The 40,529-nt window shown below is 30.8% G+C and carries 42 protein-coding genes, 1 rRNA gene, 2 riboswitches and 2 other annotated features; of the genes, 34 read left to right on the top strand and 9 right to left on the bottom strand.

Going from position 1 to position 40,529, the window contains the following annotated elements; genetic code table 11:
* The first annotated feature begins 10 nt into the window (after positions 1-10).
* Positions 11-127: ribosomal RNA gene (gene rrf / locus N4A57_RS05295) — 5S ribosomal RNA — on the top strand.
* Between the two features lie 84 nt (positions 128-211).
* On the opposite strand, the gene ilvN is transcribed toward rrf, so the two are convergent.
* Positions 212-733, bottom strand: a complete 522-nt coding sequence (gene ilvN, locus N4A57_RS05290; RefSeq protein ID WP_330671453.1) for an acetolactate synthase small subunit — start codon at positions 731-733, stop codon at positions 212-214.
* Complete coding sequence (gene ilvB / locus N4A57_RS05285; protein WP_293656595.1) at positions 720-2,333, bottom strand: biosynthetic-type acetolactate synthase large subunit; 1,614 nt, start codon at positions 2,331-2,333, stop codon at positions 720-722. Before ilvB ends, ilvN begins: the two co-directional genes overlap by 14 nt.
* Before the next feature lie 167 nt (positions 2,334-2,500).
* Positions 2,501-2,600: riboswitch (SAM riboswitch) on the top strand.
* Positions 2,601-2,667: 67 nt separating this feature from the next.
* Positions 2,668-2,767: riboswitch (SAM riboswitch) on the top strand.
* Positions 2,768-2,855: 88 nt separating this feature from the next.
* Here ilvB and metF point away from each other — a divergent pair.
* The 13 genes from metF (at position 2,856) to N4A57_RS05220 (ending at position 14,871) form a co-directional block, all read left to right on the top strand.
* Complete coding sequence (gene metF, locus N4A57_RS05280; protein WP_293656593.1) at positions 2,856-3,752, top strand: methylenetetrahydrofolate reductase [NAD(P)H]; 897 nt, start codon at positions 2,856-2,858, stop codon at positions 3,750-3,752.
* A 264-nt stretch (positions 3,753-4,016) separates the two neighbouring features.
* A complete protein-coding gene (locus tag N4A57_RS05275) occupies positions 4,017-4,673 on the top strand; it encodes a vitamin B12 dependent-methionine synthase activation domain-containing protein (protein ID WP_293656591.1) in 657 nt (218 codons plus the stop codon).
* Between the two features lie 51 nt (positions 4,674-4,724).
* Positions 4,725-7,184, top strand: coding sequence for a homocysteine S-methyltransferase family protein (locus tag N4A57_RS05270; RefSeq protein ID WP_330671452.1), 2,460 nt, complete (start codon positions 4,725-4,727; stop codon positions 7,182-7,184).
* A 147-nt stretch (positions 7,185-7,331) separates the two neighbouring features.
* Positions 7,332-7,490, top strand: coding sequence for a hypothetical protein (locus N4A57_RS05265; protein ID WP_293656589.1), 159 nt, complete (start codon positions 7,332-7,334; stop codon positions 7,488-7,490).
* Between the two features lie 171 nt (positions 7,491-7,661).
* On the top strand, positions 7,662-8,159 hold the full coding sequence (locus tag N4A57_RS05260; protein ID WP_293656587.1) for a hypothetical protein: 498 nt from the start codon (positions 7,662-7,664) through the stop codon (positions 8,157-8,159).
* A gap of 136 nt (positions 8,160-8,295) precedes the next feature.
* A complete protein-coding gene (locus tag N4A57_RS05255) occupies positions 8,296-8,484 on the top strand; it encodes a sigma factor G inhibitor Gin (RefSeq protein WP_293656586.1) in 189 nt (62 codons plus the stop codon).
* A 114-nt stretch (positions 8,485-8,598) separates the two neighbouring features.
* On the top strand, positions 8,599-10,416 hold the full coding sequence (locus tag N4A57_RS05250) for an S-layer homology domain-containing protein (RefSeq protein WP_293656584.1): 1,818 nt from the start codon (positions 8,599-8,601) through the stop codon (positions 10,414-10,416).
* Between the two features lie 122 nt (positions 10,417-10,538).
* Positions 10,539-11,156 (top strand): dTMP kinase, encoded by a 618-nt coding sequence (gene tmk, locus N4A57_RS05245; protein WP_293656582.1) that lies wholly within the window; start codon positions 10,539-10,541, stop codon positions 11,154-11,156.
* 21 nt (positions 11,157-11,177) lie between these two features.
* Complete coding sequence (locus N4A57_RS05240) at positions 11,178-11,507, top strand: cyclic-di-AMP receptor (RefSeq protein WP_293656581.1); 330 nt, start codon at positions 11,178-11,180, stop codon at positions 11,505-11,507.
* Between the two features lie 13 nt (positions 11,508-11,520).
* Positions 11,521-12,504, top strand: a complete 984-nt coding sequence (locus tag N4A57_RS05235; RefSeq protein WP_293656580.1) for a DNA polymerase III subunit — start codon at positions 11,521-11,523, stop codon at positions 12,502-12,504.
* Positions 12,504-13,427, top strand: coding sequence for a PSP1 domain-containing protein (locus N4A57_RS05230; protein ID WP_293656579.1), 924 nt, complete (start codon positions 12,504-12,506; stop codon positions 13,425-13,427). Before N4A57_RS05235 ends, N4A57_RS05230 begins: the two co-directional genes overlap by 1 nt.
* Positions 13,428-13,730: 303 nt before the next feature.
* Complete coding sequence (locus tag N4A57_RS05225; RefSeq protein ID WP_293656578.1) at positions 13,731-13,901, top strand: DUF362 domain-containing protein; 171 nt, start codon at positions 13,731-13,733, stop codon at positions 13,899-13,901.
* Between the two features lie 211 nt (positions 13,902-14,112).
* Positions 14,113-14,871 (top strand): tRNA1(Val) (adenine(37)-N6)-methyltransferase, encoded by a 759-nt coding sequence (locus N4A57_RS05220; RefSeq protein ID WP_293656577.1) that lies wholly within the window; start codon positions 14,113-14,115, stop codon positions 14,869-14,871.
* A gap of 9 nt (positions 14,872-14,880) precedes the next feature.
* On the opposite strand, the gene N4A57_RS05215 is transcribed toward N4A57_RS05220, so the two are convergent.
* Both N4A57_RS05215 and N4A57_RS05210 read right to left on the bottom strand, forming a co-directional pair.
* Positions 14,881-15,114, bottom strand: a complete 234-nt coding sequence (locus N4A57_RS05215; RefSeq protein WP_293656576.1) for an AbrB/MazE/SpoVT family DNA-binding domain-containing protein — start codon at positions 15,112-15,114, stop codon at positions 14,881-14,883.
* A gap of 115 nt (positions 15,115-15,229) precedes the next feature.
* A complete protein-coding gene (locus N4A57_RS05210) occupies positions 15,230-15,613 on the bottom strand; it encodes a DUF948 domain-containing protein (protein WP_293656574.1) in 384 nt (127 codons plus the stop codon).
* 424 nt (positions 15,614-16,037) lie between these two features.
* Between N4A57_RS05210 and N4A57_RS05205 the strand changes: the two genes are divergently transcribed.
* From N4A57_RS05205 to N4A57_RS05195, 3 genes are all read left to right on the top strand, one after another.
* A complete protein-coding gene (locus N4A57_RS05205; RefSeq protein WP_293656572.1) occupies positions 16,038-16,619 on the top strand; it encodes a nucleoside recognition domain-containing protein in 582 nt (193 codons plus the stop codon).
* Entirely contained in the window at positions 16,612-17,145 is a 534-nt protein-coding gene (locus N4A57_RS05200; RefSeq protein ID WP_293656570.1) for a spore maturation protein, read from the top strand. Before N4A57_RS05205 ends, N4A57_RS05200 begins: the two co-directional genes overlap by 8 nt.
* Positions 17,146-17,707: 562 nt before the next feature.
* Positions 17,708-18,247 (top strand): hypothetical protein, encoded by a 540-nt coding sequence (locus N4A57_RS05195; protein ID WP_293656568.1) that lies wholly within the window; start codon positions 17,708-17,710, stop codon positions 18,245-18,247.
* A gap of 123 nt (positions 18,248-18,370) precedes the next feature.
* Here the strand turns inward: N4A57_RS05195 and N4A57_RS05190 are convergent, their stop codons facing one another.
* On the bottom strand, positions 18,371-18,598 hold the full coding sequence (locus N4A57_RS05190; protein ID WP_293656567.1) for a hypothetical protein: 228 nt from the start codon (positions 18,596-18,598) through the stop codon (positions 18,371-18,373).
* A 289-nt stretch (positions 18,599-18,887) separates the two neighbouring features.
* On the opposite strand from N4A57_RS05190, the gene N4A57_RS05185 reads away from it, so the two are divergent.
* Complete coding sequence (locus N4A57_RS05185; RefSeq protein ID WP_293656566.1) at positions 18,888-20,840, top strand: tetratricopeptide repeat protein; 1,953 nt, start codon at positions 18,888-18,890, stop codon at positions 20,838-20,840.
* 212 nt (positions 20,841-21,052) lie between these two features.
* Here the strand turns inward: N4A57_RS05185 and N4A57_RS05180 are convergent, their stop codons facing one another.
* A complete protein-coding gene (locus N4A57_RS05180; RefSeq protein ID WP_293656565.1) occupies positions 21,053-22,381 on the bottom strand; it encodes a CCA tRNA nucleotidyltransferase in 1,329 nt (442 codons plus the stop codon).
* A gap of 248 nt (positions 22,382-22,629) precedes the next feature.
* Here N4A57_RS05180 and N4A57_RS05175 point away from each other — a divergent pair, with 248 nt between their 5' ends.
* Genes N4A57_RS05175 through N4A57_RS05165 form a run of 3 tightly spaced genes read left to right on the top strand, consistent with a single transcriptional unit; the run spans position 22,630 to position 24,913 of the window.
* Positions 22,630-23,013, top strand: coding sequence for a GntR family transcriptional regulator (locus N4A57_RS05175; protein WP_293656564.1), 384 nt, complete (start codon positions 22,630-22,632; stop codon positions 23,011-23,013).
* Positions 23,014-23,907, top strand: a complete 894-nt coding sequence (locus N4A57_RS05170) for an ABC transporter ATP-binding protein (protein ID WP_293656563.1) — start codon at positions 23,014-23,016, stop codon at positions 23,905-23,907.
* Entirely contained in the window at positions 23,885-24,913 is a 1,029-nt protein-coding gene (locus tag N4A57_RS05165) for an ABC transporter permease subunit (protein WP_293656562.1), read from the top strand. Before N4A57_RS05170 ends, N4A57_RS05165 begins: the two co-directional genes overlap by 23 nt.
* 45 nt (positions 24,914-24,958) lie before the next feature.
* Here N4A57_RS05165 and N4A57_RS05160 read toward each other — a convergent pair whose 3' ends face one another.
* The gene (locus tag N4A57_RS05160; protein WP_293656561.1) at positions 24,959-26,179 is read right to left on the bottom strand and encodes a sensor histidine kinase; all 1,221 of its coding nucleotides are present in this window, start codon (positions 26,177-26,179) and stop codon (positions 24,959-24,961) included.
* A gap of 131 nt (positions 26,180-26,310) precedes the next feature.
* Positions 26,311-26,577 (top strand) — a binding site (T-box leader).
* A 129-nt stretch (positions 26,578-26,706) separates the two neighbouring features.
* On the opposite strand from N4A57_RS05160, the gene N4A57_RS05155 reads away from it, so the two are divergent.
* Positions 26,707-27,222 (top strand): tryptophan transporter, encoded by a 516-nt coding sequence (locus N4A57_RS05155; RefSeq protein ID WP_293656560.1) that lies wholly within the window; start codon positions 26,707-26,709, stop codon positions 27,220-27,222.
* A gap of 77 nt (positions 27,223-27,299) precedes the next feature.
* Here the strand turns inward: N4A57_RS05155 and N4A57_RS05150 are convergent, their stop codons facing one another.
* Positions 27,300-27,458 carry a DUF1540 domain-containing protein gene (locus N4A57_RS05150; protein WP_293656559.1) on the bottom strand — a complete coding sequence of 53 codons (159 nt, stop codon included), beginning with the start codon at positions 27,456-27,458 and terminating at the stop codon, positions 27,300-27,302.
* Between the two features lie 135 nt (positions 27,459-27,593).
* Positions 27,594-27,830: a binding site (T-box leader), on the top strand.
* Between the two features lie 50 nt (positions 27,831-27,880).
* Between N4A57_RS05150 and N4A57_RS05145 the strand changes: the two genes are divergently transcribed.
* The 12 genes from N4A57_RS05145 to N4A57_RS05090 all read left to right on the top strand — a co-directional run bounded on the left by N4A57_RS05145 (position 27,881) and on the right by N4A57_RS05090 (position 40,328).
* The gene (locus tag N4A57_RS05145) at positions 27,881-28,171 is read left to right on the top strand and encodes a hypothetical protein (protein ID WP_293656558.1); all 291 of its coding nucleotides are present in this window, start codon (positions 27,881-27,883) and stop codon (positions 28,169-28,171) included.
* Positions 28,164-30,104, top strand: a complete 1,941-nt coding sequence (gene metG, locus N4A57_RS05140; protein WP_293656556.1) for a methionine--tRNA ligase — start codon at positions 28,164-28,166, stop codon at positions 30,102-30,104. The genes N4A57_RS05145 and metG overlap by 8 nt, the downstream gene beginning before the upstream one ends.
* Positions 30,105-30,117: 13 nt before the next feature.
* Positions 30,118-30,885, top strand: coding sequence for a TatD family hydrolase (locus N4A57_RS05135; protein ID WP_293656555.1), 768 nt, complete (start codon positions 30,118-30,120; stop codon positions 30,883-30,885).
* A gap of 521 nt (positions 30,886-31,406) precedes the next feature.
* On the top strand, positions 31,407-32,270 hold the full coding sequence (locus N4A57_RS05130; protein WP_293656554.1) for a response regulator: 864 nt from the start codon (positions 31,407-31,409) through the stop codon (positions 32,268-32,270).
* Positions 32,261-32,722 (top strand): chemotaxis protein CheX, encoded by a 462-nt coding sequence (locus N4A57_RS05125; RefSeq protein ID WP_293656553.1) that lies wholly within the window; start codon positions 32,261-32,263, stop codon positions 32,720-32,722. The genes N4A57_RS05130 and N4A57_RS05125 overlap by 10 nt, the downstream gene beginning before the upstream one ends.
* A gap of 320 nt (positions 32,723-33,042) precedes the next feature.
* Entirely contained in the window at positions 33,043-33,186 is a 144-nt protein-coding gene (locus N4A57_RS05120) for a hypothetical protein (protein ID WP_293656552.1), read from the top strand.
* Positions 33,183-33,947, top strand: coding sequence for a LytR/AlgR family response regulator transcription factor (locus N4A57_RS05115; protein WP_293656551.1), 765 nt, complete (start codon positions 33,183-33,185; stop codon positions 33,945-33,947). Before N4A57_RS05120 ends, N4A57_RS05115 begins: the two co-directional genes overlap by 4 nt.
* Positions 33,948-34,072: 125 nt before the next feature.
* Positions 34,073-34,633: an RNA polymerase sigma factor gene (locus N4A57_RS05110; protein WP_293656550.1), complete on the top strand. Its 561-nt coding sequence runs from the start codon at positions 34,073-34,075 to the stop codon at positions 34,631-34,633.
* A 1-nt stretch (position 34,634) separates the two neighbouring features.
* Positions 34,635-34,904: a LysM peptidoglycan-binding domain-containing protein gene (locus N4A57_RS05105; RefSeq protein ID WP_293656549.1), complete on the top strand. Its 270-nt coding sequence runs from the start codon at positions 34,635-34,637 to the stop codon at positions 34,902-34,904.
* A 246-nt stretch (positions 34,905-35,150) separates the two neighbouring features.
* Positions 35,151-35,321: a LysM peptidoglycan-binding domain-containing protein gene (locus tag N4A57_RS05100; RefSeq protein WP_293656548.1), complete on the top strand. Its 171-nt coding sequence runs from the start codon at positions 35,151-35,153 to the stop codon at positions 35,319-35,321.
* A gap of 22 nt (positions 35,322-35,343) precedes the next feature.
* The gene (locus N4A57_RS05095) at positions 35,344-37,575 is read left to right on the top strand and encodes a leucine-rich repeat domain-containing protein (RefSeq protein ID WP_293656547.1); all 2,232 of its coding nucleotides are present in this window, start codon (positions 35,344-35,346) and stop codon (positions 37,573-37,575) included.
* A gap of 44 nt (positions 37,576-37,619) precedes the next feature.
* On the top strand, positions 37,620-40,328 hold the full coding sequence (locus N4A57_RS05090; protein ID WP_293656546.1) for a hypothetical protein: 2,709 nt from the start codon (positions 37,620-37,622) through the stop codon (positions 40,326-40,328).
* 14 nt (positions 40,329-40,342) lie between these two features.
* Here the strand turns inward: N4A57_RS05090 and N4A57_RS05085 are convergent.
* A partial coding sequence (locus N4A57_RS05085; protein ID WP_293656545.1) for a hypothetical protein occupies positions 40,343-40,529 on the bottom strand: 187 nt, incomplete at its 5' end.

Raw genomic sequence — 40,529 nt, 5'->3', positions numbered from 1 at the left:
TTATTCAACATCTAGTGGCAATAGCAAGAGGGCTACACCTGTTCCCATACCGAACACAGAAGTTAAGTCTCTTAGCGCCGATGGTACTTGGTGGGTAACTGCCTGGGAGAGTAGGACGTTGCTAGTTTAAAGACAAAGGATTTTATCCTTTGTCTTTTTTATTTGGGTTCATATGCCTAACAAGAAAAGAGAAGATAGAATCTCTTCCCTCTTAATCAGTAATTTTAATATTTCCCCTCTGTAATCCTGCAAATCCTGATCTGACAAATTCAACTATGCCATAAGGGGTAATCATTTCTATATATGCAGAGATTTTATTAGAGTCTCCTGTGAGTTCTACAGTCATGGTATCTTTAGATACGTCAATTATCTTTCCCCTAAATATATTAGTAGTTTCAATTAAAGAAGCTCGAGTGTCTAGAGTTGTTTTAATTTTTACTAGAACTAATTCCCTGTAAACTGCATTGTCTGCTTTTAATTCTATTACCTTTATAACTGGAATTAGTTTGTAAAGTTGTTTGGTAATTTGTTCTATAATATAATCATCATCAGCAATAGTTATAGTCATACGTGATATCTTAGGATTTTCCGTTTCCCCTACAGATAGGCTGTCTATATTGTATCCCCGTCGGCTAAATAGACCTGCTATTTTACTTAGGACCCCTGATTGATTTTCTACTAATACGGATAGTACTCTTCTATTAATTTTAATCTCCTCCTTAAAGTGTTGCAAAATCAGGATCAACCATACACTCGATTAAATAAGGTTTATCAGATTTTAAAGCATTTTCTATTACTTCTTCAAATTCCCCGTTGTTATTTACAGAAATACCATCTATTCCATAGGCCTTAGATAAGAGAATAAAGTCTGGATTTTGTAAATCAACGCCATAGTAGTTTCCTTTTCCATAGGCATTATACTGTAGTTCCCTTACCATACCTAATCTATTATTATTAAATAGAATTATAAGTATAGGTAGATTGTTTTGAGCAATAGTTCCTAATTCCCCTAAGGACATTTGAAAACCACCGTCACCAGTAATACATATAACCTTATTAGTACTAGCAAACTGTGCTCCAATAGATGCAGGCAAGGAGTATCCCATAGTACCAAGGCCACCAGATGTTAATATGGACCTTTTACCACTGAACTTAAAATTTCTAATGGTCCAAATTTGATTTTGGCCCACGTCAGCTGTAATTATAGAATTATGATCTGCTTCATCAGAGAGATAATTTAGAGCTATTTTAGGATTAACATATTTTTCATTAATAATATTCTTTTGTTTCTCACAAGATCTAATAACTTGTAATTGGTCTATCCAATCATTAGTATCTAAGCTAGTTATTTTTTCATTTAATTCCTGTAATATGGTTTTAGCATCACCAACTATAGGTACATGGGATTTTATGTTTTTTCCCACTTCGGCTGGGTCTATATCTATATGTATTATATGAATGTCATCATTTAAAGATTGAATTAGATTGTGAGCCCTATCGGCTATTCTTGCCCCTATGATCATTACTAAATCAGCTTTGCTAACTATATTTTTAGAGTCCTTATTTCCATGAATTCCAACCATTCCTAAATGATATTTTGAATCTTCGTTTAATGCACCTATACCCATAAGAGTATGGATTACAGGTATTTGTCCCTTATTTACAAATTCTCTAAATTCATCTATTGCATTTGCACAAATTATGCCTCCACCTACACAAATAAGAGGACGTTTAGAACCTTTTAGTTTATTTAAGGCTCGCTTAATTTGTCCTAGATGACCCTTATATATAGGTTTGTATCCTAGTATATTTATGTCTGATGGGTAGTTGAATTTCATTTTCTCCCTTTGGATATCTACAGGAATATCAATAAGTACTGGCCCAGGGCGACCAGTTTTAGCGATATAGAAGGCTTCTTTTATTATTCTAGGAATATCTTGGGCTTTTTTTACTAAATAATTATGTTTTGTAAAAGGTTCAGTAGAGCCTACTATATCTGCTTCTTGAAATACATCTTTACCTATTAGGTTAGAATTTACTTGACCTGTAATTACTACTAATGGAATGGAATCCATGTAGGCTGTAGCTATCCCTGTGATTAAGTTTGTAGCACCAGGTCCTGATGTGGCTAAACAAACGCCTACTTTCTTACTAGCCCGGGCATAGCCGCTGGCACAATGGGCAGCAGATTGTTCATGGCGGACTAAGATATGGTCTATATTAGAGTGTCTAAGAGACTCATAAAGAGGTAGGACTGCACCTCCTGGGTATCCAAATATAAATCTTACATCCTCTTTTTCTAAACATTTAATTATAATATCTGATGTTTTCATATCCTATCTCCTTTAAAAAATATTTCAACTATCGTAGCAAAAAATAGGACTCTTGTCAATAAATTCTTAAAATTGAGAAAAATATTTTTAATATATGAAAAATCAAATATAAAGGTATTGACATATGTTTCTACTATATATATAATTTATATAATTTAATATGATAAAACTTATCCAGAGAGGTGGAGGGACTGGCCCTATGAAACCCGGCAACCTGCGTAAAGCAAAGGTGCTAAATCCTGCAGCAATTAAGCTGAAAGATGAGAATATATTTTTAGTATATAAACCTCTTTCAGTATGAAAGAGGTTTTTTAAAATTCAAAAATTAATAAAGATTTCATCAAGAGAGGTGGAGGGACTGGCCCTATGAAGCCCGGCAACCTGCGTAAAGCTAAGGTGCCAAATCCTGCAGCAATTAAGCTGGAAGATGAGAGGAAAGTTTAAAAAAATACAAACAAACTCTCTTATCCTTAAGAGAGTTTTTCATTTTATTAATAACCTAGTTTGACGAGGAGTGAGAATATGAAGATTAAAAATTTATTTAATCAGAAAAAACCTGTTATTTCCTTTGAAATTTTTCCACCAAAGAAAAGTAGTTCTATAGATACCATATATAAAACTATTGATGGATTAGGAGAATTGAAACCAGATTATATAAGTGTCACTTATGGAGCAGGGGGTAGTGGCCATGAAAATAAGACATTAGAAATTGCATCTATAGTTAAGAATAAATATAATATAGAGGCTTTGGCCCATCTTACTTGCATATCTTCCACAAAGGATGAGATAGACCATGTACTAAGAGAACTTAGAGAAAATAATATTGAGAATATTTTAGCTTTGCGGGGAGATATTCCTAATGATCCCGATTTTAAATTTCCAGATCCTCTACACTATAGGTATGGATCTGATTTAGTCAAACATATTAGGGATTATGGCAAATTTTCCATAGGAGGAGCTTGTTATCCTGAGGGCCACATAGAAAATAATAATATGGATAAGGATATGGAAAACTTAATTAGAAAAGTAAATTGCGGTACAGACTTTTTAATAACACAACTATTTTTCGAAAACAATAATTTTTATAAGTTCCATGAAGATTTATTAAATAAGGGGATAAATATTCCTATACAAGCAGGGATCATGCCTGTTACTAATAAGAAGCAAGTAGAGCGAATTGTATCCCTTTGTGGGTCCTATATACCACCTAAATTTATGAAAATAATGAATAAATATGAACATAACAAGGAAGCCCTAATGGAGGCAGGTATATGTTATGCTACGGAACAAATAATAGATTTATTATCTTCTGGAATTGACGGAATCCATATATATACTATGAATAAACCAGAAATAGCCCATAGAATAATAAAGAATATAGGTTATGTACTAAAAGCATTAAATGAAAAGGCCGTATAAAAAGTTATAATTATAGATCTCGCATTCATAAACCAGCTTTATGTGAGCCTATTTCAGGAAACCATTGAAAATCTTTTCCACCCAAGTCCTTGTCACAAGCAAAAGTGTGAATCTTCGTAGATAGGTTCATGAGTCATGTTCAAGTAGCATAGAATGTTGTGACGTTCCAGGGTTCCAAAGATTTTCAATGGTTTCCCTTATAGGCAAGTTACTGTATAAGGGAAACTTATAATTGATAAATCTATAAAAGGGTGGGAGATAGGCATGTCTATTGATAAAAAAGAAGTTCTTAGATATTTATCATATAAAAACCAATATATAGACGAAAAATTAAATAATCTCATAGATGAATGTATTGTTGAAATAAAATCCATATCTAAACCTAAATACGTGTATGATATATTTAATATAAATAAGGATAATGGATATATATTAGAAAATACTAACTTTACTTTAGAGGGAGAAAATATAAAGGAACACTTAAAGGATTCAACTAAATGTGTTGTAATGGTGGCCACACTAGGAAGTATGGTTGATTATAAGATAAGGTATTATGAAAAAATTAATTTAACAAAGGCCCTCATATTAGATGCCTGTGCCACTACCTATATAGAGTATATTTGTGATAGGATTGAAGAAGAAATTAAAGAAATTGCAAGGAACGAAGGTAAGAACATTACCTTTAGATATAGTCCTGGATATGGTGATTTTTCCATTGAAGTACAAAATAATATACTAAATATATTAGATGGAAATAAAAGAGTTGGAGTGACTGCCACAGAATCTAGTATATTGATACCTAGAAAATCAGTAACGGCCCTTATTGGATTTCAGATAAAGGAAAAGAAAAATATAAATAAATGTTTAAGTTGTAATAAATATGAGAGTTGTAGTTTTAGGCATATGAAAGAAATAAACTAGTCAGTTCTCTGAGGAATTTGGATTATTTTCAAGGCATGGTGAGCGAGCATATTGAACATATGTAAGGGAGCCATAACGAAGAAAATAATTCAAATAACCAGTGGAATAATTAATTTATTTTTTGAATATGCCTTAGAAAAGGAGAGATTAGTTGTGGACATTAGGGAAAAGTTAAAGGATTCCATATTATTTTTTGATGGTGCTATGGGTACTATGCTACAGGAGAGAGGATTAAAAAGGGGTGAAATACCAGAGACTTATAACATAATACATCCTCATATAGTAAAAGAAATTCATAAAAAATACGTGGAAGCAGGGGCAGATATAATAACTACAAATACCTTTGGGGCTAATGAATTAAAATTAAAAGATACACCATACTCTGTGGAAGAAATAATAAATGCAGCAGTAAAAAATGCTAAGGAAGTGGCAGAAAATAAATATGTGGCTCTAGACATGGGGCCCATAGGTCAAATGATGGAGCCCATGGGAACTCTAAAATTTGAAAGGGCCTATGACATATTTAAGAGGCAAGTAATAGCAGGAACTAAGGCAGGATGTGATTTAATATTAATAGAGACCATATCAGATTTATATGAGATGAAGGCAGCCATACTAGCAGCAAAAGAAAATAGTAAATTACCCATATTTGCAACTATGACCTTTGAAGAAGACGGACGAACTTTTACAGGAACAGACCCTGTTAGTATGGTAATTTTCCTAGAAGGTATAGGAGTAGATGTACTAGGAATGAATTGTTCATTGGGCCCTAATGAAAGTAAACATATAATAACTAAAATATTAGACTATTCATCAATACCTGTTATGATACAGCCTAATGCAGGATTACCTAAAATTGTAAATGACCAGACCCTTTATGATGTGACCCCCCATGAGTTTGGAACTACCATAGAAGAACTAGGGTCTTTAGGAGTTAGAGTAGTTGGAGGGTGTTGTGGTACAAATGATAAGTTCATAAGGGAAGTGGTAAATAGATTAAAGGATAAGGAACCAGTAAAAGTAAAAGATAAAGAATTTACTGCTGTAACTTCCGCCACAAAAAATGTAATAATCGATGAAGTTGTAATGATAGGAGAGAGAATAAATCCAACGGGAAAGAAAAAATTTAAAGAAGCCCTTAGAGATAGGAATATAGATTATATATTAAAAGAAGCAATACTACAAAAGGAAAAGGGGGCCCATATATTAGATGTGAATGTTGGGTTACCAGAAATAGATGAGATAGGTCTATTGAAGGATGTAACGAAAGAAGTACAGTCCATAGTAGATTTACCCCTACAAATCGATAGCACGGACCCTGTGGCCATAGAGGCGGCCATAAGGGCGTACAATGGAAAGGCCATAATAAATTCTGTAAATGGAAAAGAATCTGTTATGAAGGATATATTTCCCATAGTTAAAAAATATGGAGCTTGTGTAGTGGCCCTTACCCTAGATGAAGATGGAATACCATCTAAGGCTGAAGATAGGGTAAAAATTGCAGAAAAGATTATACAAGGGGCTAAAGAGTATGGAATAGATAAAAAGCATATATTAATAGATTGTTTAGTTCTTACGGCCAGTGCTCAACAAGAGGAAGTATTAGAAACTATAAGGGCAGTAAAGATGGTAAAGGAAAAGTTTAATGTAAAAACCACCCTAGGAGTTAGTAATGTATCCTTTGGACTACCAAATAGAAGATTATTAAATAAGACCTTTTTAAGTATGGCCTTAGCTAGTGGACTAGATGCTCCCATAGTAAATCCTAAGGATGAGGATATATTAGAGACTATATTTGCATATAAAGTCCTTGCCAATGAAGATAAGGAATCAAAAATCTATATAGACAATTTTAAGGATGTGAAAAATCCTAAAGGTGAAGTGAAAACTTCCCATTTAACACTACAAGAAATCATAATAAAGGGACTAAAGGCAGAGGCAAAGGATAAGACCATAGGGCTTTTAAAGGAAAAGGCTCCAATCCAAATAGTAAATGAAGATTTAATTCCAGCTCTAGATATAGTAGGGAATAGATTTGAAGAGGGAAGTGTATTTTTGCCACAACTTATAATATCGGCAGAAACGGTGAAAAGGGCCTTTGAAGTTATAAAGGATAGAATAAAAAGGGAAGAAGAACAAATAAGTAAAGGAAAATTAATATTAGCCACGGTGCAGGGAGATATTCACGATATAGGTAAGAATATAGTGAAGGTTATACTAGAAAATTATGGCTTTGAAGTGATAGATTTAGGAAAAGATGTGGATCCTATGGAAATAGTACAAGTGGCTAAGGATGAAAATATAAAATTAATAGGGTTAAGTGCCCTTATGACTACTACAGTAAAAAGCATGGAAGAAACCATAAGGCTTTTAAGAGAAAATGAAGTAGAATGTGAAGTCTTTGTGGGTGGAGCCGTATTAAACGAAGAATACGCTCAGATGATTAAGGCAGATTATTATGCTAAAGATGCAAAAATAGCTGTGGAAATTGCAAATAAAGTGTTAAATTAATAGAGAGAAACTAATTTTTTTATAAAAAACTTTATACATTCAGCAATTTGCTACAAAAATAGTAATATACGTCCATTTATAGACAAAGGAAAAAGGTGTACCATATAGAATAAGAAGGTATAAAGTCTTTATAAAAGAGGTTAGATTATGATTTTAAAAATTATTTTAACAATAATGTTATGTATACCTATGGCATGTTTACAAATATATTTAATCAGAGATGCCATAGAAGAGATGGGTAAAAAGCCTTCTCCCAAAAAAGAGTCTATTAAAAAAGATTATGGGCACATGAGGATAGCAAAATAATATAATAAAATAGTAGAGTTATTAAAAAAGAAAGTATAAAATACTTTCTTTTTTGATGACTATTAATTCCATATGAAAATACTTTTATTTGATACAAATTTTATAACATGATATTATTATATTTATATACTATTTGTATAGACATATATTTTATTATAAGGAGAGTCTAAAATGTATATAATTAAGCAGACTATTAAACAAAAAAGGTTATCCTTTTGGAAACTTTGTCTAATGATTGTAGGAACTATTATTATACTTGATATTTCGTTAATACTATTAAAAATAGTAAGTCCTATCCTAGCTACAATAGGGGCTTTATTATCATTTGGGTTAGCAGTATGTGCCTGTTTATATATTATATATAGGAGAATTTCCTATTATAATTATAAGATAATAGGTGATGAACTTATAATGGAAAGAGTATTTGGTAGAGCAAGTCATTCTTTTTTAAGTTTAAAATTAAGTGAACTAGAATTATTTGAAGCATACAATAAGATAGATATAGAAAGAGTAAAAGAAAAAAAGGCAAAGACTTATAAATTTACTTCTACTAGGGAAACAAAAAACTGGTATATGGGTGAATTTACTAGAGGTGGAGATTCATATAGGTTTATATTTGAACCTAATAAAGAACTTCTAAATGCTATAAAATCAGTAATGTCATATTAAAAGGTAGCCCTAGGGCTACCTTTTTGGTTAAGCCTCTAAAAAAGGTACAATAATATTGAAATTTCTTATGACACAGACATACAGTAAATGAATAGAATATTATATAAAGGCCATAATTAATAAAGAGGTGAGGCTTTTGAGTAATTGTATTATGTGTATGGAAAAACCTAAGGAATACATAAATTTATTAGATGAACGTATATGCAGAGAATGTGAAAGAAAAATTACGGGCTTATCTATAGACGACATTGAATATGAATACTACAGCATGATGATTAAGAAAATATGGAGTAAGTACTTAGTTAAATATAATGAGAGCTACTAATTAGTAGCTCTCATTATTTTCATTATAAAAAATAAATAAAAATTATATCTATTACAAATAATTACAAAAATTTCCAGATGATTATGTTAGGATGTTATGGCAGGGGGGATAGCCATGAAGAAAAAAATTAAAATTTTATTATTAATCATTTCTCTTTTAATAAGTACAACTTACACAACTTATGGATATGTAGGAATAGATGGATGGATACCTATGATGACAGAAGGCAGTATACTTACTAAGGAGTTGGCATCTGTATTAGAGATGGAATGTAATACAGATGTGGAGTCAGATGATAAGTTAACTTTAACATTGAAAAATGGAGAGTGGTTAAATGATAATGAGGTAAATGAAAGTACTTTTGAAAAGGAATTTACTAGATATAATGATGAACTAAAAATAATAAAAAAAAGTAAGAACACTGTAGTGTGTTCTGTATCAGGGCTAAAAGGAAATAGTAAGTTAAAAATCCCAATATTATGCAAAGGACAAAGGGAAGGAAACATATTTTTAAAAGTAACCAGTGAAAAGAAAGGAAAGATCTATGAAGATGCTTGTGTTGCATCTGTACATAATGGAGAAATAGAAGGTAGTGTAGGTGGATCTGGAGAGTTTCAAGGTCATAAAAAACATAATATATCAGGAGTTTTATACACAGAATCTTTTGGAAGTTTACCAAAGGGAAAAGTTCAAATAACCTTTGAACTTAGTAATGAATTTGAATTTATGGATGATGGAAAAATAGAATATACACATATATCTAATGTGAAAAGTGATACTAAAATATCAGATAATAGATTAGTTATAAATCTAGATTTTTCTCAAGCTATATATGAAAGAAATGATGTATTTATTAGCTTTGAAAAAATTTCTATAGAAGCTAAAGAAGGGGCTAAGAGCCAAGATGTAATGGCAAAATTATATATAGATGGTAACCAAGTAGAGGAAGATAGAGTAGGGAAATATAAGGCAGAAGTAAAGGAGAAAATTAAGGAAGAATCTAAGAGTGAAAGAAATAGTAATTCAATAAAAGATAAAAATAAAAAAGAATCTAGTAATAAAAAAGAATATAGTAATAAAAAAAATAATAGTTCAACAAAAAATAAGAGCACAGAAGACATAATAAAGGAAATAAAAGAAGCAGCTAAAAAAGAAAGTGAATTCATGGAAGAAATAGAAAAAGATAAAAATAAAAAAGAATCTAGTAGTAAAAAAAATAATAATTCAACAAAAAATAAGAGTACAGAAGATATAATAGCGGAAATAAAGGAAGCAGCTAGAAAAGAAAGTGAATTTATGGAAAAAATAGAAAAAGATAAAAGAGAATCTAACATAAGAAAAAATAATAATTCAACGAAAAGAAAGGGTACGGAGAGCATAGTAGTAGGAAATAAATCTAAAAATATTTTTGCAGATATAAGTAGTCATTGGGCAAGGGGTTACATAGAACGGTTAGCAAAACAAAATATCATTTCAGGTTTCGATGATGGGAAATTTAAACCAGAAGACCATGTAACAAGGGCTCAAGTGGCCACCATATTAGTAAAGGGGTTAGATATAGATTTGAGTACTTATGAAAATAATAAAGTATTTGATGATGTGGAGACTGAAAGTTGGTATGGTAAGTTTGTTTATGTATGTCAGAGAAATAATCTGATAAATGGATTTAATGGACAGTTTAATCCAGAAAGAGAAATATCAGGACAAGAGTTAATTCAAATAGTTGTAAATGCATACGAGAAAAAATATGGACAAATAAAAATAGGTCTAGAAGATATAAAAAATAAAGAAGATGTAAGTAGTTGGGCTAAAGTGGCCTTAGCTAAGGGTGAAAAAATTGGATTAACAAATAATATTCTTGATCCTTTAAAATACAAAGAAAAGGCAAAGAGAGGTCAAGTGGCTACATTAATATATGAATTAATAAGATAAGAGTGTGAAAGGGTGGCATTGTTTTATGCTACTCTTTTATATTATGGCATAACCTATGTCTATAATATTTTTTTATTTATGTTAAAATAATAGTATATATTTAAATTAGGAAGAGGTATAGTATGAAAGGATTATTCATTAGTTTTGAAGGACCAGACGGAGCAGGGAAAACAACTCAGATAAAAATGTTAGAAGAATATCTTAAAAATAAAGGCTATGATGTAGTTCTTACTAGAGAGCCTGGAGGCACATCCATAAGTGAGCAGATAAGAAAGGTAATATTAGATGTAAACAATGGAAATATGAATTATATGACAGAAGCCCTTTTATATGCTGCATCTAGGGCACAACATGTAAGTGAAGTAATAAAGGCATCTATAGATGATGGTAAAATAGTAATTTGTGATAGATTTGTGGATTCTAGTGTGGTGTACCAGGGAATAGGTAGAAACTTAGGTATAGATACGGTGGAAGCCATAAATAAATTTGCCGTAGATGATTGTATGCCACATGTGACTTTTCTGTTTAAAATATGTCCAGAGGAAGGGATTAGGAGAAAGTCTAAGCAAGGAGAAAAGGATAGACTAGAAAATGAGAAAATAGATTTTCATAAAAGAGTTTATAAAGGGTATGAAGAATTAAGGGATAAACATGTAAATAGGATACAAGAAATAGATGCAGAAAGAACCATAGAAGAAATCCATGAGGATATTAAGAGACGAATAGATAATATATTGTAAACTATTTAAGGGGGTTATGCTATGAAACTAATAGTTGCTATAGTGCATGATGAGGATGCTCAAGGGGTAGTTGAAAAATTAACTGAAAATGGATATGGAGTTACTAAATTAGCTTCTACAGGGGGATTTTTAAGGGCAGGAAATACTACTATACTTGTGGGAGTAGAAAAGGAAAAGGTTGATAAGGTAATAGATATAATAAAAGATATGTGTAAATCAAGGAAAGAAATAGCTACAGCACCTACACCAATAATGGGGAATGCAGGACTTTTAGCAACCTATCCTGTGGAAGTTAAGGTGGGAGGGGCTACTATATTTGTCCTTGATGTAGATCGCTTTGAAAAAGCCTAAATGGGAGGCATAAATGGATTTTAAGAATATTTTAGGCCATGAAAGAACAATAGATAAGTTAAAAGAAACTATTAAAAAAGATAAGGTTGCCCATGGATATATTATTGATGGACCAATTGGAAGTGGAAAAAAAAGTATAGGAAAAGCCTTTGCCAAGGGAATATTGTGTAGTAGTTTTTCTGGTGATTGTTGCAATGTATGTTCCTCATGCTTAAAAATAGAAAGTGATAATCATCCAGATTTAATATATATTTATCCAGATGGAAAAAGTATAAAAAATCATCAGATTGAAAGTCTTCAACAGGAAATCATAAGAAAACCCTATGAAAGTGAAAAGAAAATATTCATAATAAATGATGCAGATTCCATGACAGGTAGTGCACAAAACAGACTTTTAAAGACATTAGAGGAACCTCCTGCCTATGCAGTTATAATAATGTTGAGTACTAATTCTAATAGATTTTTACCTACCATATTATCTAGAATTCAACTTTTAAAATTAAATAGGATACACAGTAATTTAATTGAAAAGTTCATATCAAAAAAATATGATATTCATGGAAATGAAGCTAAAATATATGCTAAACTATCAAATGGTATAGTGGGTAGAGCCATAGAATTAAAAGAATCTGAAGATTTTAACATAAAAAGAGAAGAAACTATAGATATATTGGAAAAATTAATATGTAAGGACCCTTTAAAATTTTTCGATGGAATTGATTTTTTTAGTAAGTATAAGGATAGTGTAGAGGAAATACTAGATATGATGTTATACTGGTTTAGAGACTTAATATTAATTAAAGAAACGGATTGTAATGATTTTTTAATTAACATAGATAAGGTTTCTCAATTACAAGAGCATAGGTATAAACTAGAGAGTAGTAGTTTGGTAGAAATAATAGAAAAAATTGAGGAATCGAAAAAGGATTTAAGGGCACATGTGAATTATCAATTAACAATAGAGAATATGTTGTTATGTATACAGGAGGTACAATAATGGTAAAGGTTGTAGGTATAAGATTTAAAAAGGCCGGAAAAATATACTATTTTGACCCTACAGACATATTAGTAGAAAAGGGACAAAACGTTATAGTAGAAACGGCTAGAGGAGTAGAGTTTGGAGAAGTAGTAGTTGGAATAAAGGAAATATCAGAAGATGAAATAGTAGCTCCTTTAAAATGTGTAATAAGAATTGCCACAGACGAAGATGAGACTATAGATAGAGAAAATAAGGAAAAGCAAAAATTTGCATTTGAGTGTTGTTTAGAAAAAATAGACAAACATGATTTAAATATGAAATTAATTGACGTGGAATATACCTTTGATAATAACAAGATAATATTTTACTTCACGGCAGATGGAAGAATCGATTTTAGAGAACTGGTAAAGGATTTGGCTTCCGTATTTAAGACTAGGATAGAATTAAGGCAAATAGGAGTTAGGGACGAGGCAAAGATGATAAATGGATTAGGTCCATGTGGAAGAACTTTATGTTGTGCCACTTGGCTTGGAGATTTTGAGCCTGTTTCTATAAAAATGGCTAAGGAACAGAGCCTTTCTTTAAACCCTACTAAAATATCAGGTATATGTGGAAGACTTATGTGTTGCTTAAAATATGAGCATGATATGTATGAATGTATGAAGAAAAACTTACCTAATGTGGGAGAAAGAATAGATACTCCAGATGGAGAGGGAATCGTAGTAGATAATAATGTATTGCTAGAATCTGTTAAAGTAAGACTTGTGGAAGATAAAGAAAAAAACAAATTAAGTGAAGATATATATGTTTACAACAAACAGGAGATTAAGAAAAATTGTTCTAGTTGCAAGTGCCCGAGTAAAGATGGACAAGAAGGAATTAAACATAATAAGGAATCTAAGAATAAGAGTAAAAAAATAAAGAAAGAAGAAAATAAGTAGTAGTATGTATAAAGCCTAAAATAATATACCATAATAGATATAGATTTCGTATTTATAAATCAGCTTTATGTGTGCCTATTTCACAAAAATATTGAAAATCTTTTCCACCCAAGTCCTTGTCACAAGCGAAAGTGTGAATCTTCGTAGATAGGTTCATGAGTCATGTTGGAGTAGCATAGGATGTTGTGACGTTCCAGGGTTTCAAGAATTTTCAATATTTTCCCTTATAGGCAAGTTACTGCATAAACAAATCTTAGTATTACGAAATCTATAAGGATAAAACTTTATGAAAGGTGGATAATTATGGCTTATAATATTACGGATGCATGCATTAATTGTGGAGCTTGTGAACCGGAGTGCCCAGTAAGTGTAATTAGTGCAGGAAGTGACAAGTATGTAATCGATGAGTCAGGATGTATTGATTGTGGAGCTTGTGCCAATGTATGTCCTGTAGATGCACCAGTACCACAGTAAAAATGAAAATTATATAAAAAGCCCTTGTGGGCTTTTTTGTTTTTTTAGTATAATTAGGGGAGTGTATGGGTTTATTATGTGAGAATTGGCTTTGTGTGAGCCTACTTCAGGAAAATATATTGAAAAATTTTCTCTTGTAGGCAAGTTGCTGTATAAAGAAAACTTAGTGTTACGAAATCCATATACATATTAAGCAGTAGGAGAGATAAGGATGAATAATTTAGTTTTATCCCATGAGAGGGTAGATGATTTACAATGTAAGGGACTTAGATTAATTCAGAATCCAAAGGGATTTTGTTTTGGAATAGATGCGGTGTTGCTTAGTAATTTTGCTCAGGTAAAGCGAAATTCTAAGGTCATGGACCTAGGAACGGGAACGGGAATTATCCCCATATTATTAGCTGGGAAGACTGAGGCTAAAGAGATCCTGGGAGTCGAGATTCAAGAGGAAGTGGCCAATATGGCAAATCGTAGCGTTAAATTAAATAATTTAGAAGAAAGGGTAAAAATCCTTAATGAAGATTTAAAGGATATACCTTCAAAAGTAGAAAATTATACTTTTGATGTGGTAGTATCCAATCCTCCATATATGAATTCTGGTGGAGGTTTATTAAATCCAGAGAGTATGAAGGCCATATCTAGACATGAGGTTAAGTGTAATTTAGAAGATGTTATTTATACGGCTTTTAAGATGCTTAAGGATAGGGGTAGTTTTTATATGATTCATAGACCCCATAGATTGGTAGATATTATTCATTTATGTAGGAAGTATAAATTGGAACCTAAAAAAATAAGGTTTATACATCCAAATAAAAATAAGAAACCAAATATATTTTTAATAGAGTGTGCGAAGTATGGAAGGCCAGAATTAAAATTTATGGACCCATTATATGTATATACGGAAGATGGTCAGTATACGGAAGAGATACATCATATATATGGAAGAGATAAAGAAAAAAATCCCTTTTAAGGGATTTTTCTAGATTTCTCCAACACATGTAGAACAAATGTTTTTTCCTTTGAACTTCTTTATGCCTTCTGATTCTCCACAGAATACACATGAAGGTTCATATTTTTTTAAGATGATGTTATCTCGATCAACATAAATTTCTAAAGTATCCTTTTCTTTTATTCCTAATGTACGTCTTAACTCTATAGGAATAACTACTCTACCAAGTTCATCAACTTTTCTTACTATACCAGTAGACTTCATTTGACTCCTCCTTACAAAATTCGACAAAATTCTTCCTTGATTGAATAATACCAAAAATCCCCAGAGAAGTCAAGAAAAAAGATGAAGATAGTATCTTCATCCTATAAAAAGTTAATTATTTTTTTATAAAACCTGCAAAAACATTTCTTGCCTTTTGTAATACATGTAGCAAACCAAGGGCTTGAGAAATCACTCCAGAATGTTCTGCTAACTGGGATGCGGCTATTTCTCCCGTTCCCAAAATATTATTTATGGTTCCCTGTGCAGCACGAACATTAGTAGAAATATCAGAACTTAAATTATTTAAATTAGTTGTTATTCCTGGAGCTTGATCTATTATTTTTTGAATATTTTTTTCGTTAGATTCTATTAAATTTCTAAGTACTTTTAAACTATCATTAAAGTTTTTTAATACCATTATGGCATAGCCTAAAAGAATTACTCCTAATATACCCATAATAATTATACCTAAGTCAAAAAGACTTATTTGTATGTTCATAACACCACTCCTCATTTATTTATATAATATAGATTTCGTATTTATGAACTTGCCTTATGAGAGCCTACTTCAGGAAAATATATTGAAAATTTTTTCCACCCAAGTCCTTGTCACAAGCGAAAGTGTGAATCTTCGTAGATAGGTTCACGTGTCATGTTCAAGCAGCATAGGATGTTGTGACGTTCCAGGGTTCCAAAGATTTTCAATATTTTCCCTTATAGGCAAGTTACTGTATAAAGAAAGCTTTAGGTTGATAAATCTATAAAATTTCTCTTTAAGAGATATTTATTTCATCATTAATTATATCAATATTTTCCATATATTAAAATAAATTTTTAGGCACAGAAAAATAATTATGAAATAATATAAAAGTTTTAATCATATATAGACAAGACCTATGAATATATTTTTATAGGTGATTAATATGAAGTTCATTTGGTTTTTTATGATAATAACAGGTGTGTTAGCTGCTATAATTAATGGAAATATAGATAAAATAAATGGTGTGGTTATAACCAACACTCAAGACGCCGTAATGCTTGCTATAGGCTTAATAGGTGTTATGTCAGTATGGTTGGGTCTTATGAATATAGCTAAAAAATCAGGATTAATAAGAAAAATATCAGTTATGATGAATCCTTTTATTAGGATATTATTTCCTGATATACCTAAGAACCATCCTGCAATTGGGTCTATAGTTATGAATATAGTTGCCAATATGTTTGGAGCAGGGAATTCTGCAACCGCTCTTGGAATTAAGGCTATGGAGGAGATGCAAAAGATAAATCCCAAAAAGGAAAGAGCTACGAATGCCATGTGCATGTTTTTAGTAGTGAATATGTCCTCTGTTCAATTGGTTCCTCTATCGGTCTTAAAAATTAGGGCGGACGCAGGAAGCCTAAATCCAATGGAAATAATAGCCACATCATTAATTAGTACTAGTATATCAACTATAGTCGGTATTATAGCGGCTAAGCTATTAGAAAGGGTATTTGTTTATGACTGATATACTTAATTTAATATCCATTAGTATTATACCCATTATAATGACTACCATATTAGTCCATGGCCTTATAAAGGGCGTGGACATATATGAAGCCTTTGTAGAAGGGGCAAAGGAAGGAGTTAATACAGCCATAAGGATAATGCCTTACCTTATAGGCATATTCCTAGCAATAGGTATATTTAGAACTTCTGGAGCAATGGATTTTTTCATAAAAATAACAGGGTTTATAACAGATACTTTTAATATTCCTAAGGAATTGACTCCCCTAATAATAATGAGGCCCATATCAGGGAGTGGGGCCTTAGGTGTAGTAAAGGATATTATTAATACCCATGGACCAGATTCTTTCATAGGAAGGGTAGCATCTACCATGATGGGATCAGCAGAGACCATATTTTATACTATGGCCGTATACTTTGGAGCAATAGGTATAAAAAAATCTAGACATACCATGTGGGCTGCCCTAATTTCCCATGTGGCAGCAGTTATGGCATCCCTATGGGTATGTGAGATTGTATTTAAATAGAGTTAGGATTTCTTAGCTCTTTTTTTGTGTTTTAAAGTAAAAATTGAATAAAATTATTTCATATAAATTTTGTAAATATATTTTAGGAAATTATATAAGATATGGATTTCGTGTTTATAAACTTGCTTTATGGGAGCCTACTTCAGGAAAATATATTGAAATTTTTTTCCATTGAAGTCCTTGTCACAAGCGAAAGTTGGAATATTCGTAGATAGGTTCACGCGTCATGTTGGCGTAGCATAGGATGTTGTGACGTTCCTCAATTTCAAAAATTTTCAATATATTTTCCTGAAGTAGGCAAGTTATTGTATAAAGAAATCTTAGTGTTACGAAATCTATATATTAAGGAAAATAAAATATAATTGATAAAATAAGCTAATCATGATATAATTACCTAAAGTTGAGGTGTTTGTCGGAAGTACCTGGCTAATAAAAAACCGAAGAATGTTGAGGTGTTTGTCGGAAGTACCTGGCTAATAAAAAACCGAAGAATGTGAAGATAAAAGGAACATCGGAAGATGTTCCTTTTTAAATATAAAAAAAAAGTTAGGGATTGGTAATAATGTCACAAATGGCATGCAAAGTAGTTTTTATAAAAGAAGATTTTTTTAAGAAAAATGAACATTTTGTGGAAATCCTAGATCCATATGATACTAAAAAGCAGGCAAAAAGAAATTATGCATTTTTAAATGTTAAGTGCCAAAATAATAATATATTTGTGCCTCTAAGAAGTAAATTTAATCCTAATCAAGGTTGTGGTGTTATAGGATATCCTGTTCCTACTAATAATAAACCAAATGCAGGATTGGATTTTAGAAAGATACTAATCGTCAACGAATTATCCTATATAGAATTTCCTTCAAATCCTAAAATTCCAAATATGCAACAGAAAATAATAAATGAAAAGTATAAGACTATAGAAAATATGGTTATTCAATACATAAAAGGATATATGAAATCAGCATTGAAAAAACGTGAAAAAAGGGATAAAAAATATAGATTTTCAACATTACATAACTTTCATAATGAATTAGGTATTGTTAGAGCGCTTGAGGAGAAGGAAATTACAGAAAAACAAATAGCAACAATAAAAGAAGATTAAACTTTTATATTTATACAATAATAAAGCACCTGAATAACATTATTCAGGTGTTTTATTATTTTATAGACAGAATTCCTATTGTGTTGCGTTGGTCAAAATAGTTGAATGGTTCAATAATTACGGTCACTTGATAATCATATTTACAAAGTTTATAACTGGCCTGTAGTAATATTTATCATCTAAATCAATATTTTTAGGAAGATTTCCTTTATCCATTGTTAATTCTCTTTTTAAAACATCGTCCGTATAAAATCTTATTTTAATTTTTGTTGCTTTTTCCATATAATTATCATCAAAATCAATTAAACCTTTTGGATCATAAATATGTTTGGTAAAAAATTTATGATCCAAGTCATTTGACTGTTTATTTTAATTATTTTCTTCATTATAGAATTGCTTACATACGATTAATGTGCTCGCTTACCATACTTTGAAAACAATCCAAATTACTCAGGGATCTGACTAGTTTGTTTTTTTATATGGCTTATGTGATATTTTCAACTTAATGATTAGGATTAACTCTATTGTAATAATAAGAATTTTTATACGATATTTTGTTAATAAAAGAGGTTTTTTGTATAAAAAGAAGAAAATTTAAATAATAGGAAAATATTACAAATTAGTGTAGAGGTGGGGTTTCATGAGTGAATTGGCAGTAGATAAGATTATAGAAAGGCTTAATGATGAAATATATTGTTCCGAATATGTATGTGATGTGAAAGATAATCAGGTAATTAAGGAAAACTCAACTATTAAATCTTATGTAGAAAAAATTAATAGCCATGTGAATAAAATAGATATTGGTTCTATAGATGAAATAAATAAATTGTTGTCCTCTTTCTATGATGAACAAATGGAGGATAGTTTGCTATGGTATGCTAATATGAAAGATGATGAAAATGATAAAATATATTTTTACTCTTTTGCTGGGTTTAGCCATGATTATATAAAAACTCATAAAAGCATTCATGAATATTCTTTTTTGAAATTCGTATTAGATAAATTTTTTGAAGATGGTATAAATATGGATGATATAAATATAGATGATTATTTGATGTCAAAAACTAGAGAATATGTTCAACATGTTATAGATGTAATGAAGGAATCAAATGAACATCAAATAAATAGTTTGTTTGATGAAATAAACCATATATCCACCTTAACTTATGAAGGTTCAACAGTGTCTTCTAAACTTATTATTATGCATAAGGATTTAATAGATAAAAATATAAATTATTATATAGAATTAAAAGAACCTATTAATTTTAATGAACATAGAAAAATAAGAAAGTTGCTTGAAACATCAGGTAAGGGGCTTTATTTAATTGGAGATAGTGAAAAAATATATGGTTTGGGCACAATTAATAAGTTGGATAAACTTGGAGATATAACTAAAAGCAAAAAGAATATATTAATAATAGATTTTATTGGGAAATTTGAGTATAGGATTAGTACAATTTCTACACATAGTAAAGTTGTAAAAGAAAGTGAGAATGAAGAAGTGATAAAATGGTCACTAAAAGAAAAGAATCTTGTGACTATAAAATATGGAAGACCAAATCTAAAAGAAGATAGATATTCTGAAGATGTACTTACAACTAAACTAGAAAGTATTTTTTGTGATAGTTTAAAAGATAACAAGAGTGGACTTGAACTTATAAAAAAGGTAATTTCATATGGGAAGAACCAAAAGCATGGCACCATGATAGTAATAACATCACCAGAGATTGCAAAAGAAGAAATGAAAAATTTGAAAACTCAATCTATAAATATTAAAGAAAAACGATTTAGTATTAATGATTCACATTTAGAGCGTCTTATAGATAGAATAACAAATATTGATGGTGCCATCTATATGGATACGGATGGTTATTGTCATGCTATAGGAGTCATACTAGATGGCATAGGAAAGGAAGGATATGGGGATACTTCTAGAGGTGCAAGGTATAATTCTGCTATTAGGTATTCTTTAAAGGAAGATGTTAAGGATAAATGCCTTATAGTTGTCATATCAGAGGATGGAATGGTAAATATAATACATAAAGGCGAAAATGTGATTAATACAAATAAAGAAATAAATGAAATAATAGATAAAGCTACGAAATTATATAAACAAAAAGATTATGAAATGGCATTAAAGAAAATTGATGAGGCTATAGAGAAATCATATGACACAAATGTTGCAGCATTTTCAACAAGAGGAAAGATATTATATTATAGCGGAGAAGAGGAAAAGGCCCTAGAAGATTTTAACAAGATAATAGATTTAGGGAGAAAGAACACGGAATCATATTATAATAGAGGGACTGTGTATTGTAAAATTGGACAAATAGAAAAGGGGTTAGAAGATTTAAATAAGGCAATAGAATTAGAACCTAAGCATTTTAAGTCATATAATAATAGGGGTAGCGTATATAAGAAAATGGGGAAATTAGATAAGGCCTTAGAAGATTACAATAAGGCATTAGAATTAGATCCTAATTATGCTAAGGCAAAAAATAATAGAGAAAGACTATATGAGGAAATGGAAAAAATTAAAAAATCCATGGAAGAAGTTGCTGTTGAAGTTGAAATTGATAGTACGAAGGCATAGCGGTATCTATTTTAGTAAAAACTTATTTTAGAAAAAATGAAATAGACAATATTTATAACAACCAGTTATATAAGTTTATATTAGGTCATTTTAGATTTTTAGAAATTATTGAGGATATGCATAAAAAAGAAGGTTAAAGTTTATAAATGGTACCCATAGTCTAACTCCTTTTTTTAGGAAGATATTCTATAGGTACCATTTAATTTTTTAAATTAATTTTCAACCATTTTTTTCACTTCTACCAACAATCTATCCTTAACATTTAACTCAGGATTTTCTAATACTAATTCTAATAATTTATTTAAAATAATACCTATTTCTTTTCCCTGCTTTAGCCCCATATTTATCAGATCTTTACCATTTATCTTTAAATCCCCTACACTCAAGGGTTCTTTTTCACATAAGATTTTCTCACAAGCAAATTTAAGTCTGTAAATATCTTCAAAGTCATAAGGGGGTTTAGTATTAACTCTATCGGCAATGAATAGCTTAAATAGGTCATCTAGCTTGTGAATACCTATCTTTCTAATAAACTTTTTAACAGTGGATGATTTTAGTTTGTCATATCTTTTCATATGATGATAAACTAATTGGCATACATGTTCAATTTCCCTGTTAGAATATTTAAGATCAGTCATTATTCTTTTGCATATGATGGAAGATTCCTTATGATGGCCATAAAAATGGCCTATATTATTTTCATCTAAAGTAAATGTATTTGGTTTTCCCATGTCGTGAAATAATGCGGATAATCTAAGTTCTAATTTTGCTTCTATAGTATCTAGTACACCCATGGTATGTTCAAATATATCCTTATCATGATGAGGATTTTCTTGGTTAAATCCCATAGATTTATATAATTCATTAAATTTGTAGCTACGCCATAATCCCTTCTCCATCAAGATTCTAATACCTATACTTGGTTTTTCTGATAATAATATTTTATCTAACTCATCTCTCAGTCTTTCCTTACTTATTTGGTCAATGTTTGAATGGATATGCTCGTATGTTTTAGAATCTATTTTAAAGGCATATCTGGTGGCAAATCTTATGGCCCTAATCATTCTTAATCTATCTTCTGCAAACCTATCTAAAGGGTTTCCAACGGTTCTTATTATTCCTTTTTTTAAATCTTTTTTCCCACCGAAGTAGTCAATTATATTTCCATCCATATCCATAGCCATTGAATTAATAGTGAAGTCTCGCCTTTTTAGATCTTCTTTTAAAGTATTTGTAAATTTAACTACCTTAGGTCTTCTACCATCATAATCACATTCAAATCTATAGGTAGTTACTTCATAGGCTATATTATTAATCATAATGGTCATAGTTCCATAATCCTTGCCTGTTGGTATGGTTTTTTCAAATATATTTTCTATTTCTGTAGGAGTTGCATTTGTACATAGGTCATAGTCCTTTGGGTTTAATCCCAGGATCATATCTCTTACGGCTCCACCTACTAAAAAACATTCATATCCCTTACTTATTAAATTTTTCATAATATACTCAACATCTTTTGGGATTTTATTTTTATATGCCATTTCTAATCACCTTTCCGTTTGTACTATAACTTGTCTATTTTAATTATTAACTTAATCTATAATTTATGTTCAAGATTATATCATAATCATAAAAGATTATGAAAATATATGGATTTGTTATGGGGGAATTTTTAGTTTGATAAATATTTAATTACATCTTGACACGGAAAATGAAAAATAGTATTATGAAAGTGTATTAAGTGTACTATATTAAATAGTACACTTAATACGGAACTGGAGGTGATGGTTTGTTTAATATAAATCCAAGGAGTAGTACACCTATTTATATGCAAATAGTAGATGAAGTAAAGGAATCCATATTAAAGGGCATATTAGAATCAGGAGACAAAATGCCATCTGTTAGGGAATTGGCAAAGATGATGATTATAAATCCAAATACTATACAAAAGGCATATAAAGAGTTAGAAAGGCAAAGGGTAATAGAAAAGATAAGGGGAAAGGGAACTTTCGTATCTACAGACTATGAGGGAAAGAGAGATGAAAGTAGAATGGATTTAGTAAAGGATAGTTTTAAAAAGGGATTAATTGAGTTAAAGTATATGGGAATTAGGGAAGATGAAATTATGGGAATTATAGAAGAGTTGATTGAAGAAATAAAGGGGGGAAAGTAAATGCTTAGGGTTCATAACCTTACTAAATACTTAGGGGAAGAAAAAATATTAGATGGAGTGAACTTAACTGTTAAAAAGGGGTCCATATATGGTTTAGTGGGGCCTAATGGAGCAGGGAAGAGTACTCTTATAAAAAACATAGTTGGTATATACAATCCAGAGGAAGGAAACGTCTATATAGAAGGAAATACAGTTAGTGATCCTTTAGTGAGAAATGACCTTGCCTATGTACCTGATTATCAAAATTTTTATCCTAATTTTAAAGTGAAGGATATGGTTGAATTTTACAAAAACACCTATTCTAATTGGGATGAGGATAAATTTAATAGATTAAGAGACATGTTTGAATTAGATATGAATAAAAAGATTAGAAAACTTTCTAAGGGTCAAAAAACTCAATTGTCCATTCATCTTAATTTATCAACAAATCCTAAACTATTAATTATGGATGAACCTACTAGTGGATTAGATCCTGTAATTAGGAAGGAAGTTTTAAATCTCATGGTAGATGAAGCGGCTAGTAATGATTGTACAGTATTAGTATCTACCCATAATTTAGGAGAATTAGAGCAAATATGTGATACTATAGGTTTTATAAGTAAGGGGAAAGTAAATTTAGAGACGAATTTAGAAGATTTAAAGGAAAATATTAAGAAGGTTCAAGTGGCCTTTAAAAATAAACTACCAGAACCTATAGAAAATGATTCTACAATACTAAAAATAGAAAAACTAGGAAGAGTATATCACATAGTAGTAAAGGAACATGTGGATGATTTTATAAAGAAATTACACCCATATGATCCTATTTTAGTAGAGACTATGGATATGTCTTTAGAAGAAATATTTATATATAAGATGGCAGGTGAAGGTTATGAATTTAAAAAAATTATATAATAAAACCCTAGTGAAAAAGGACATGAAACTAATATTATGGTTAATTGTAATAGCTACTATAGCCCTGTTTATTGACTTACCAATGAAAAATATTTCTTATTTAGGAGATTTAAAATATGGATTTGAAGGAAGATTTTATGGAGATATATGGAAAATAGAAGAGGCTGTAAATAGGGCATCCTTTTTACAGATCTTTATGAATGTAGTATTAGCCATATCCTTAGGCGTTCTTTTAATAGGTGAAGAAAAGAGAAAGAAAACCTTGGATATACTTTGGCATATGCCCTATTCAAAGGCACAGATATATTTTAATAAAATATTGGTAGGTTTAATAAGTATTATAATACCATTTCTTATTAATAGTTTAATCATGATATTCATGAGCATTACTATTAAAGAAATAGGTGACATATATACTCCTAGGATGATTATTGAATCTTTAGGATTAAATATTTATGTAACCATACTTATTTTTATGTTTAGTATATTAATCGGAAGTACCTCTGGAAATAGTATAAGCCAGACTGCAATCACCCTCATATTTATGATATTGCCCTTAGGGTTAATGGTACTATTCTTTGGAAATCTAAATGCTTGGGGATTTCATATTACCATGCCTGTTGATGATAGCCCGATAGGAATATTTGTTCAATATACTTCTATGGCCATGTACTTAGTACCATTAGAGGCATATGATACTCTAGGTGGAGATGTAATGTCTAGATTAATTTGTGTAGGCATATATATATTGAGTTTTGGAGTGATTGCATATAAGTGCTTTAAGAATACTAATATGGGAAGAAATGGTGAAGTATTAGCCTTTAAATCTCTAGACAAAATACTTTTATATGGAGTTACCATTTGTTCCATGATGTTATTAGGCCTATTACTTGATTCCATGCTATCCTTTGGGAAATTAGGATTGTTAACGGGATATGTATTAGGAGGATTTGGTGGATATAAACTTACTAATCATTTTATAAATGTTAGTGGAGCAAAAAACTAAAAAAATAGCCTAAGATCTTTAGATCTTAGGCTATTTTTATAGGGACTATTCATATATGTCAGCAAGACTTGCAGATATTTTGTCCATACTTGGTACATAATCAGAGTAGTTAAAATGCTCACTATTAGAATCAATGGGTAACTTCACTATGAAAGTAGATCCATTATTCACCTTACTTTTCACATATATATTTCCACCTAATAGATCCACTAAAGATTTAACTATAGAAAGGCCTAGGCCACTTCCCTCATGATATCTATTTAGAATGGGATTTACTTGACTGAATTTTTCGAAAATTACGTCATGCTTGTCCTCTGGTATGCCCCTGCCATTATCTTTTACAAATATGAATATGTTGTCTTTACGACAATAGAGTTTTACTATAATAGTATCATTTGGACGTGTAAATTTAATACCATTAGAAATTAGATTAACAAGGATCTTTTCTAGGGCATCCATGTCTATGGATATGATTTTTTCTTCTAAATTAGTAGTAAATATGAATCGGCGATTTAACTTTTTGATTGTAGGCAACATAAAAGCACAAATTTTTTCTATAACTTCCACTATATTTACACTTTCCTTTTGTATTGTCAATTCTCCTAGACTAATTTTAAGAGTATCTAAAAGATTATCTATAGTCTTAGATAATCTATAACAATTTTTCTTCATAATATCTAAAGTTTTATGATTAGTACCAGAATTTAAGGATTTATTTTCATTAGAGTACATTTCTAAGAGTTGAACAGAACTAAACAATAAATTTAAAGGTGTTTTTAACTCATGGGAAATGTTTGAAAAAAGTTCAGATTGAATTTTATCATAATTACGTATCTTATTTAAATAGATTTTATAAGTATTATCCTTTGTGTTAGTTAAATCTTCTATAAGTAAAATTACATACTCTTTATCTTTGAATGTAATTAATCTAGTATTAAACTTTAAAATTGGTTTTACAAGTTTACTATTGAAAATTAAATCTGGAGAAATATGTAAATCACATATGGGAACTCTATATTTGAAAGTATCTAAAACAATTTTTCTAATTTCATATAGGTTGCATGCCAAATTATGGCCACAGGATTCTTGGATGGAATTGTACATGCAGTTAAACACTTCTCCATCCCTTTTTCCTATAGGGTTTTCAGAATAAAAAATACGAATTGCTTCATCATTTACATCGGTAACTTTCAAATCTTCATTAATAATTATTAGGCCAACAGGAATGTTATTAAATATACTAGGTAACAAGTCTTTATTATTCATTGTATCTCCCCCTATTAATATCTTACTATAGATTATGTGTCAAAAAATGTAATAATCAATCGATGTATAATATAAACTTGACATACGAATTTCTTATGGGTATAATTGGCCTATAAGAAATTCGTATTACATATAAAACTGTGATTGAGAGAAGTACATTTTCTTTTTAAATTTCAGAGAGTGAACGGTAGGTGGAAGTTCATATTTAAGGGAATTTGGAATGGGCTCATGAGTGGGAACTGAAATTATTATTAGAGTAGGTAACCCGGGTTCTCCCGTTATAGAGATCGGATATCGGAAAAGTTATTTTCTCGTGTCTTAAAGAGATGTGTATTTTTATTGGTAAAAATACATAAGTGAGGTGGCACCGCCATAATAGATGATTATTGGCCCTCTATATGTGAAAGCATATGGAGGGCTTTTTTATTTGCATAAAAAGGAGGTGGTTAGGATGCTATGAACAAGTGATGAAATTCACTGGATAATAAAAAATAAAAATTTAGAAAAAATAAAGGGAGAGATTAGAAATGGAACTAAGAAAAAATATATTAACGGCATTACTAATTGCCATAGGATTTATACTACATCAAGTAATACCAGGAATATTAGGAGCAATGAAATTTGATATTATGCTTAGTGTAATATTTGTGTGTTTATTAGTAAACACTAATATGAAAAATACAATTATGACCGCCTTATTAGGAGGCTTTATAACGGCCATGACTACTACCTTCCCTGGAGGACAAATACCAAATGTGATAGATAAGATTATTACTTGCTTAGTAATATATATGATTATAAAGGGAATGGAAAAATATAAAAAAAATATAATATTTGTAGCATTTATAGGTTGTGTGGGAACCATTGTAAGTGGAACGGTATTTTTATACTCAGCTAGCCTAATAGTAGGTCTTCCAGCATCATTTAAAGTACTATTTTTAGGAGTAGTATTACCCACATCATTTTTCAATACCCTAGCTACTATATGTGTATATAATGCAGTAAAGGTTGCCCTTAAACATTCTAGAATAAAAATAGCCTAAGAAGGGCCATGTGGCAGAGGAATAATATCCTTTGTCACATGGTTTTTAAGAAATGAACATATTAGAATCTCATGGGATTAAGATTTTACGAAGCTACCACAATCAGTACACTCAGGACAATCGGCCTTTTGAGCATGCTTTATCACTTCGATGTGATCTAGGGTACAGAGATTTGTATTGCCAGCGTGATGCTTACATTCAGTTACATTACATCCTATGCTTGAATTTGTATGCATTATTTCACCTCCCTACGAAAATAGTATTTGCACTGAGGTGAAAGTTAATGTATAGTAATAATTAAAAAATCTTGACAATAAATACATATTTTTATAAATTAATATATATAATATAAATTAATAGTGGAATAAATTAAAAAGGTAATGATGGAAAGAGTAAAATTGGGGATTTGTTAAAGAGAGCCAGGTAAGGTGAGAACTGGTACAAAAAACCATTTTGAAGATGGCTCCTAAACTGCATAGTCGAAATTATAGTAGGCTATGACGGTAGCAACCGTTATATTGCAAAGTGATGAAGTCACTTATTGAGTTTATTGTTGTGAAGCAATGAAAAATTAGGGTGGTAACGCGAAACCAAACCTCGTCCCTACATATGTAGGAGCGAGGTTTTTTTGATGGATTTTTTTGGAAAGGTGATGGGTTTGAAATTTGCCAAAGGTATAGGTAGGCTATTGAGATTTGTTTATGGGTATCTAAAGGGATATATATTTGTGTCAATCATATATTTGACAGTGGCCCTTACAATAATATTGTTAGATCCCTATGAATTTAATTTAATCATTGTGCAGTACATAAAAACCCCTGATTATAGCAAATTAAATATTACTTGGGGTGGATATATTTTTATGTCATTATTTGGTTTTTATGAAGTTAAAAAACTAGAGAAAAAAATAAAGAAAAAGAAGAAAAAGAGGAGGAAGAAACATGAGTAAAAGGGAAACTTTTTATATTACTACGCCAATTTATTATCCAAGCTCAAATCTGCATATAGGTCACACTTATTGTACTGTGGCAGCAGATGCTATGGCTAGATTTAAGAGACTTACAGGATATGATGTAATGTTTTTAACGGGTACAGATGAGCATGGACAAAAAATAGAGACTATTGCTAAGGAAAAGGGAGTTACACCAAAGGAATATGTAGATGGGGTAGTTGCTGGAATCAAGGAATTATGGAAGACTATGGAGATTTCCTATGATCACTTCATAAGAACTACAGATGATTATCATGAAAGACGTGTTCAGGACATATTTAAAAAGCTTTATGATAAGGGTGAAATATATAAGGGTGAATACGAAGGATTATATTGTACACCATGTGAATCCTTCTGGACAGAAGCACAATTATCAGATGGAAATTGTCCTGATTGTGGACGAAAAGTAGAAAAGGCCAAGGAAGAAGCATATTTCTTTAAGCTTTCTAAGTATGGAGATAGACTTCTTAAATTATTTGAAGAACATCCAGAGTTCTTAGAACCTGCTTCAAGAAGAAATGAAATGATTAACAATTTCATAAAGCCAGGCCTTGAAGATTTATGTATTTCAAGAACTAGTTTTGATTGGGGTATTCCTGTGCCAATTGACGAAAAGCATGTTATATACGTATGGTTAGATGCTCTATCTAACTATATTACAGCCCTAGGTTATCCAGATGCAAAGGATAATTGTGACAAGTATTGGCCAGCAGATATACAGTTAGTAGGTAAGGAAATCGTGAGATTCCATACTATTATTTGGCCAGCAATGTTAATGGCCTTAGATTTACCACTTCCTAAGAAAGTATTTGGACATGGATGGATACTACTTGAAGGTGGAAAAATGTCTAAGTCTAAGGGAAATGTAGTAGATCCAGTTATATTAAATGAAAAGTATGGAGTAGATGCTCTTAAGTACTTCTTACTTAGAGAATATTCCTTTGGTCAAGATGGAGTATTCACTAATGAAGCTCTATTAAATAGAATTAATTCAGACCTTGCAAATGATTTAGGAAACTTAGTGAGCAGAACTGTTGCCATGATTGAAAAATATAATGGTGGAATAATTCCAGAATCTAAGGTTTCTACAGACTTTGACCAAGATCTAAAGAAAATTGCCATAAATGCTGCTAATCTAGTGGAAGAAAAAATGAATAATCTAGATTACTCAAATGCACTAGAAGAAATATGGAAAATAGTAAGAAGAAGTAATAAATATATAGATGAAACTACTCCATGGATATTAGCTAAGGATGAAGCTAATAAGGAAACATTAGACAATGTATTGTATAATTTAGCAGATGCAATTAGAATAGTTTCAGTTTTAATATTACCATTTATGCATACTACATCTAAAAATATCTGGAAACAACTAGGTATAAAAGAGGGTGAAGGAACTACTTGGGAAGATGCCCATGAATTTGGAAAATTAATTGTAGGAACTAAAGTTGAAAAGGGAGCAGCATTATTCCCAAGAATAGACGTGAAGAAGGAGCTAGAAGTATTGGAAAAATTAAATAAAGTGGAAGAACCTAAGAAGGAAGAAGTTAAAGAGGAAATTAAAGAAGAAAAGGCACCTATTACTATAGATGACTTTGCTAAACTTGATTTAAAAGTAGGTAAGGTATTAGAGTGTAAAAAGCACCCTAAGGCAGATAGACTATTAGTTTCTCAAGTGAAAATAGGAGACGAAGTACGTCAAATCGTATCTGGAATAGCTAAGTACTACACTCCAGAGGAAATGGTAGGAAAAAAAGTTGTTGTTGTAACTAACTTAAAGCCTATTAAGTTAAGAGGAGAAGAGTCTAAAGGTATGATATTAGCCGCAGACAAAGGTGAATTATTAACATTAGTAACAGCAGATATTGAAGACGGAGCTAATGTAGGTTAGAGGGAGGACCATTATGTTATTTGACTCACATGCCCATTTAAATGACTCTAGATTTGATAAAGATAGGGATCACATAATAAGAAGAGCTAAGGAAGAAGGGGTAGAGTATATATTAAACCCAGGAGCAGATTTTGCTTCATCTGTGGCATCTATAAACCTTGCAGAGAAGTATGATATGATTTATGCAGCTGTGGGGGTTCACCCCCATGATGCTAAGGATATGGATGAAACTACTATTACCCTACTAAGGGGACTTAGCAAAAAGAAAAAGGTAGTAGCCATTGGAGAAATTGGTCTTGATTATCATTATGATTTTTCTCCAAGGGATGTACAAAAAAAATGGTTCATAGAACAGATTAGACTGGCTAAAGAAGTGAATTTACCTATAATTATCCATGATAGGGAAGCTAATCAAGATGTGATGGATATTTTAAAGGCAGAAAATGCCTTTGAGACGGGGGTACTTCTTCATTGCTATTCAGGAAGTGCAGAATTAGCTAAACAATATGTTAAACTAGGAGCCTATATATCCATAGCAGGACCAGTAACCTTTAAAAATGCAAGGAAAACTGTGGAAGTAGTAGAACAAATTCCACTAGAATATTTAATGATAGAAACGGATTCGCCATATCTAACACCAATGCCATATAGGGGAAAGAGAAATGAATCCTCCTACGTGCAATATGTGGCAGATAAGATAGCTCAAATAAAGGGCATATCTTATGAGCAGGTGGCAGATCAAACTTGTGAAAATGCAAAGAAGTTCTTTGGAATAAAGTAGAAAATACTCTATATAGATTTCTGGTGTATAAACTTGCTTTATGCGGGCCTATTTCAGGAAACTATTGAAAATCTTTTCCACCCAAGTCCTTGTCACAAGCGAAAGAGTGAATATTCGTAGATAGGTTCATGTGTCATGTTGGAGTAGCATAGGATGTTGTGACGTTCCAGGGTTCCAAAGATTTTCAATGGTTTCCCTTATAGGCAAGTTATTGTATAAATAAAGCTTAGAACTGGGAAATCTATAAAGAGGGTGCTTTTTGCGAAAATTTACACGATTCTACAAATTGCGTTGACAGATATATATATATAAATTACAATTTAATTAAGACAAAAAAACAGTAAAAAATTAAATAAGTAGTAGAAAGCAGCTAAAGAGAGTAATCTGATATTATAGGAGCCTTAACTGCTCTACAATAGAAGACGCTTATACTATATATGTATCTTCTATTGTGGAGCAGTTTTTATTCTTTATAAATAGAATCTTTTAAAAAATTTAATAACTTATTCGGAGGTGGCATTATGGAAAAAACAAAGATTGTTATTGTGGATGACTCCTTTTTTTCTTTAAGTGTACTAAGAGACATATTAGAGGAAAAGGGATTTGAGGTAGTAGGAGAAGCTAGTTCATTAGAAGAAACTATAGATGTTGTGAAAGAAAAGAAGCCAGATTTAGTCACTATGGATATGACAATTCCTGGAACTGATGGTTTAGAATGTACGAGGGCAATTCATAAAATAGACTCTAATATAAAGGTAATTATTGTAAGTTCCATGAAGGATGATGAAATTGTTAAAAAAGCAAAGGCAAATAAAGTGTCAGGATACGTTCAAAAGCCAGTAGACCCAGATGAAATTGCTACTGCAATAAATCGTGCCATGGCTGGAGATAAATTACTTTCAGAGTTAGATAAAATATATTTTGATGTATTTAAAGAAAGCTTTTCTAATAATTTAAACCGAGTAGGAAAGACTATTCCTACATATGATGAGGAGACTCAATCAAATGATACGGAAGATTCTAGAGGTATTTCTGTTGTTATAGGTATTATTGGAAAGTGTTCTGGTAGAATGATATTTGACCTTTCAAAGGAAACGGCTAAAAAATTAGCTGAATCTGCTTTGAGAAGAGAAGTAAAAGACATGAAAGAATGCTTTGCTGTAGCTAGTGAATTTGCAAATATTATTGCAGGAAATGCTTGTTCCATACTAAACAGAAAGAATAAAATCCTTGGACTGCGTGTGGCACCTCCTACCATATTCCATGGTGAATCTTTAAAAATATCAAAATCCATGCTAAAAACCACTTCTGTGGTAGGAAAGACTTCTTTTGGAGATATGTATCTAAATGTGGGATTCAAGAGAGGTGACGAAGAATGGATGTAAAATTAATAAATCCATTTGTTGAAGCATTTTCTGCTGTAATGCCACAGATTGGATTTGGTGACATAAAAAAAGGAGCCTTAAGTTTAAAGGATAAAAATATTAAGATTAATGGTGTAATGATCAATTTAGGCATGGTTGGAGATATTAAAGGGAATGTAATCTATGGTATGAGCATGGATAATGCAAAGGCAATTGCTTCAAAAATGATGATGGGTATGCCTGTTGAAACATTAGATGACATGGCACAAAGTGCACTTTCTGAACTTTCTAATATGCTTACTGCAAATGCTAGTATTAACTTTGAAAACATGAAAATAAATACTAATATATCCACTCCCACATTGATGTATGGTGAAGATATTAATATAAAGGTTAATGTGGACAAGGTTTTATGTGTAGAGGTATTGGCTGATAATATTCCTATTGAGATTAATATTGCTTTTGACAGCTAAAAATAAATATTCTTTTAAAGATGATTTCTAATAGAGTAGAGGTCATCTTTTTTTATCTATTTTTATTCCACTAATGTAATTTTAGTTAATTAAGACGAAAGAACACAATATATTACATGAAAACAATAAAAAAATATCCAAATTTCTACAAAATTTTTAAATTTTGTATTATATAATTATAATCTGTACTCAGAAGGGGAATGTTAATATGTTTTCAATACTGTTTTATATAGTTATTTTAGTGTAATTATTCATGTAGAAAACACAATAGTATACAAAATTTTAAGTCAATATGAATAATTGAGAGGTGGATATAGAAAATGAAAAATTTCAAAGGAGCAGTTTTAAGTGTGGTATCCCATGGGGTTGTTTTGGCAAATATGGTAAAGGTTGAATCTTCTAATATGGTGATATTCCACAAACCTAAAATACGCCACCTATTAAAAAACAGATTAGAGAAATGATAACTTTTTTAGTTTGTGATGATGATAAACTTACCAGAATACTATTGAAGAAGATAATCAATGATACTATTAGTAATAGCAAAGTTATTATTGCTAATGATGGTATTGAAGCCATTACTATATTCAAGAAAGAAGATGTTCATATTGTACTTTTGGATATAGAGATGCCAAATCTCAATGGAATTGAAACTGCTGAAATATTGACAAAGATGAATGATAGAATAAAAATTATATTTATTACTGCCTATACGGAATTTGCTTTAGATTCCTTTAATGTACATCCATATGACTATATATTGAAACCTATAAATATAGAAAGATTGAGAGCGGGTTTAAAATCATTATGTAATGAGATATACAGAGAAAAGAATTATAAGAAGGAAAATAATGCAATATTTATAAAACAAAGGCATGAGACATTTAGAATAGCCTATGAGGATGTATTGTATTTAGAAAAGGTAGATAGATCAGTTTTATTGCATACATCTAATTCTAATTATATAATGAATAAGAATTTAAGTGAAGTAGAGATATTACTAAATGAAATTTTTTTTAGGGTACATAAATCCTTTATTGTGAATTTGAGGCATATAAACAAGATAAAGAATATAGGTAATTCATATATTATTGAATTCAAAAATACATCTAAAGTTGCATATATGAGTAAATATAAATATGTACAACAAAAAAAGAGTTATAGCTATTTAATAGCTATAACTCTTTTTTTGTTGTACATATATCCAGTCAAACGCTTATTTTGACTTCTTATGTAGAAAAGAGAGGTTTTTTGGAGAAAAAATTAAATTAAAAAAATGAGAAAGTTTGGTTTACTATTTATGAGTTTTTATCTCTTTAACTTTTAAACAAGAGTTAAAGGGGTAATAGAATGTATTCAGAAATAGTAAATCTAATTCACAAAATTAAGTCTGGTAATAATGAATCCTTAGTAGAATTAATAAAAATATTTAAACCATTAATAAGAAAATTTTCTTACAAATTAAATTATGATTGTGCAGAGACTGATATACAAATTTTTTTAATCACATTATTTAGAAAATTTCCAATAGAAGATACAAATGAAAATTTAGTATTAGCTTATATAAAAAATTGTGTATATAACGAATATATTAGGCTCTCAAAGAAGTATGGAAAAATTAATAGTAGAGAACTAGTAGGGTTTGAACAAGATATGTCTACTATTTCAAGTGAGGGGTTTGAAGATAATGTAAATGCTAGTATTGTAATTAAAGATTTAATGGAGAATTTATCAGAAAGGGAAGAGACGATTATTAAAAGCATATACTTTGATAATTTAACTCAGGTAGAGTTAGCAGATAAATTAGGAGTTACAAAACAATATATAAACAAAGCTAAGAAAAATATCTTAAAGAAATTAAAGAATATGTATATAGAAAAAAACACTAGACATATGGGGAGGAGAATATAAGGTGAAGATTATAAAACCTAATTTGAAATTTAAGAGCTTAAAGAAACTTTGTAAAAGGTGGATTTTATACCCAGCAGATAAATTTTCAATAGATAAAAGGAGAAATAGTACATTTAGAAGTAATACATTATATGATACATACACTGTTAAATCAGGAGATACTCTATGGAGTATATCTAGAGAAATGAATATGGTAATGGATGAATTAAGAGGTCTAAATGGATTGACTGGTGATACCATTTATGTGAATCAAATATTAAGGATAATTTAATTAAAAATATAAATAGTTTAATGAAGATTAAAAAGGTGATTTTGTAAATGTAGAGAAATCATCTTTTTTTAGTTAAAGTTGCATGTATTTTTCTTAAATTATAATCTGTTTTATAAGTTTATATAAAAAAATTATAATGTTAGGTTTACTTTTTATAATTATATACCTCTTTAATTAGTGTAAAGCAAATAACCGGTTAGAGCTTACAAGAAATAAGGATCATAGAGTACACTAAACTTTTCTTTAATGGAAGTAAAAGAAGCTGTATTTGGTACTTATGACACCTATACAGTTAAGGCTGGAGATACTCTATGGTCTATAGCAAGAAATTATAACATGACCGTCCTAAAGCTCATGGAGCTTAATGGACTAAAGGGTAGCTTAATCTACCCAAACCAAATATTAAAAATTATGTAAAAAATGAAAGGAGAGATTTGTTATGGCAATAAATCCATTTACTTTTGATAAAGAAAAAGGAACTATAACGGGTTATGATGTGTCAATTGGTGGAACAGATGTTGTTATTCCAAAACAAATAGATGGAGTAGATGTTGTAACTATTGGGAATGATGCTTTTAGTAATAAGAAGTTAACATCTGTGAAAATACCAAATAGCGTTACCGTTATTGGGAATGATGCTTTTGTATATAATCGACTAACTTATGTAGAGATACCAAATAGTGTTACTTCTATTGCAAATGCTGCTTTTGCTGGTAATAAGTTAACGTCTGTGGAAATACCAAATAGTGTTATTTATATGGGGTATGGTGCTTTTGCTGCAAATCAGTTAACATCTGTAACTATAGGGGGGAGAGATTCTTATAGATTTAATTTGGTATGGAGTAAAATAGGATTTCCAGTGAAATTGATGAAGGTAAATCCATATATTTTTGATAGATATACAGGAACTATAACAGGTTATGATATGTCAATTGGAGGGACAGATGTTGTTATTCCAAAACAACTATATGAAGTAGATGTTGTAGCTATTGGGGATGAGGCTTTTATTAATAATAAGTTAACGTCTGTGGTAATTCCAGATAGTGTGACTTCTATTGGAGATAGTGCTTTCTGGGGTAATAGGTTAACATCTGTGGAGATACCAGATAGTGTTACTTCTATTGGAAATAGTGCTTTTGGCCTTAATGAGTTAACGTCTGTAAAAATACCAAATAGCGTTACAGCTATTGGGGATGCTACTTTTTATGAGAATAAGTTAACATCTGTGAAAATACCAAGTAGCGTTACAACTATTGGGGAGGGTGCTTTTGTGTATAATAGGTTAACTTATGTAGAGATACCAAATAGTGTAACTTCTATTGGAGGTATTGCTTTTGCTGGTAGTCAGTTAACGTCTGTGAAAATACCAAATAGTGTTACTTCGATTGGCCTTTCTGCTTTTGCCGGTAGTCAGGTAACATCTGTAACTATAGAGGGTAAAAACCCTTATAGATTTAATTCTGTATGGGATGGAATAGGATTCCCAACGAAATTGATGAAGGTAAATCCATATACTTTTGATAGAGATACAGGAACTATAACTGGTTATGATGTGTCAATTGGAGGAACAGATGTTGTTATTCCAAAACAACTAGATGAAGTAGATGTTGTAGCTATTGGGGATGAGGTTTTTCGTTACAAGCAATTAACGTCTGTGGTAATTCCAGATAGTGTCACTTCTATTGGGGATGATGCTTTTAATGGTAATAAGTTAACTTCTGTGACTATAGAGGGTAAATACCCTTATAGATTCAATTCAAGATGGGGGGAAATTGGTTTTCCAATAAAGGTAATAGCAGCTAATACTGATTATAGTGCTAAAAACAGCAATATAAAAGTAGGTTTAATCTATCTAGGTAATGAAAGTGGTATTAAACAAAAACAGTGTAAAGTAACAAACTCTACATCAACCCCTACTAGTTGGAATAATTACACAGGACAGATAACATTATCAACAAACGGAAACCACTATGTTCACTACAGAGCAGTAGATGATGCAGGCAATATTAAAACAGGGCATTTTGGACCGTACATAATAGATAAGGTTGCTCCAACGGTAACAGCAGACAATACAGATTATTCAGTGAAAAATAGTCACATAAGAGTAGGTTTAACTTATGCGGATAATAAAAGTGGAATCAAACAAAAGCAGCACAAGGTAACAAATTCTACAGCAACTCCTAATAGTTGGGAGAACTATAGTGGAGAAATAATATTAGCGGAAAATGGAACACATTATATTCATTTCAAAGTAGTAGATAATGCAGGAAACGTAAAAATAGGTTACTTTGGCCCTTATAAAATTGATATAACGAGTTCTGATAAAATTGATTTAGCAATTAGCTCTATTACAACAGATAAAAAATTACCATTTACTATAGATGAAAAAGTTAATTTCAATATAAAAGTAAAGAACTTTAGCAATGTTGATAGTCCAAGGAGTTTAGTAGTACTTAAAGATAGCAACAACAATGTGTTGAACTGTATAAAACTATCAGCTATAAAGTCTGGTTCTTCAAGAGAAGTAGTTCTGAACAAAGAGATAAAAATTGAAGACATTGTAGATGGACAATTAAAAATAAATTTCGCTATTGAGTGTATAGACAATGAGTATACAGAAACAGATTCTAAAAATAATGAAAAGGTATTAGAGTACAGTGTAGCAGAATAATTAAAATATTTTATTTAAAATAAAAGATTAGAGAAGGTGATTGAATGACAGTTAGATTAAGTGAATATAGCAAAGGTGAAAACTATATTGTAGTGAAATTTACTGGATTACAATATAGTCCGAATGATTCAAGATATTACTTCAACATTAAGTGTGTTGATGACAATTATAAAATAATAGAAAATAGCAATTTTGATTATGATGACTCAGAAGTACAGTTTTATGATAATGACTCCATTGCAGTAAAAATAAATGGTTTAGAGGCAGGCAAAACTTATACAATTTATGGGAAAGTAAATTTTGATGGTATTTGGTATAATCCATACAATAGTAGTATAACTGTGGCCACAAAAGGTAACAACGGTAACGGCACTACGCCAAATAAACCAGTAGGTGATTACACCTACAATCCTGATAGAGTTGCTTACTTAAATGACTATGAAGTGAAACCCATTTCTCCTACAGAATTAAAAGTATCTTTTGTTGCAGATAGTACATCATATGATGGATTAAACTATGGGATTGATTATATAGAAATTTATCTTGATGGTGAATTATATGCAAAGGTAGATAAAGGCGATGCTCCATTTGGATATGAATTGGATGATAGTAATGATTATTTTGAATATATTATTAGAGGCTTAGAACCAAATACACGTTATACAATAGGTACGAGATGCTATGATTACAAGAATCGAGATGAAACAACATGGTATGGTGATGTTTTTGATGAATCAGCTTATACAGATCCACTCATCATATTACCGTCTGCTCCTTCGTATATAGCATTTGATATCTCTAAGGGTGTAAATGGTAGAAGTGAAAATAACTCAAAAGCAGGAGTATATCTAAAGTGGGAAAATGCATCAAATGCAGATAATTATGACTTATATTGGAATGATAGAGATCATATTACTGTAAATGATACAACAACACATCTTAACAATGTATTAGATTATGGTAGAACATATACTTTTAAAGTTTATGGACATAATCAAAATGGATTATCAACTTCTTATGCATCAGCATTGGGTACTACAGCTCCAAAGACACCTACGATTAAGGCATCAAAAATAACAGATACAGGATTTATAATTAATGTTAGTGATATGATTTCTCAACAATATACACCTAAAGCTATTGTTGAAATTTGGAATGGAAATACAATGGTCACACATAAACCAATAAATGGTAATGGAAATATTAATTTTACGGAACTAAAACCTAAAAGTAAGTATAAAGTAAAAGCTCACAGTCAAATAGATGTAAATGGAACAACTATCAAAAGTTGTAATACTCACGAGATTGAAGTTACAACTGCAGAAACTATTGTAAAGAAAAAATATGATTTAGGGATTAAAACAGTAAATAGCAATAAGGGAAATAGCCTAAAAGTCGGAGAAGAAGTCATATTTACAGTACCAGTAACAAATTTAAAAGATACTATCGCCCCAAAGGTGAGCGTAATGCTAATAGATTCAAGAGGTAATGAAAGAGATACAAAAATATTGTCTTTAGTTAAGCCTAATTCTACTCAAAATGTAACCTTAAAGGCAACTATACAGTCAGAAGATGTTATTAACGAAAAGGTCAAATTTACTTTTTCTATTGAATGTTTAGATGCTGAATATTCAGATTCAAATATTGAAAATAACAGTGTATCTAGAGAATATGAAGTAGTAGTAATACCAAAACCTCCCACAAATATAAGACAATCAAAGTGGGCTCCATCAATGGGTATAGACCGTATGTATGATTTTGATAGAGATGAGAACGTTGTTTTAACTGAAGCTAAAGATTATGAAACTAATGAAATACTAGGAAAAACAGAAAGTGGAACGATTCACGTTGCTGCTAGACAATGGGGGAAAAAATGCATATTCAGACTTATATCATATACAGTAGATGGAGTTCCGAGTGCTTTTTCAGATATTGTCGAAGCAGACGTACCATCATTTAAACCTGATATGGAGTGTACAGCTGTAGATTATACTAAGCTTAACGCAGAAGAAAAGAGAAAGTATGATGCTTGTTATGATGATGATGACGATGACGATTCTTATGAACAATGGATGCAATGTATGGAATATTTAAAAGAGAGAAAAAGTCCTGCTATTAGCCGCATAATTCCTGATCTTTCAAAATCAACTAATGATAAAATAGATGTTGGATTCACTTTTTGGGGCGCAGGCACTCAAGTAGCTGGCGGTCTTGCAATGCTAAGTGCAACAGGAATAGCAGCAGGAGGGGTAGCCGCTGCAACCGCTGCTATATTTGTAGCCCCAGTAACTATAGGATTAGGTATATTCTTAGTGGTTGATGGAGCTAATACAATTTTTGATACTGGTAAGAAGCTATTGCAAAAAAGTAACAATGAGCCTGTGACAGGATATAACGGCCTGAGAAATGCATACGTTCACCTTATGGGAGATAGAGAACTCGGTTATGACGTATACGATAGAACACAGGAATTTGCTGCAGCTACGTGTATTGCAGGTGATCTTGAGACATTACATAGAAGCATGTATAAGTTTAAAAATGTAAAAGGTCGAATGAAAAAAATTGTATTCAAAGGTAAGGAAGTGAAAAGAGAGCTAGTGTTGATGGGTAACAAAGTTAGTGTTAACTTGATCGATAAAGGTACTGGAATAGTAAAGGGAAGATATATTTATGATCTTTCTAAGATGGGAAAGTTTGATGCATTTAACTTGTTTGTTGATACGAAAAATGCACTTCCATTACTAGAGAAGTAGTTAGAAAATAATAATTAAGAGTTCAAAAAAGATAGCTTCAGGAGATTTCTCGAAGCTATCTTTTTTGTATAAGTGAAAACCACCTGCTGTGCGGGTGGTTCAAAAAAGCTTCCAGCGGTGAGCAGAAAATAAAAGACTCCTTTGTTAGAATAGTATTTAGGTTTGCCGACCAAATACAAAACAAAGGAGAATGCCCAAATG

Origin of the sequence: Anaeromicrobium sp. (assembly GCF_025210435.1) — a bacterium.
Lineage (GTDB): Bacteria > Bacillota > Clostridia > Peptostreptococcales > Thermotaleaceae > Anaeromicrobium.
Note: the sequence above shows the minus strand (reverse complement) of the source record. Positions and strands in the feature narration are given on the sequence as shown.

Excerpts from the sequence above, each read along its gene's own strand:
- N4A57_RS05135 (WP_293656555.1), top strand. The coding sequence starts at position 30,118 with ATGTTATTTGACTCACATGCCCATTTAAATGACTCTAGATTTGATAAA.
- N4A57_RS05195 (WP_293656568.1), top strand. The coding sequence starts at position 17,708 with ATGTCACAAATGGCATGCAAAGTAGTTTTTATAAAAGAAGATTTTTTT.
- ilvB (WP_293656595.1), bottom strand. The coding sequence starts at position 2,333 with ATGAAAACATCAGATATTATAATTAAATGTTTAGAAAAAGAGGATGTA.
- N4A57_RS05265 (WP_293656589.1), top strand. The coding sequence starts at position 7,332 with ATGATTTTAAAAATTATTTTAACAATAATGTTATGTATACCTATGGCA.
- N4A57_RS05260 (WP_293656587.1), top strand. The coding sequence starts at position 7,662 with ATGTATATAATTAAGCAGACTATTAAACAAAAAAGGTTATCCTTTTGG.
- N4A57_RS05240 (WP_293656581.1), top strand. The coding sequence starts at position 11,178 with ATGAAACTAATAGTTGCTATAGTGCATGATGAGGATGCTCAAGGGGTA.
- N4A57_RS05205 (WP_293656572.1), top strand. The coding sequence starts at position 16,038 with ATGAAGTTCATTTGGTTTTTTATGATAATAACAGGTGTGTTAGCTGCT.
- N4A57_RS05210 (WP_293656574.1), bottom strand. The coding sequence starts at position 15,613 with ATGAACATACAAATAAGTCTTTTTGACTTAGGTATAATTATTATGGGT.
- N4A57_RS05220 (WP_293656577.1), top strand. The coding sequence starts at position 14,113 with ATGAATAATTTAGTTTTATCCCATGAGAGGGTAGATGATTTACAATGT.
- N4A57_RS05100 (WP_293656548.1), top strand. The coding sequence starts at position 35,151 with ATGGAAGTAAAAGAAGCTGTATTTGGTACTTATGACACCTATACAGTT.
- N4A57_RS05125 (WP_293656553.1), top strand. The coding sequence starts at position 32,261 with ATGGATGTAAAATTAATAAATCCATTTGTTGAAGCATTTTCTGCTGTA.
- N4A57_RS05120 (WP_293656552.1), top strand. The coding sequence starts at position 33,043 with ATGAAAAATTTCAAAGGAGCAGTTTTAAGTGTGGTATCCCATGGGGTT.
- N4A57_RS05235 (WP_293656580.1), top strand. The coding sequence starts at position 11,521 with ATGGATTTTAAGAATATTTTAGGCCATGAAAGAACAATAGATAAGTTA.
- tmk (WP_293656582.1), top strand. The coding sequence starts at position 10,539 with ATGAAAGGATTATTCATTAGTTTTGAAGGACCAGACGGAGCAGGGAAA.
- N4A57_RS05215 (WP_293656576.1), bottom strand. The coding sequence starts at position 15,114 with ATGAAGTCTACTGGTATAGTAAGAAAAGTTGATGAACTTGGTAGAGTA.
- N4A57_RS05160 (WP_293656561.1), bottom strand. The coding sequence starts at position 26,179 with ATGAATAATAAAGACTTGTTACCTAGTATATTTAATAACATTCCTGTT.
- N4A57_RS05130 (WP_293656554.1), top strand. The coding sequence starts at position 31,407 with ATGGAAAAAACAAAGATTGTTATTGTGGATGACTCCTTTTTTTCTTTA.
- N4A57_RS05180 (WP_293656565.1), bottom strand. The coding sequence starts at position 22,381 with ATGGCATATAAAAATAAAATCCCAAAAGATGTTGAGTATATTATGAAA.
- metF (WP_293656593.1), top strand. The coding sequence starts at position 2,856 with ATGAAGATTAAAAATTTATTTAATCAGAAAAAACCTGTTATTTCCTTT.
- N4A57_RS05090 (WP_293656546.1), top strand. The coding sequence starts at position 37,620 with ATGACAGTTAGATTAAGTGAATATAGCAAAGGTGAAAACTATATTGTA.
- N4A57_RS05275 (WP_293656591.1), top strand. The coding sequence starts at position 4,017 with ATGTCTATTGATAAAAAAGAAGTTCTTAGATATTTATCATATAAAAAC.
- N4A57_RS05225 (WP_293656578.1), top strand. The coding sequence starts at position 13,731 with ATGGCTTATAATATTACGGATGCATGCATTAATTGTGGAGCTTGTGAA.
- N4A57_RS05185 (WP_293656566.1), top strand. The coding sequence starts at position 18,888 with ATGAGTGAATTGGCAGTAGATAAGATTATAGAAAGGCTTAATGATGAA.
- N4A57_RS05155 (WP_293656560.1), top strand. The coding sequence starts at position 26,707 with ATGGAACTAAGAAAAAATATATTAACGGCATTACTAATTGCCATAGGA.
- N4A57_RS05165 (WP_293656562.1), top strand. The coding sequence starts at position 23,885 with ATGAATTTAAAAAAATTATATAATAAAACCCTAGTGAAAAAGGACATG.
- N4A57_RS05115 (WP_293656551.1), top strand. The coding sequence starts at position 33,183 with ATGATAACTTTTTTAGTTTGTGATGATGATAAACTTACCAGAATACTA.
- N4A57_RS05110 (WP_293656550.1), top strand. The coding sequence starts at position 34,073 with ATGTATTCAGAAATAGTAAATCTAATTCACAAAATTAAGTCTGGTAAT.
- N4A57_RS05150 (WP_293656559.1), bottom strand. The coding sequence starts at position 27,458 with ATGCATACAAATTCAAGCATAGGATGTAATGTAACTGAATGTAAGCAT.
- N4A57_RS05230 (WP_293656579.1), top strand. The coding sequence starts at position 12,504 with ATGGTAAAGGTTGTAGGTATAAGATTTAAAAAGGCCGGAAAAATATAC.
- metG (WP_293656556.1), top strand. The coding sequence starts at position 28,164 with ATGAGTAAAAGGGAAACTTTTTATATTACTACGCCAATTTATTATCCA.
- N4A57_RS05250 (WP_293656584.1), top strand. The coding sequence starts at position 8,599 with ATGAAGAAAAAAATTAAAATTTTATTATTAATCATTTCTCTTTTAATA.
- N4A57_RS05095 (WP_293656547.1), top strand. The coding sequence starts at position 35,344 with ATGGCAATAAATCCATTTACTTTTGATAAAGAAAAAGGAACTATAACG.
- N4A57_RS05200 (WP_293656570.1), top strand. The coding sequence starts at position 16,612 with ATGACTGATATACTTAATTTAATATCCATTAGTATTATACCCATTATA.
- N4A57_RS05170 (WP_293656563.1), top strand. The coding sequence starts at position 23,014 with ATGCTTAGGGTTCATAACCTTACTAAATACTTAGGGGAAGAAAAAATA.